At 61.7% G+C, this 51597-nt stretch carries 47 protein-coding genes and 2 tRNA genes; 11 read left to right on the top strand and 38 right to left on the bottom strand.

Annotation, left to right across the window (positions count from 1 at the left end; translation table 11 throughout):
• Positions 1-398 precede the first annotated feature (398 nt).
• From nuoN to rlmE, 21 genes are all read right to left on the bottom strand, one after another.
• Positions 399-1835: an NADH-quinone oxidoreductase subunit NuoN gene (gene nuoN / locus O9K64_RS04845; RefSeq protein ID WP_275096948.1), complete on the bottom strand. Its 1437-nt coding sequence runs from the start codon at positions 1833-1835 to the stop codon at positions 399-401.
• A 31-nt stretch (positions 1836-1866) separates the two neighbouring features.
• The gene (locus tag O9K64_RS04840; protein ID WP_275096947.1) at positions 1867-3384 is read right to left on the bottom strand and encodes an NADH-quinone oxidoreductase subunit M; all 1518 of its coding nucleotides are present in this window, start codon (positions 3382-3384) and stop codon (positions 1867-1869) included.
• A 19-nt stretch (positions 3385-3403) separates the two neighbouring features.
• Positions 3404-5392, bottom strand: coding sequence for an NADH-quinone oxidoreductase subunit L (nuoL, locus tag O9K64_RS04835; RefSeq protein ID WP_275096946.1), 1989 nt, complete (start codon positions 5390-5392; stop codon positions 3404-3406).
• A gap of 2 nt (positions 5393-5394) precedes the next feature.
• Positions 5395-5700, bottom strand: coding sequence for an NADH-quinone oxidoreductase subunit NuoK (gene nuoK, locus O9K64_RS04830; RefSeq protein ID WP_275096945.1), 306 nt, complete (start codon positions 5698-5700; stop codon positions 5395-5397).
• 11 nt (positions 5701-5711) lie between these two features.
• A complete protein-coding gene (locus tag O9K64_RS04825) occupies positions 5712-6311 on the bottom strand; it encodes an NADH-quinone oxidoreductase subunit J (RefSeq protein ID WP_275096944.1) in 600 nt (199 codons plus the stop codon).
• 34 nt (positions 6312-6345) lie between these two features.
• Positions 6346-6837: an NADH-quinone oxidoreductase subunit NuoI gene (gene nuoI, locus O9K64_RS04820; RefSeq protein WP_275096943.1), complete on the bottom strand. Its 492-nt coding sequence runs from the start codon at positions 6835-6837 to the stop codon at positions 6346-6348.
• 13 nt (positions 6838-6850) lie between these two features.
• A complete protein-coding gene (gene nuoH / locus O9K64_RS04815) occupies positions 6851-7894 on the bottom strand; it encodes an NADH-quinone oxidoreductase subunit NuoH (protein WP_420493152.1) in 1044 nt (347 codons plus the stop codon).
• Between the two features lie 12 nt (positions 7895-7906).
• Complete coding sequence (nuoG, locus tag O9K64_RS04810) at positions 7907-10213, bottom strand: NADH-quinone oxidoreductase subunit NuoG (protein ID WP_275096941.1); 2307 nt, start codon at positions 10211-10213, stop codon at positions 7907-7909.
• Positions 10214-10267: 54 nt separating this feature from the next.
• A complete protein-coding gene (gene nuoF, locus O9K64_RS04805) occupies positions 10268-11536 on the bottom strand; it encodes an NADH-quinone oxidoreductase subunit NuoF (protein WP_275096940.1) in 1269 nt (422 codons plus the stop codon).
• Positions 11537-11541: 5 nt separating this feature from the next.
• Entirely contained in the window at positions 11542-12072 is a 531-nt protein-coding gene (nuoE, locus tag O9K64_RS04800; protein WP_420493151.1) for an NADH-quinone oxidoreductase subunit NuoE, read from the bottom strand.
• The gene (locus O9K64_RS04795; protein ID WP_275096938.1) at positions 12072-13325 is read right to left on the bottom strand and encodes an NADH-quinone oxidoreductase subunit D; all 1254 of its coding nucleotides are present in this window, start codon (positions 13323-13325) and stop codon (positions 12072-12074) included. Before O9K64_RS04795 ends, nuoE begins: the two co-directional genes overlap by 1 nt.
• Positions 13318-14037: an NADH-quinone oxidoreductase subunit C gene (locus tag O9K64_RS04790; RefSeq protein WP_275096937.1), complete on the bottom strand. Its 720-nt coding sequence runs from the start codon at positions 14035-14037 to the stop codon at positions 13318-13320. The genes O9K64_RS04795 and O9K64_RS04790 overlap by 8 nt, the downstream gene beginning before the upstream one ends.
• Before the next feature lie 12 nt (positions 14038-14049).
• The gene (locus tag O9K64_RS04785; RefSeq protein WP_144359818.1) at positions 14050-14532 is read right to left on the bottom strand and encodes a NuoB/complex I 20 kDa subunit family protein; all 483 of its coding nucleotides are present in this window, start codon (positions 14530-14532) and stop codon (positions 14050-14052) included.
• The gene (locus tag O9K64_RS04780; RefSeq protein ID WP_260295003.1) at positions 14523-14879 is read right to left on the bottom strand and encodes an NADH-quinone oxidoreductase subunit A; all 357 of its coding nucleotides are present in this window, start codon (positions 14877-14879) and stop codon (positions 14523-14525) included. The genes O9K64_RS04785 and O9K64_RS04780 overlap by 10 nt, the downstream gene beginning before the upstream one ends.
• A gap of 195 nt (positions 14880-15074) precedes the next feature.
• Positions 15075-15159 (bottom strand) — tRNA-Leu (locus O9K64_RS04775).
• A gap of 30 nt (positions 15160-15189) precedes the next feature.
• Complete coding sequence (gene secG / locus O9K64_RS04770) at positions 15190-15603, bottom strand: preprotein translocase subunit SecG (RefSeq protein WP_275096936.1); 414 nt, start codon at positions 15601-15603, stop codon at positions 15190-15192.
• A 335-nt stretch (positions 15604-15938) separates the two neighbouring features.
• Positions 15939-16691 (bottom strand): triose-phosphate isomerase, encoded by a 753-nt coding sequence (gene tpiA, locus O9K64_RS04765; protein ID WP_275096935.1) that lies wholly within the window; start codon positions 16689-16691, stop codon positions 15939-15941.
• Between the two features lie 490 nt (positions 16692-17181).
• Entirely contained in the window at positions 17182-18558 is a 1377-nt protein-coding gene (gene glmM, locus O9K64_RS04760; RefSeq protein WP_275096934.1) for a phosphoglucosamine mutase, read from the bottom strand.
• Positions 18559-18637: 79 nt separating this feature from the next.
• Positions 18638-19477 carry a dihydropteroate synthase gene (gene folP, locus O9K64_RS04755; protein WP_275096953.1) on the bottom strand — a complete coding sequence of 280 codons (840 nt, stop codon included), beginning with the start codon at positions 19475-19477 and terminating at the stop codon, positions 18638-18640.
• Between the two features lie 28 nt (positions 19478-19505).
• Positions 19506-21437 carry an ATP-dependent zinc metalloprotease FtsH gene (ftsH, locus tag O9K64_RS04750; RefSeq protein ID WP_275096952.1) on the bottom strand — a complete coding sequence of 644 codons (1932 nt, stop codon included), beginning with the start codon at positions 21435-21437 and terminating at the stop codon, positions 19506-19508.
• 147 nt (positions 21438-21584) lie between these two features.
• Positions 21585-22205, bottom strand: coding sequence for a 23S rRNA (uridine(2552)-2'-O)-methyltransferase RlmE (gene rlmE, locus O9K64_RS04745; protein WP_275096933.1), 621 nt, complete (start codon positions 22203-22205; stop codon positions 21585-21587).
• Positions 22206-22497: 292 nt separating this feature from the next.
• On the opposite strand from rlmE, the gene yhbY reads away from it, so the two are divergent.
• Positions 22498-22797: a ribosome assembly RNA-binding protein YhbY gene (gene yhbY / locus O9K64_RS04740; protein WP_275096932.1), complete on the top strand. Its 300-nt coding sequence runs from the start codon at positions 22498-22500 to the stop codon at positions 22795-22797.
• Positions 22798-22925: 128 nt separating this feature from the next.
• Here the strand turns inward: yhbY and greA are convergent, their stop codons facing one another.
• The 4 genes from greA to trxC form a co-directional block, all read right to left on the bottom strand.
• Complete coding sequence (gene greA / locus O9K64_RS04735; protein ID WP_275096931.1) at positions 22926-23402, bottom strand: transcription elongation factor GreA; 477 nt, start codon at positions 23400-23402, stop codon at positions 22926-22928.
• A gap of 51 nt (positions 23403-23453) precedes the next feature.
• Positions 23454-26660: a carbamoyl-phosphate synthase large subunit gene (gene carB, locus O9K64_RS04730; protein ID WP_275096930.1), complete on the bottom strand. Its 3207-nt coding sequence runs from the start codon at positions 26658-26660 to the stop codon at positions 23454-23456.
• Between the two features lie 55 nt (positions 26661-26715).
• Complete coding sequence (gene carA, locus O9K64_RS04725; RefSeq protein WP_275096929.1) at positions 26716-27858, bottom strand: glutamine-hydrolyzing carbamoyl-phosphate synthase small subunit; 1143 nt, start codon at positions 27856-27858, stop codon at positions 26716-26718.
• Between the two features lie 163 nt (positions 27859-28021).
• Positions 28022-28447 carry a thioredoxin TrxC gene (gene trxC, locus O9K64_RS04720; protein WP_275096928.1) on the bottom strand — a complete coding sequence of 142 codons (426 nt, stop codon included), beginning with the start codon at positions 28445-28447 and terminating at the stop codon, positions 28022-28024.
• A gap of 386 nt (positions 28448-28833) precedes the next feature.
• On the opposite strand from trxC, the gene O9K64_RS04715 reads away from it, so the two are divergent.
• Positions 28834-29682 (top strand): DUF692 domain-containing protein, encoded by an 849-nt coding sequence (locus O9K64_RS04715; protein WP_275096927.1) that lies wholly within the window; start codon positions 28834-28836, stop codon positions 29680-29682.
• Here the strand turns inward: O9K64_RS04715 and tsaA are convergent.
• A complete protein-coding gene (tsaA, locus tag O9K64_RS04710; protein ID WP_305793036.1) occupies positions 29679-30389 on the bottom strand; it encodes a tRNA (N6-threonylcarbamoyladenosine(37)-N6)-methyltransferase TrmO in 711 nt (236 codons plus the stop codon). The genes O9K64_RS04715 and tsaA overlap by 4 nt on opposite strands.
• A gap of 336 nt (positions 30390-30725) precedes the next feature.
• On the opposite strand from tsaA, the gene O9K64_RS04705 reads away from it, so the two are divergent.
• Positions 30726-31043, top strand: coding sequence for a c-type cytochrome (locus tag O9K64_RS04705; protein ID WP_275096926.1), 318 nt, complete (start codon positions 30726-30728; stop codon positions 31041-31043).
• A gap of 84 nt (positions 31044-31127) precedes the next feature.
• Here the strand turns inward: O9K64_RS04705 and O9K64_RS04700 are convergent, their stop codons facing one another.
• The 6 genes from O9K64_RS04700 to O9K64_RS04675 all read right to left on the bottom strand — a co-directional run bounded on the left by O9K64_RS04700 (position 31128) and on the right by O9K64_RS04675 (position 37769).
• Positions 31128-34766 carry an ATP-binding protein gene (locus tag O9K64_RS04700; protein WP_275096925.1) on the bottom strand — a complete coding sequence of 1213 codons (3639 nt, stop codon included), beginning with the start codon at positions 34764-34766 and terminating at the stop codon, positions 31128-31130.
• Positions 34756-35412: a DUF4194 domain-containing protein gene (locus tag O9K64_RS04695; protein WP_275096924.1), complete on the bottom strand. Its 657-nt coding sequence runs from the start codon at positions 35410-35412 to the stop codon at positions 34756-34758. The genes O9K64_RS04700 and O9K64_RS04695 overlap by 11 nt, the downstream gene beginning before the upstream one ends.
• Positions 35402-36844 carry a Wadjet anti-phage system protein JetA family protein gene (locus O9K64_RS04690; RefSeq protein WP_275096923.1) on the bottom strand — a complete coding sequence of 481 codons (1443 nt, stop codon included), beginning with the start codon at positions 36842-36844 and terminating at the stop codon, positions 35402-35404. The genes O9K64_RS04695 and O9K64_RS04690 overlap by 11 nt, the downstream gene beginning before the upstream one ends.
• Before the next feature lie 23 nt (positions 36845-36867).
• Positions 36868-37215 (bottom strand): DUF86 domain-containing protein, encoded by a 348-nt coding sequence (locus O9K64_RS04685; RefSeq protein WP_275096922.1) that lies wholly within the window; start codon positions 37213-37215, stop codon positions 36868-36870.
• Positions 37208-37498, bottom strand: a complete 291-nt coding sequence (locus O9K64_RS04680) for a nucleotidyltransferase family protein (protein ID WP_275096921.1) — start codon at positions 37496-37498, stop codon at positions 37208-37210. Before O9K64_RS04680 ends, O9K64_RS04685 begins: the two co-directional genes overlap by 8 nt.
• Before the next feature lie 181 nt (positions 37499-37679).
• Positions 37680-37769 (bottom strand) — tRNA-Ser (locus O9K64_RS04675).
• Positions 37770-38350: 581 nt separating this feature from the next.
• Between O9K64_RS04675 and mltF the strand changes: the two genes are divergently transcribed.
• On the top strand, positions 38351-39739 hold the full coding sequence (mltF, locus tag O9K64_RS04670; protein WP_275096920.1) for a membrane-bound lytic murein transglycosylase MltF: 1389 nt from the start codon (positions 38351-38353) through the stop codon (positions 39737-39739).
• A 72-nt stretch (positions 39740-39811) separates the two neighbouring features.
• On the opposite strand, the gene tadA is transcribed toward mltF, so the two are convergent.
• Positions 39812-40294, bottom strand: a complete 483-nt coding sequence (tadA, locus tag O9K64_RS04665) for a tRNA adenosine(34) deaminase TadA (protein ID WP_275096919.1) — start codon at positions 40292-40294, stop codon at positions 39812-39814.
• Positions 40295-40887: 593 nt separating this feature from the next.
• Here tadA and O9K64_RS23630 point away from each other — a divergent pair.
• From O9K64_RS23630 to O9K64_RS04645, 5 genes are all read left to right on the top strand, one after another.
• Positions 40888-41745, top strand: a complete 858-nt coding sequence (locus O9K64_RS23630) for a thiamine pyrophosphate-dependent enzyme (protein WP_335342234.1) — start codon at positions 40888-40890, stop codon at positions 41743-41745.
• A gap of 65 nt (positions 41746-41810) precedes the next feature.
• Positions 41811-42965 (top strand): alpha-ketoacid dehydrogenase subunit beta, encoded by a 1155-nt coding sequence (locus O9K64_RS23625; protein ID WP_335342233.1) that lies wholly within the window; start codon positions 41811-41813, stop codon positions 42963-42965.
• On the top strand, positions 42962-43999 hold the full coding sequence (locus O9K64_RS04655) for an ACP S-malonyltransferase (RefSeq protein ID WP_275096918.1): 1038 nt from the start codon (positions 42962-42964) through the stop codon (positions 43997-43999). Before O9K64_RS23625 ends, O9K64_RS04655 begins: the two co-directional genes overlap by 4 nt.
• Position 44000: 1 nt before the next feature.
• A complete protein-coding gene (locus O9K64_RS04650; protein ID WP_275096917.1) occupies positions 44001-45500 on the top strand; it encodes an aldehyde dehydrogenase family protein in 1500 nt (499 codons plus the stop codon).
• Entirely contained in the window at positions 45490-46758 is a 1269-nt protein-coding gene (locus tag O9K64_RS04645; RefSeq protein ID WP_275096916.1) for an NAD(P)/FAD-dependent oxidoreductase, read from the top strand. Before O9K64_RS04650 ends, O9K64_RS04645 begins: the two co-directional genes overlap by 11 nt.
• 89 nt (positions 46759-46847) lie before the next feature.
• On the opposite strand, the gene O9K64_RS04640 is transcribed toward O9K64_RS04645, so the two are convergent.
• From O9K64_RS04640 to O9K64_RS04620, 5 genes are all read right to left on the bottom strand, one after another.
• Entirely contained in the window at positions 46848-48362 is a 1515-nt protein-coding gene (locus tag O9K64_RS04640) for a PHB depolymerase family esterase (protein ID WP_275096915.1), read from the bottom strand.
• Positions 48363-48576: 214 nt separating this feature from the next.
• A complete protein-coding gene (locus O9K64_RS04635; protein WP_335342232.1) occupies positions 48577-48837 on the bottom strand; it encodes a hypothetical protein in 261 nt (86 codons plus the stop codon).
• 96 nt (positions 48838-48933) lie between these two features.
• Positions 48934-49098: a hypothetical protein gene (locus tag O9K64_RS04630; protein WP_275096914.1), complete on the bottom strand. Its 165-nt coding sequence runs from the start codon at positions 49096-49098 to the stop codon at positions 48934-48936.
• Positions 49099-49113: 15 nt separating this feature from the next.
• Positions 49114-49446: a hypothetical protein gene (locus O9K64_RS04625; protein WP_275096913.1), complete on the bottom strand. Its 333-nt coding sequence runs from the start codon at positions 49444-49446 to the stop codon at positions 49114-49116.
• Between the two features lie 29 nt (positions 49447-49475).
• Positions 49476-49808 carry a hypothetical protein gene (locus tag O9K64_RS04620; protein WP_275096912.1) on the bottom strand — a complete coding sequence of 111 codons (333 nt, stop codon included), beginning with the start codon at positions 49806-49808 and terminating at the stop codon, positions 49476-49478.
• A gap of 711 nt (positions 49809-50519) precedes the next feature.
• Between O9K64_RS04620 and O9K64_RS04615 the strand changes: the two genes are divergently transcribed.
• Entirely contained in the window at positions 50520-50948 is a 429-nt protein-coding gene (locus tag O9K64_RS04615; protein ID WP_275096911.1) for a DUF302 domain-containing protein, read from the top strand.
• A 400-nt stretch (positions 50949-51348) separates the two neighbouring features.
• Positions 51349-51531: a PLD nuclease N-terminal domain-containing protein gene (locus tag O9K64_RS04610; protein ID WP_275096910.1), complete on the top strand. Its 183-nt coding sequence runs from the start codon at positions 51349-51351 to the stop codon at positions 51529-51531.
• Positions 51532-51597: the final 66 nt, after the last annotated feature.

Below are 51597 nucleotides of genomic sequence, written 5' to 3'. Positions count from 1 at the left end.
CGAACCTACGACCTTCGGGTTATGAGCCCGACGAGCTGCCAGACTGCTCCACCCCGCATCTGAAGGCGCAGATGATACGCACATGAAATCGGTTTGACAACCCCTCCCCGTTTAAATAATTCGATTAATCCGGATACACGACAACAGGGCAAAATTCACTGCCCTTTTCAATCCCGCTCGACAGGTTCACTGAGCCGGAAGGGGTCGGAGTCAAGCCGCGCCAGAACAGCGAAAAATGCTATCAACTCGGGGCGGTTTGACTCCGCCGCCTTGCGCTGTACCTGACAAAGCCGCTCCCGGCCATCCCTGGCCTTCTCGGTATAAGTGCTTCCTTCCCTGAACGAAAAAGCCCTGTCACCGGGACAGGGCTTTTGGTGCCTGGGTCAGGCGAGGACGTGCTAGGCCAGCGCCGCCGCGCAGAGTGACAGCAGACCGGCCGGGAACATCCCCAGGGCCAGCATGGCTAGCCCGTTCACCGACAGGGCGATCTGGGTATCCATGCCCGCGCTCAACGGCGTATTGTCCAGCGGCTTGTCGAAGTACATCAGCTTGATGATACGCAGGTAATAGAAGGCGCCGATGATGGAGAAGAACACACCCACCAGGGCCAGCCAGGTCATATCGATACTGACGACCGCCTCCAGCACCACCAGCTTCGCGAAGAAGCCGACGGTGGGCGGCACACCCGCCATGGAGAACATCACCAGCAGCATCATCCCGGCAAACCAGGGGCTGCGCTCGTTCAGGCCCTTGTAGTCTTCCAGATTCTCCGCCTCGAAGCCACGCCGGCTCAGCAGCATCACGATACCGAAGGCACCGAGCGCCATGACCGCGTAGACAATGCTGTAGAACATGGCGGCGGTATAGCCCTTGCTGGTGCCGGCGAGGATACCGATCAGGATAAAGCCGACATGGGAGATGGTCGAATAGGCCAGCATGCGTTTGATGTTGGCCTGGGCGATGGCGAATACGTTGCCCACCGCCATGGAGAGAATCGCCAGGATCACCAGCATGTACTGCCAGTCGCCGTGCAGCCCCCCCAGTCCATCCACCAGCATGCGCATGGCCAGCGCGAAGGCGGCGATTTTGGGTGCGCTACCCAGCAGCGTGACCACCGCGGTGGGCGCCCCCTGATAGACATCCGGCACCCACATGTGGAACGGCACGGCGCCAAACTTGAAGGCCAGGCCGATCACCACGAACACCAGACCGAATACCAGCACGATCTTGTTCACATCGGGATTGGCCAGGCCCTCGCTGATGGCCTGGAAACCGATGGAACCGGTGGCGCCGTAGATCATGGAGATGCCGTACAGCAACATACCGGAGGCGAGCGCACCCAGCACAAAGTACTTCATTGCCGCTTCGGAGGCGTCGGCGGAATCCCGGTTGAAGGCGACCAGGGCGTAGAACGAGAGCGCCAGCAGTTCCAGTCCGAGATAGACCGTGAGGAAGCTGTTGGCCGACACCATGACCATCATGCCCAGTATGGCAAACAGGCCCAGGACGTAATACTCGCCCTTGAACAGATCCCGGTCCCGCAGGTACTCCTTGGAATAGAGGAACGCCCCGCCGCTGATGATGAAGATGGCGATCTTGAGGATGTCGCCCATGCCATCCCTGACCACGCTGCCGTCAAACACAATGCGTGTTTCTGCCGGCGCCGTCATCAGGGTGACGACGATGGCCAGCAACAGGCTGATCTGCGTCATGCCATAACTGATTACCCGTTGCTCCTCTTTTAGAAACAGATCCACCACCAGGACCACACAGGCCGCCGTCAGGATAAAGATCTCCGGTAATACCGGTATCAGGCTGGATGTATCAAATTGCATCGAATCTCACCAATTCCTTGAATAGGGCCGGTTAGGGTATTTTTGTTACAGCAATATGTTTCAGCAGGTTGGCGACAGAGACGTCCATCACCTCGACCAGCGGCGCGGGCCAGAGACCGAGGATCAGCACGGCGGCCGCCAGGGAGCCAAGCACCAGGAACTCACGCCCGTTGATATCCTTCAGTGCCGCGACCTTATCGTTGCCAACCGCCCCAAACATCACCCGCTTGACCATCCACAGGGTGTAGGCGGCACCGATAATCAGTGTCGTGGCGGCAAGGAAGGCAAACCAGAAGTCGGCGCGGAAACTGGCCAGGATCACCATGAACTCGCCGACAAATCCGGAGGTACCCGGCAGTCCGGCGTTGGCCATGGCGAAGAACACCATGAAGCCGGCGAAGATCGGCATGGTGTGGACCACACCACCGTAGTCGGCGATCTCGCGGCTGTGGATACGGTCATACAGCACGCCGACACAGAGGAACATGGCGGCGGAGATGAAGCCGTGGGATACCATCTGCACCATGCCGCCTTCCACGCCCATCATGGCACCGCCGGTGGATTCGGTGCTCCGGGCGATAATGAACACGATAAAGAAGCCCAGCGTGACAAAGCCCATGTGGGCGATGGATGAATAGGCGATCAGCTTCTTCATGTCCTGCTGCACCAGCGCCACGAAGCCGATGTAGACCACGGCGATCAGGGACATGGTGATGATCAGCCAATCCAGGTAGCTGCTGGCATCCGGCGTGATCGGCAGACTGAAGCGCAGGAAGCCGTAGCCACCGATCTTCAGCATGATGGCCGCCAGGATGACCGAACCGCCGGTCGGCGCCTCGACATGGGCGTCCGGCAACCAGGTGTGCACCGGCCACATCGGCACCTTGACCGCGAAGGCCAGCAGGAAGGCGATAAAGATCAGCACCTGTACCTCCAGCCCCATCTTCAGGTCGTGGAACGCCAGGATGTCGAAGCTGCCGGCCTGGAAATACATGTAGATCAGCGCGACCAGCATGAACACCGAGCCGAAGAAGGTGTAGAGGAAGAACTTGATGGTGGCATAGACCCGGTTGGGTCCGCCCCAGACGCCGATGATCAGGAACATCGGAATCAGCATCGCTTCCCAGAATACATAGAACAGCATGGCATCGAGCGAGGAGAACACACCCACCATGACGCCTTCCATGATCAGGAACGCCGCCATGTAATGGGAGGGCTTGTACTGAATCACCTCCCAGCCGGCGATGATCACAAAGACCGAGATAAAGGTGGTGAGGATGATCAGCGGCATGGAGATGCCGTCGACACCCAGGTAGTACTCGATCTTGAACAGTTCGATCCAGGTCGCGCGTTCCACGAACTGCATGCCGACGCTGGTCGAGTCGAAACTCGAATAGAGCGGCAGACTCACGAGAAACGTGAGAATCGCAAAGGTCAGGGCCGTCCAGCGGGTGGCATTGGCCGCCCTGTCTCCACTTGCGAGAACCAGGAAGCCACCCACGATGGGCAACCAGATGGTCAAACTGAGTATGGGCCAGTCTGCTAACATGCGATGCGTCCTACCTTGCTTAAGCGATCACGAACCAGGTCAGCAGAATCAGCAGACCCAGAATCATGGCAATTGCGTAATGGAAGAGATAACCGGTCTGGATGTTGCGCACCCAACCGGCGAAGCGATCGATCGAACGGGCGGAGCCGTTGATGATCAGGCCGTCGATCAGGCCCCGGTCACCCATATTCCAGAACAGGTTTCCGATGCCCCGACTGCCCCCGGCAAACAGCGCCTGATAGGTTTCGTCAAAGCCGTATTTCTTGTCCAGCATCTGGTAGATGCCGACGCTCTGGAAGCGCTTTTTCCAGCTCTCCGCCAGGGACGGCCTCATCATGTAGAAGACAAAGGCAACCGCCACGCCCGCCGCGGCCAGCAGGGTCGGCAGGGCGAAAATACCGTGGGTAAAGAAGGCCCAGGTACCCTGGAACTCGATCTGGCCCAGGGTATTGTGCTCAGGCAGGACAAAGATCGAATCCTTGAACCAGTCGCCGAACACCATGTCGCTCACGGTGAACATACCGATGAACAGGGACGGCACGGCCAGCAGGATCAGCGGCACGGTCACCACCTTGGGCGATTCGTGCAGGTGTGCCTTGGCATGCTCGTCCCGCGGTCCGCTACCATGGAACACCAGGAAGTACATACGGAAGCTGTAGAGCGCCGTCACGAACACGCCGGCGACCACGGCGAAATAGGCATAGCCTGATCCGGCGATGGTTGAGTGATGCACCGCCTCGATAATGGCGTCCTTGGAGAAGAACCCCGAAGAGCCCGGCAGACCGATCAGCGCCAGCGAGCCGATCAGCGCGGTAATCCAGGTGATCTTCATGTATTTGCGGATACCGCCCATGTTGCGAATATCCTGATCATGGTGCATGCCGATAATCACCGAACCGGCGGCCAGGAACAGCAGTGCCTTGAAGAAGGCGTGGGTCATCAGGTGGAACACGCCGGCGGCATAGGCGGAGACACCGAGGGCCACCATCATGTAACCGAGCTGGGACAGGGTCGAATAAGCCACCACCCGCTTGATGTCGTTCTGCACCACGCCGATAAGCCCGGTGAACAGGGCCGTGGTGGCGCCGATCACCAGGACAAAGGTGAGTGCCGTCTCGGACAGCTCATAGAGCGGCGACATGCGGGTGACCATGAAGACACCGGCGGTCACCATGGTGGCGGCATGGATCAGTGCCGAGATCGGGGTCGGGCCTTCCATCGAATCGGGCAGCCAGACATGCAGCGGCACCTGCGCCGACTTGCCCATGGCACCGATGAACAGGCAGATGCAGATCACCGTCATCAGCGACCAGCCGGTATCACCCAGCACGGTGATCTGGGTATCCGCCAGGCCCGGTGCCAGTTTGAACACCTCGGCATAATCCAGGCTATTGGTATACATGGCGACCGCCGCGATACCCAGGATAAAACCGAAGTCACCGACGCGGTTGACAATGAAAGCCTTGAGGTTGGCGAATACCGCGGTCTCCCGCACCGACCAGAAGCCGATCAGCAGATAGGAGACCAGGCCCACCGCTTCCCAGCCGAAGAACAGCTGCAGGAAGTTGTTGGACATGACCAGCATCAGCATGGAGAAGGTAAACAGCGAGATATAGCTGAAGAAGCGCTGGTAACTGTTGGTACCGGCCAGACTGCTATTCGGCCAGTTCTCCTCATCATGGGCCATATAGCCGATGGTGTAGATATGCACACAGAAAGAGACGAAGGTCACCACCGCCATCATCATGGCGGTCAGCTGGTCCACCAGGAACCCGATCTCCATGCGGATACCGTCACTGACCATCCAGGTATAGACGCTGTCGTTATAGACCTCGGTAGTGCCGTTGATGAACTGGAGCAACACGTAGAACGAAAGCAGCATGGAGAGACCGACGCCGCCGCTGGCGACCCAGTGCGCCCCGGCTCGCCCAATACGCGAACCCAGAAAGCCGGCGATGATTGCGCCAATCAGGGGCGCCAGCACGATAAGGAGGTATATCTTGTCCATGCTTAACCCTTGAGAGAATCCAGATCTTCAACATTAATGGTGCGCGTGTTGCGGAACAGCACCACAAGAATCGCCAGGCCGATAGCCGCCTCGGCGGCCGCCACGGTCAGGATAAAGAATACGAACACCTGTCCGGCGTTATCGCCGAGGAAGTGGGAGAAAGCGACGAAATTGATATTCACGGCCAGCAACATCAGTTCCACGCACATCAACAGGATGATGACATTCTTCCGGTTCAGGAAAATGCCCGTGACGCTGAGTGAAAACAGTATTGCGCCGAGTATGAGATAGTCTGATAGTGCAATCATGTCGGCTCCAGTCAATCCTCTGCATCCATCTTGATCACCCGCAGGCGATCGGCCTTTTTCACCCGAACCTGCAACGACGGGTTCTGATACTTGGTCTCGGGACGCTTGCGCATGGTCAGCCCGATTGCCGCGATGATGCCCACCAGCAGGATGACGGCCGCCACTTCGAACTGATACATGTAGACGGTATAGAGGACGCTGCCCAGCTCCTCGGTATTGTTGTAACTGGACGGACGCGCCGCCGGGGCCGGCATCTTGTCGAGACCGAAGTTACCGGGGCCGACGACCAGGAATATCTCGATCGCCATCACCAGGGCCATCAGTGCGCCGACCGGCATATAGTTGATGAACCCGGCGCGCAGGGTGGCGAGATCGATATCCAGCATCATCACCACAAACAGGAACAGCACCATGACCGCGCCCACGTAGACGAGGATCAGCACGATGGCAAGGAACTCGGCCTCCGCCAGCAGCCAGATACCGGCACTGGCGAAAAAGGCCAGCACCAGGAACAGTGCCGAATGCACCGGATTGCGCCGGGTGATCACCATTGTGGCGGCATACACCAGGATGGCGGCAAACAGATAAAAGACAAACTTCTCGAATGTCATGGGTTATTCCAGTTTCAGTTTCTAAAAACCACTATTACCGATACTTGCCGTCTGCACGGATGCAGTCGGCCAGTGCCGCTTCATGAGTGTCGCCATGGGCCAGCAGATTTGCCTTGGTCATCACGGCGTCATGACGATTTTCAAAGTGGTACTCGTAAATCGGTGTCTCGACAATCGCGTCAACCGGACAGGCCTCCTGGCAGTAACCACAGAAGATGCATTTGAACAGGTCGATGTCGTAGCGTGAGGTACGCCGTGAACCGTCCGCGAGCGGGGGCGCCACTTCGATGGTGATCGCCACAGCCGGACAGGTCGCCTCGCACAGCTTGCAGGCAATGCAGCGCTCCTCGCCATTCTCGTAACGCCGCAGGGCATGCAGTCCCCGGAAGCGCGGCGAGATCGGCGCCTTCTCTTCGGGATACTGGACCGTGAACTTCTTTTTGAACATGTATCCGCCGGTCACCCCCAAACCCTTGAGGAGCTCCAGCATGGCCAGACTTTTGATGTAATCGCTCAGCATTTTCATCTTTCATCCAACCTCAGCTAAACCAGGCAAATCGATAGACGACCATGATCCCGACCACCAGAATCCAGACGATGGTGATGGGAATAAAAACCTTCCATCCCAGACGCATGATCTGATCATAGCGATAACGCGGGAATGTGGCGCGGAACCAGAGGAAGAAGAAACCGGCAAACGCGGCCTTCAGGAACAACCAGTGAATCCCGTCGCCCAGCAGGAACACCCCATCGACCCAGCTGGCCGGCAGCGGCGACAACCACCCGCCCAGGAACAGCAACGCAGTCAGGGCGGATATCAGGATCATGTTGGCGTATTCACCGAGGAAGAATACGGCGAACGGCATACCGGAATATTCCACATGGAAACCGGCGACGATCTCCGACTCACCCTCGGCCACGTCGAACGGCGCGCGGTTGGTCTCGGCGACACCGGAGATGAAATAGATCAGGAACAGCGGGAACAGCGGCAGCCAGAACCAGCCGAAGATGCCGGCCTCGCTCTGCTGGGCGCGCACGATCTCGCCCAGGTTGAGGCTGCCCGCCGCCACCAGCACACCCACCAGGGCGAACCCCATGGCGATCTCGTAGGCGACGATCTGCGCCGCCGAGCGCATCGCGCCCAGGAAGGCGTACTTGGAGTTGGACGCCCAGCCGGCGATGATGACGCCATACACGCCGATCGAGGTGAGGGCCAGGATATAGAGCAGTCCGGCATTCAGATCGGCCAGCACCAAACCTTCGGAAAAGGGGAACACGGCCCAGGCGGCGAGCGCGGGACCCAGGGTCAGCAGGGGTGCGATCAGGAACAGGACCTTGTTGGCCTTGGTCGGGATCACGATCTCCTTGAACATCAGCTTGACCGCATCGGCAATCGGCTGCAACCAGCCCTTGGGCCCGACCCGGTTGGGACCGATACGCACCTGCATATAGCCGATAAGCTTGCGCTCCGCGTAGGTAAAGTAGGCCACACAGAGCATCAGCGGCGCGACGATCACCACGATTTTAATCAGGATCTGCAGAACGATCAGATTCTGACCGAGCCATTCCCAGAGAGTTATCAATGATTCCATCGCTTAAATCTTCTCCAGGGTCACTTCACCAAACTGAGCGCCGAGCGTCTCGGTACCGGCCAGTGCGGCGGGGATACGGACACTTCCGTTTGGTACGTTGGGGTCAATAATTATCGGCAGTCGGGCGCGGCTGCCATCCTGGACGGCGAGCGCGGTTTCGCCGGCTGAAAGACCCAGCCTGGCCGCCTCGTCACCATTTATGTAAATGCCGGCCGGGATAGCATCATGGGTTCTCTGCAGCGCGGCCGCGTGGCGAACCAGAGGATCCAGCGCGTAGATCGGCACATCGCCGATACGCTGCAGCCCTTCCGCCTTGCTCCTCGGCTGCAAGGCCATGACGGCTTCGTTGGCACGGTTATCGGGGGATACGCCCGCGATCTCCTCCTTGAGTTCCGCCAGCACCTCTTCCGAGCTGACATAATCAAAACCCGGGATCGCCAGCAGGTTACCCAGTACGCGCAGGACCTTCCAGGCGGGGCGGGTATTACCGCCCGGGGTGATGGCGCCGGCAAACGATTGCAGCGTGCCGGCGGCGTTGACATAGCTGCCCGAGGTCTCCATGAACAGGGCCGTCGGCAACAGCACATCGGCGGCGGTATCCAGGTCCGCGCTGCGGTAGGCGGTCATTGCCACCACAAACCCGGCCTGTGCAAAGGCGCTGCCCGCCTTGGCGGGATTCCACAGATCCAGGCCTGGCTGGATACCCATCAGCAGATAGGCCTTGCGCGGCTGCTCCAGCATGGCCTGCGCATCGTCGCCGGCCGCGGCCACGGCACCGACCAGACGGGCACCGACGCTGTTGGCCGCCTCCGGCAGATAACCCAGCGTGACGTCACAGGCCTTGGCGACGGCGCCGGCCAGGACGCGCAGGATGGAGAAATCAGCATGCGCAACCGCCAGGTTACCCAGCAGCACGGTGCCGTTTGCGGCAGACTTCAGATTGTCGGCAATCGCCTGATGCTGCTCGGAGACCACCGCCTGATCGATCAGTGCACCGCTGGCACCCGCCGCCTTGGCCACTGCGGCCAGCTCGTTGAGCATGTCCGCCGGACTGGCCACCAGCTGCCGGGCCACGTAGTTCAGCTCCAGCTCAATCGGGTTAAGGAAGCTTATTTCGGCCCCTTCCAGCGCGGCCTTGCGCAGACGATGCGCCAGCAGCGGTTGTTCCTTGCGGATGTTGCTGCCGACCAGCAGCGCGGCGTCCACCGACTCCAGCGCCTCGATAGACTGTCCCAGCCAGGGGACGCGGGGCTCTTCGCCGCGGAAATCGCCCTGCCGCAGACGACTGTCAATCGCCTCGCTGCCCAGCGCCCTGACCAGCTTGCGGGCCAGAAACAGCTCTTCCAGGGTGGATGCCGGTGAGAGCAGTGCACCCAGGTCGGTACCGGCCGCCTGCAGGCCCTTGGCCGTTTCCGTCAGGGCCACGTCCCAGCTCACCTCGGCCCACTCGCCGTTTTTCTTGAGCATCGGCGAGGTCAGGCGCTGGTCGCTGTAGACGCCTTCGTAGCTGAAGCGGTCACGATCCGAGATCCAGCACTCGTTGACCGACTCGTTCTCTTTCGGGTGCACCCGGATCAGTTCATTGCGACGCACATGCAGGTGAATATTGGAGCCGACGGAATCGTGCGGCGCGATGCTGTCGCGCTGGATCAGCTCCCAGGCACGCGCCTTGAACCGGGAGGGCTTGGAGGTCAGGGAGCCAACCGGGCAGACATCGATGATGTTGCCGGAAAGCTCCGAGTCCACACTCTTCTCGACAAAGGTACCGATGGTCATGTGCTCACCACGCCCGGTGGCACCCAGCTCCCGAATACCGGCAATCTCGGCACCGAAGCGGACACAGCGCGTGCAGTGAATGCAGCGCGTCAGATCGGTGGCAATCAGCGGACCGATATTCTTGTCCTTGACGATACGCTTGCCTTCGACAAAACGTGAGATATCGCCGCCGTAGCCCATGGAGACGTCCTGCAACTCGCACTCGCCGCCCTGATCACAGATCGGACAATCCAGCGGGTGGTTGATCAGCAGAAACTCCATGGTCCCTTTCTGTGCCGCCAACGCGATCGGGGAATGGGTAAACACCTTCATCCCGTCGTTGACCGGCGTGGCGCAGGCCGGCAGCGGTTTGGGCGCACGCTCGACCTCTACCAGGCACATGCGGCAGTTTGCGGCGACGGAGAGTTTCTTGTGATAACAGAAACGGGGGATATCGATGCCGTTGGCGTCGGTCACCTCGATCAGCATCTGACCAGGCTTTGCCTGTATCGCCTTACCATCTATCTCGATTGTAATCGTCTGGTCTTCAGACATTGATTTAGTTCTCTAACCAGTAGCCGTAAATAACGTTCAATACAGGGTGAGGCCTCAGCCGACCATGCATTTCTTGTGTTCAATGTGATACTCGAACTCATGCCTGAAGTGCTTCAGCATGCCTTGTACCGGCATGGCGGCGGCATCGCCCAGGGCACAGATGGTGCGCCCGGCAATCTTCTGCGTGACGTCGTCAAGCAGTGCCAGGTCTTCGGGACGGCCGTCACCGCGCTCGATCCGGTTGATCACCCGGTAGAGCCAGCCGGTACCTTCGCGACAGGGCGTGCACTGTCCGCAGGACTCTTCAAAATAGAAGTAGGACATGCGCTCCAGTACCTTGACCATGCAGTTGGTGTCATCCAGCACGATTACCGCCCCGGAACCGAGCATGGAGCCGGCCTTGGCGATCGAATCGTAGTCCATGGTCAGCTCCATCATCTGCTCACCCGGGATGATGGGCGCGGAGGAGCCACCGGGGATGACGGCCTTGATCTTGCGGCCATCCTTCATGCCGCCCGCCATCTCCAGCAATTCCGAGAACGGCGTACCCAGCGGGATCTCGAACACCCCGGGGTTGTTCAGATTGCCGGAGATGGAGAACAGCTTGGAGCCGCCGCTGTTTTCCACGCCCAGCTGCTTGAACCACTCGCCGCCCTTCTCCATGATGACCGGGATGGAGGCCAGTGATTCGGTGTTGTTGATAATGGTCGGCCGGCCATAGAGCCCGAAGTGGGCGGGGAACGGCGGCTTGTAACGGGGCTGCCCCTTCTTGCCTTCGATGGACTCCAACAGCGCGGTCTCTTCACCACAGATATAGGCACCGCCACCCAGGTGCGAATGGAGCTGGAAATCAAATCCGGAACCGAGCAGGTTGTTGCCCAGGAAGCCGGCCGCACGGGCCTCCTCCAGTGCTGCCTCGAAGCGTTCGTAGGGCTCCCAGAACTCGCCGCGGATATAGTTGTAGCCGACGGTGGCGCCGATGGCATAGCCGGCGATGATCATGCCCTCGATCAGCTGATGCGGGTTGTAACGCAGGATATCGCGATCCTTGAAGGTACCGGGCTCGCCCTCGTCCGAGTTGCACACCACATATTTCTGTCCCGGGGCATTGCGGGAGATAAAGCTCCACTTCAGGCCGGTCGGAAAACCCGCGCCGCCACGACCGCGCAGCCCGGAGGACTTGACCTCCTCGATCACCTGCTCGGGAGGGGTTTTCTCCTTGAGGATCTTGATCAGCGCGGAGTAGCCGCCACGGCTCTGGTAGGTTTCCAGCAGCCAGGGGCGCTCGAGATCATTATTTCTGAGACAGACTTCGTTTGCCATGATGCTTACTCCAGCCCGTCCAGAATGGAATCGACCAGTTCAGGCGTCAGGTTCTCGTAATACTTGGTGCCGATCTGGAACATTGGGGCGCCGCCGCAGGCACCGAGGCACTCCACCTCTTTCAGGGTGAACTTGCCATCTTCCGTGGTCTGTCCCAGGGTGATACCGAGCTTCTTCTCCATATGGTCGACCAGTTTGTCGGAACCGTTGATCATGCAGGAGACATTGGTACAGACGCAGACTTTGTGTTTACCGACCTTGTTGCGTTCGTACATCGAGTAGAAGGTGGCTACTTCATAGACGGAAATGGGTGGCATGTCCAGGTAGGCGGCCACCTTGTCCATCAACTCCTGCGTAAGGGATCCACCGCTGTCATCCTGCACGATGCGCAGTGCCGCCATGACCGCGGACTGTTGCCAGCCTTCCGGGTATTTTGCAACCCAGGCATCGATCTCCGCCCGTATTTCCGCGGAGAACAGCTGCTCCTTGTTCTCCGTCGGCTTGACCGTGGTCATTGGTAAATTCTTGAAGCCCATCAGCGATCAATCTCCCCGAATACAACATCCATGGTGCCGATCACCGCCACCACGTCGGCCAGCATGTGGCCTTTGACCATCTCGTCCATCGCCGCCAGATGCGCGAAACCGGGAGCGCGGATCTTCAGCCGGAACGGTTTGTTGCTGCCGTCGGAAACCACGTAACAGCCAAACTCACCCTTGGGCGCCTCGACAGCCGCATAGGCCTCGCCGGCCGGCGGGCAATATCCCTCGGTGAACAGTTTGAAATGGTGGATCAGACTCTCCATGTCCCCTTTCATGTAGTCGCGGGCAGGCGGTGAAATCTTGTGATCCTGCACAATCACCGGGCCCGGATTCTCGCGCAGCCACTGGACACACTGCTTGATAATCCGGGTGGACTGACGCAGCTCCTCGACCCGCACCAGATAGCGATCATAGCAGTCGCCGTTCACCCCTACCGGGATATCGAAATCAACCCGGTCATAGGCCGCATAGGGCTGCTTCTTGCGCAGATCCCAGGCCAGGCCCGAGCCACGTACCATCGGCCCGGTAAACGACAGCTGCCTGGCGCGCTCCGGCGTCACCACGCCGATGCCAACGGTGCGCTGTTTCCAGATACGGTTATCCGTCAGCAAGGTCTCGTATTCGTCCACCAACCCCGGGAAGCGGTTGGCAAAATCATCAATGAAATCCAGCAGCGATCCCTGGCGGGTCTCGTTTTTACGCGCGATGTCGGCATCGCTGCGGAACTGATTGTTGGCATAGCGCGGCATCACCTCCGGCAGATCCCGATAGACGCCACCCACGCGGTAGTAGGCGGCGTGCATGCGCGCTCCCGAGACCGCCTCGTAGCAGTCCATCAGATCCTCACGCTCACGGAAGGCGTAAAGGAACACCGTCATCGCACCGACATCCAGCGCATGGGTACCCAACCACATCAGGTGGTTCAGTATCCGGGTGATCTCGTCGAACAGGGTGCGGATATACTTGGCCCGCAACGGCACCTCGACGCCCAGCAGCTTCTCAATCGCCATGACATAGCCATGTTCGCTGCACATCATGGAGACGTAGTCGAGTCGATCCATGTAAGGAATCGTCTGGTTGTAGGGCTTGCTCTCCGCCAGTTTCTCCGTGGCGCGATGCAACAGTCCGATGTGCGGATCGGCGCGTTCAATGACTTCGCCATCCATCTCAAGCACCAGACGCAGCACCCCATGCGCGGCAGGATGTTGGGGGCCGAAGTTGAGGGTGTAATTACGAATCTCAGGCATCTGTGGAGTCCTGCTGTGCATTGGACACAAATCGGTTGTCTTCGCGGATCACCTTCGGCACCAGCACGCGGGGATCGAGCGTCACCGGCTCGTAGATGACACGCGCCTGCTCGGCGTCATAGCGCATCTGGACAGTCCCTTCGAGGGGGAAGTCCTTGCGGAAGGGGTGACCGACGAATCCATAGTCCGTAAGAATGCGGCGCAGGTCCGGGTGGCCGCTGAACATGATGCCGTACAGATCGAAGGCCTCGCGCTCAAACCAGTCGGCACCGCGCCAGATACCCACCACGGAATCGACTATCGGTTGCAGGGCGTCGACAAAGGTGCGCAGCCGCAGACGCTGGTTGTGCACCATGGACAGGAGATGGTAGACCACTGCGAAGCGGTCGTTTTCACCGCGCGCGGAAACATCGATTATATGGCGGTTCACACCCCGATTGAATCCGGCCGCCGAGGCCTCCTGGGTCACCCATTCGGATTCGCCATAGCCGGCGTAATCGATACCGCAGGCATCGATCAGCTCCTCGAACTGAAACGCCGCGTCATCACGGAGTTCAGTGGCAATCGCCAACAGCTGCTCGCGGGGGACCACCATCGTCACCTCACCGAGTGCGGCGGTTACCACGCAGCCCTTCGATGCATAGCGGTCAATCAGATTGGCCTGCAATGTCTCGTGGCGAAGTTGGGATTTCGTCTTGACTGCTTCGTTCATTACCTGACTCACCTAGTCCTGACGCGCAATAGTGCTGGTACGCTTGATTTTTTCCTGCAACTGGATCACCCCGTAGAGGAGTGCCTCGGCGGTCGGCGGGCAACCAGGCACGTAGATGTCCACCGGCACCACCCGGTCGCAACCCCGCACCACGGAATAGGAATAGTGGTAGTAACCGCCCCCATTGGCGCAGGAGCCCATGGAGATGACCCAGCGGGGCTCGGCCATCTGGTCGTAGACCTTGCGCAGCGCCGGTGCCATCTTGTTGACCAGCGTACCCGCCACAATCATCACGTCCGACTGACGGGGACTGGGGCGGAAGATGATTCCGAACCGGTCCATATCGTAGCGCGCGGCGGCTGCGTGCATCATCTCGACCGCGCAACAGGCAAGACCGAAGGTCATCGGCCAGAGGGAGCCGGTACGCGCCCAGTTGATCAGCTTGTCGGCGTTTGTGGTGATGACACCCTTTTCAAGTATGCCTTCTACTCCCATTCCAGGGCCCCTTTCTTCCACTCATAGATAAACCCGACCACCAGCACGCCGAGAAAGACGGTCATGGCAACCAGTCCGACCCCGCCGATCTTGTCCAGGACGATGGCCCAGGGAAACAGAAAAGCAATCTCAAGATCGAAAATAATAAACAGGATGGCGACCAGGTAATACCTGACATCGAACTTCATGCGGGCATCTTCGAATGCCTCGAAACCGCACTCATAGGGGGATAGCTTCTCGCTGTCAGGACGTCGGGTGCCGAGCGCGAAACCCATCATAACCATGACGACCCCCACAATCAGGCCGACAGCCAAAAACACCAGAACGGGTAGATAGTTCTCTAACATTTGCTCTCGTCCTTCCTCACCGGGTTCTCATTGGAAGTGGTCCCAGCCGTAAGATTAACGGGGCGAAATGGTAGAGCAGCGAGGGTGATCTGTCAAGCTTATAGCGACAATAAAAAACTTTATAATCAGTCACTTATGTTGATTTTACTCACAAAAAACGGCAGCACCCTAACGGGTGATGCCGTTTCTACTGTATGGTGCCGATGGCCGGATTTGAACCGGCACGGCTTGCGCCACTACCCCCTCAAGATAGCGTGTCTACCAATTTCACCACATCGGCATTCGGGCTTATGTAGCCCATCAAATCACTTCATTCAGTTGCCTTCGGCTGCTCACCGTTGTCAGTTGTCGCCTGAGGAACCACCGGAACGCCTCCGGTATTTTCGCTGGTTGCACCGGGCACCGCGGGAACCTCAGATGCCGGCGCCTGTTTGGAGACCGGTATTTCAACCGCCGGCCCCTGCTCTTCAATCATCAACCCCGGCCGCTCTACCGATTGCATGGAATACCAGCCCATGCCCAGACTGGTAAGGAAGAAAAGGGTTGCCAGCAGCGCCGTCGCGCGGCTGAGGAAATTAGCGGAACCCGCAGCACCAAAAACCGTGCCGGATGAACCGGAGCCAAAAGCCGCGCCCGCATCAGCGCCCTTGCCGTGCTGCATCAGCACGAGACCAATGACACCGACGGCCAGGAAGAGATGGACTACGACCAGAACTGTTTGCATTCGGGCTTCCGTTGTATAGCTGAAAATTCAAAGCGCGCATTGTACCTGATGCAGTTGCGAGAAAGAAGCCACATCGGCATCAAAAAACAAATTTTTAAAGGTTTTTACCGCGAATAAACCGGACAATTATCCTACATCGCCAGACATTTCGTAGGGTGGATTAGCGGCGCACAGGCACCACACTTCCAGACCACAACAACAGCCGGGCGCCGTGTAATCCATCGTTTTCTCAACCCGCCAAACGGTGGGTTACGGCGCGCACGACGCCACGCAAACGGCCACCCCCGGCGCGGGGCGCACCTAACCCACCCGACAAAACTTGCCAGGACAAGCGATCAGTTGGCCGCGGTACAGATGCCCAGAAAATCCCCGGCATCAAGCGAAGCCCCGCCAATCAGGCCGCCGTCGATATCCGGTTTGGCGATCAGCTCCTGGGCATTCCCGGGTTTCATGCTGCCACCATAAAGAATGCGCAGGCCCTCCGCCACAGCCGCGTCATGCCCGGCGATACGCAGACGGATGAACGCGTGCACCTCCTGCGCCTGTTCCGGTGTAGCGGTCTCCCCGGTGCCAATGGCCCATACCGGCTCATAAGCGACCACGCCGTCGGCCAGGGCAGCGGCCCCCTGCAGCTCGATAACCGCATCCAACTGGCGGGCAACCACCGACTCGGTGATACCCTGCTCCCGCTCGGCAAGGGTCTCCCCCACGCACAGAATGGGAACCAACCCCGCCGCCCGGGCCGCGGCAAACTTGCGCGCCACCAGCTCATCGCTCTCGGCGTGGTAGGCACGCCGTTCGGAGTGACCGACGATGACATATTTGCAGCCGAAGTCCGCCAGCATGGAGGTGGCGATCTCGCCGGTATAGGCACCGGACGGTTCTGCTGAAACATCCTGCGCACCCCAGCCGACCGGGCTGCCCTGCAACTGCTGCTGGACGGCCGGCAGGTAGATCGCCGGGGCGCAGACAGCCACCTCGGCCCGCTTCACGTCCGCCATCCCCGCCTTGATTCCATCGAGCAGCCGGGTGATGCTCTCCAGGGAGCCATTCATTTTCCAGTTACCCGCAACGAGTGGTTGACGCATGGTTTTCTCCTGACAGATTCGCTTTAACAATTCACCATCGACGATGGCCTTTCAGATGACAATAGCGAGAAAAGTCTAGCCACCGCACCCCGCTAAAGCAAATCAGGAAATGGAATAGATGGGATCAGTTATCCCTATGGTAATCCGCAATCCTTGCGCGTCACCAAGGCCGGAGCCGCCCCGCCCCAGTGGACTTTCAACTGCACTCGCGCGTCTTGACTCCGACTCTCGAAGATACTTTGTCAGATTGACTTGGACCGGCTTCCTCAGGGCTTTCGGGTGGGAGGATTTCAAGACCGTCGGCGGCAGGAGGAGTGGTACAGGGATGTACCGTTTACGGAGCCGAGGATGCCATGCCGCCGCCGAGCCCCCAGGGATGGGTTAACGGCGTGTCTTGGAATCCTTTCACCCGGAAGCTATCCGCCCAATATCGGAAACAGCACCAGAATCTGACAAAGTAGAACTAAGCGCTGTCGATAATGGACAGCACTCAGAACGAGACCACCGACCGGCCTCCCGCCGACTCGCTCATGAGCCGCTCCAGGACATCGACAATCTGCTGCGACAGTCCCTGAATCTGGGCGTCATCCGGGCCTTCCAGCGTTACCCTGATCAGCGGTTCGGTGCCTGAGGGCCGCAACAACACGCGCCCCGATCCGGCAAGCGCCGTCTCGGCCTCGACAACCGCCTGCCGCACCGGCGCGGCGGCCATCAACTCGGCAGCCGGGATACTGCCCAGCTTCACGTTTCGGGTGATCTGCGGATACTTCTGGTAGCCTTCGCGCAACTCGTGCAGGGCCACGCCGCTCTTGTTGATCTCGGCCAGCACCTGCAGCGCCGAGATGATGCCGTCACCGGTGGTGGTGCGATCCAGGCAGATGATATGCCCCGACGGCTCACCCCCCAGACACCAGCGCTCAATCTCCAGCCGTTCCAGGATATAACGATCCCCCACGTCGGTGCGCACCAGGTCGATGCCGTGTTCGTTCAGGGCACGCTCGAGGCCGAAGTTGGTCATCTTGGTGCCCACCACACCGCCATTCAGGACGCCTCGGCGCAACCGGGAACAGGCGATGATATAGAGTATGTCATCACCATCCAGCACGGCCCCGTTGACATCCACCATGATCAGACGGTCACCATCACCATCCAGGGCGATCCCCAGATCGGCCTGCTCCGCCAGCACCGCCTTCTGCAGGGTTTCGATATGGGTCGAACCGAATCCGGCATTGATATTCAGCCCGTCGGGCTCGGCGCCGATCGCGATCACCTCGGCCCCCACCTCCCTGAAGACGTGGGGTGCAATGTGGTAGGTGGCGCCGTGGGCGCAGTCGACCACGATCTTCATGCCCTGGAAACTCATGGTCCAGGGGATGGTGCTTTTGCAGAATTCTATATAGCGACCCGCGGCATCACTGACCCGATAGGCCTTGCCCAGCCGCTCGGACTCCACCGTGGTCATCGGTTTATCCAGTTCCCGCTCGATCGCCAACTCCACCTCGTCGGGGAGCTTCTTGCCTTCGCTGGAAAAGAACTTGATACCGTTGTCGCAATGGGGATTATGCGAGGCGCTGATCACGATACCCGCCTGGGCATGCAGGGTGCGGGTCAGATAGGCAATACCGGGGGTCGGCATGGGGCCCAACAGGTGGATATCCACACCGGCGGCCACCAGGCCGGCCTCCAGCGCCGACTCCAGCAGGTAACCGGAGATCCGGGTATCCTTGCCGATCAACACCTTGCTGCCACTGCCCTTGCCGAGCACCCGTCCCGCGGCCCAACCGAGACGCATGACAAATTCCGGGGTTATCTTTCCCTCTCCGACACGGCCGCGAATGCCGTCTGTTCCAAAATATTTCCGTTTCAAGGCTGCTCCCCTCGATCCCTGTAAATTAACAAATAAGACTAGATGAAGTGTGAAGTTTGAAAAGGTCTCCCTTCACACTTCAAACTTCACACTTCATCACGGCATGGGCCATGCACAGCGCATCGGCCGTCGCTTTCACATCATGGGTGCGGATGATCGCCGCCCCCCGCTCGACCGCCATCACCGCGCAGGCCAGCCCACCCGACAGCCGCTGATCCACAGGGGCATCGCCGAGTACCGCGCCGATCATGGATTTTCTGGAAATGCCGACCAACAGCGGAAGTCGCAGCTCGTTGAATCGCTCCAGGTGCCGCAGCAGCAGGAGATTGTGCCGCAGGGTTTTGCCGAAGCCAAATCCCGGATCAAGCAACAGTCGGCTTCTGGGGATACCGGACGCCAGACAGGCTTCGACCCGCGCCTGCAGGAACGCCATCACCTCCGCCACCACATCCTGATACCGCGGGTTTTGCTGCATGGTCCGGGGCAACCCCTGCATGTGCATCAGACAGACCGGCACATCCAGTGCCGCGGCGGCCGCCAGCGCACCCGCGTCTTGCAACGCCATGACATCATTGATCATCCCTGCCCCGGCAGCCACCGCTTCACGCATCACGGTCGCCTTGTTGGTATCCACCGAAACAGGCACGCCAAGCTCGGCGGCAATGGTCTGAATAACGGGGATAACCCGGTCCAGTTCCTCCTGCGCCGAAACCGCGCGGGCACCCGGGCGGGTGGATTCCCCGCCGACATCCAGGATATCGGCACCCTCGGCGACCATGGCGCGGGCCCGCTCCAGGGCGGCATCACGGGAAATGAAAACACCCCCATCCGAAAAGGAGTCGGGGGTGATGTTGAGTATGCCCATGACCCGCGGGCGATGGAGATCGACAGGTTTACCGGCGCAATCGAGCAGGGTCATGGCGGACAACGGCCGTATCCGCGATGGGTCAGTGCTGTCCGGCAGGACCGCCGATGCCGTCAGGGGAGTCCCCCTTGGGCTTGTCAACCACATCGGCCTTCAGGTCGCCGCCGCCGCCGGATTTAGGTGAAGAATCCGACTCATCGATCCAGTCCGCGGGCGGCTGGGGCCGCTTGCCGGACATGATGTCGTTGATCTGGGCACTGTCGATGGTTTCATACTTCATCAGCGCCTCGGCCATCATGTGAAGTTTTTCAATGTTCTCCTCGATGATCTGCCGCGCGCGCGCGTAGTTGCGGTCGATGATGCTATGCACCTCTTCATCGATGGCATGGGCGGTTTCGTCGGAGACATTCTTGTGCTGGGTCACGGAACGCCCCAGGAACACCTCCTCCTCCTCCTCGCCATACATCAGCGGGCCCAGGCGATCGGAGAGTCCCCACTTGGTGACCATGCTGCGGGCAAGGCCGGTAGCGCGTTGGATATCGTTGGAGGCACCGGTGGTCACCATCTCCTTGCCGAACACCAGCTCTTCCGCCACGCGGCCGCCGAACAGGCTGGAGATCTGACTCTCCAGATGCTCTTTGCTCAGGCTGTAGCGGTCCTCCTCGGGCAGGAACATGGTGACACCCAGAGCCCGGCCCCGCGGAATAATGCTCACCTTGTAGACCGGGTCATGAGAAGGCACATTGCGGCCCACGATGGCATGGCCCGCCTCGTGGTAGGCGGTAAGTGTCTTCTCTTTTTCGTTCATCACCATGGACTTGCGCTCGGCGCCCATCATGATCTTGTCCTTGGCCCGTTCCATCTCGGCCATCTCCACCATGCGCTTGTTGGAGCGGGCGGCAAACAGCGCCGCCTCGTTCACCAGGTTGGCGAGATCGGCGCCGGAAAAGCCCGGGGTGCCGCGCGCAATCAGCCCCGGTTTTACGTCGTCCGAGGCCGCCACCTTGCGCAGGTGCACTTTCAGGATCTGCTCGCGGCCACGCACGTCGGGCAGTGGCACCACCACCTGGCGGTCGAAACGGCCGGGACGCAACAGCGCGGGGTCCAGCACATCGGGACGGTTGGTCGCGGCGATGACGATGACCCCCTCGTTGCCTTCAAATCCATCCATCTCCACCAGCAGCTGGTTGAGTGTCTGCTCGCGTTCGTCATGCCCGCCGCCAAGACCGGCACCACGGTGGCGGCCGACGGCATCGATCTCGTCGATAAAGATGATACAGGGGGCGTGCTTCTTCGCCTGTTCGAACATATCGCGCACGCGGGAGGCGCCGACACCGACGAACATCTCGACGAAATCGGAGCCGGAGATGGTGAAGAACGGGACCTTGGCCTCGCCGGCAATGGCCCTGGCCAGCAGGGTCTTGCCGGTACCGGGTGAGCCGACCATCAGCACACCCTTGGGGATCTTGCCACCGAGTTTCTGGAATTTGGAGGGGTCACGCAGGAATTCGACCATCTCCGAGACCTCTTCCTTGGCCTCCTCGACGCCGGCGACATCGGCAAAGGTCACCTTGACCTGGTCCTCGCCCAACATGCGCGCCTTGCTCTTGCCGAAGGACATGGCACCGCGGCCGGCACCGCCACCCTGCATCTGGCGCATGAAGAAGATCCACAGGCCGATCAGGATAAACAGCGGGAACCAGTTGATCAGGATGGTCATCAGGATAGACGGCTTATCCGGCGGGGTCGCGACGATCTGAACATTGTTGTTCAGCAGGTCGCCCACCAGCCCGTCATCACCGGGGCTATAGGTGGAGAAGCTGGCACCGGAGGAGAGGGTACCCTTGATCTCGCGGCCATCGATATTCACTTTCTCGACTGCGCCATTCTTTACCTGGGCAATAAAATCCGAATAGGAAAGCGCATTGGTCTGCGTGGTCTGGGTGGAGAAGTTGTTGAATACTGACATCAAAACGATCGCGATGATCACCCAGAGAATCAGATTCTTTGCCATATCATTCAAGGTTGAAACCCTCTACATTACTGCCCATGCCGAGAAAATCCCTACACCGCCTCGACGCTTTCCGGCCCACTTGCATTATCGACCACAGGAACCGGTCAAAATTCAACTGGTTATCATCTAAATGAGCGATCTACAGTACTATACATTATAGCCCCTCGCCACCAGATAGACCTCGCGGCTCTGTGGCCGTGAAGCGGCGGGTTTACGTGTTGTCACCCGGGTGAAGCTACTTCGCACACCCCTGACATATTGATCAAACCCCTCACCCTGAAAGACCTTGACCACAAAACCGCCTCCCGGACGCAGCACTTCGCGTGCATATTCCAGTGCCAGTTCACACAAATACATGGCGCGGGGCTGATCGACTGCGCTCATACCACTCACATTGGGGGCCATGTCGGAAATTACAAGATCCACCGCCCGACCGGCCAGCAGCGCCCGCAACTGCTCGACCGATGCATCCTCGCGGAAATCACCCTGAATAAAATCGACCCCGGGAAGCGCATCCATGGCGAGGATATCCAGGGCAAACACCCGGCCCTTGCCGCCAACCAGCCGGGCCGCCACCTGGGACCAGCCGCCGGGTGCCGCACCGAGATCCACGACCACCTGTCCTGGACTCAACAGTTGATCTTTTTCCTGTAACTCCAGCAGTTTATAGGCCGCCCGCGAGCGATATCCCTCGGCCTGGGCGCGCTTTACATAGGCATCATTGAAGTGCCTGTCCAGCCACTGGTGACTGCTTTTGCTTTTTTTCATCTGCCCTACTTATAACAGTGTTCGGATTGTCTACAAGCACCGTAGCCCGGATGAAGCCGTCACCGAAACCGGAACAACCACCCACACCCATGACGGCGTAATCCGGGGATTGGAGCAGACACGGTACCATGCCCCGGATTCCGCCCGCCCGGGGTTGCGTGTCTACCGAGCCTGCGTGGGGCGGGCTCCATCCAGGCTACAATCTGCAAAAAGCCCCCTTTATCAAAAGAGTGTCAGCCACTCTATAACTGCGTTAGAATGCGCGGCCTTTCAACACCGACCGGAGTCCACCATGCCGTTGACAAAAAAACAGATCCGCCAGTTGAAGAGTCTGGTTCATCACCTCAATCCGGTGGTGATCGTCGGTCAGAACGGCCTGACCGAGGCGGTGATCAATGAACTGGATATCACCCTCAACACCCATGAACTGATCAAGGTAAGACTGAATGCCGGCGACCGGGAGGAGCGTCAGCAGATGATTGGACAGATCTGCGGCCGCTGTGGCGCCGAACTGGTCCAGTCCATCGGCCATGTGGCCGCCTTTTTCCGGCGCAACCCCGACAAACCGGTCATCACCCTGGAAAAAGATTGAAAAGCCTTGCCATCGGGCCAGGTTACTCCGATTCAGAACGGGCTGATTCACAACCGGCCTGATCCCAAAGGGGCCTGAACCAAACGGGGGCTTGCGCCCCCGTGATGGAATACTGTCAACCCGGGCCGTTACTCATAACGCACGGCCAGGATCTCCATGTGCCGCAGGCCATTCGGGGTCTGGACCGCCGTCTCGTCACCCACCGACTTGCCGATCAACGCGCGCGCCATGGGCGAGCTGACCGAGATCAGCCCCTGCTTGATATCCGCCTCGTCATCGCCGACGATCTGGAAGGTGTGCTCGGCATCCTCCTCCTCTTCATACACGTCGACGGTGGCGCCGAAAATCACCCGGCCATCGGCATTGATACTCTTCACATCGATAATCTGGGCATGCGAGAGTTTGGACTCGATATCCTTGATCCGGCCCTCGATAAAGCCCTGTTGCTCACGCGCGGCATGGTATTCCGCGTTCTCCTTCAGATCGCCATGGGCGCGCGCCTCGGCGATGGCCTGGATCACCTTCGGGCGCGCCACCTGCTTCAGCTGAGTCAACTCGGCGCGCAGATTCTCCGCACCTCTGACTGTCAGGGGTACCTTGCTCATAGCTTAAACCTCATCTCTGTTCTCTCTCCTCGCAGCCGATCCGGACGCGGATCAGTGCAGGTCCTGCAACCGATTGACATGGGTACTGTCCGCCTGCTTCAACGCCAGGCAGATCGCCTCGCCACCCGACATGGTGGTGGTGTAACTCACCTTGTGCTGCAGCGCGGCGCGGCGGATGGCGGCCGAGTCGGCAATCGCCTTCTTGCCTTCGGTGGTGTTGATGATCAGACGGAACTCGTCATTTTTGATCATATCCACGATGTGCGGACGCCCTTCCGCCACCTTGTTCACCCGTTCGCACTCAATACCGTGATCCGTGATCACCTTGCAGGTGCCGCCCGTGGCGTAGAGCTGAAAACCGAACTGTTGCAGATCACGTGCCACCGAGACGATACGTACCTTATCCTGCTCACGCACCGACAGCAGGGCCCGGCCGGAGCGCGGCAGCAGATCGCCACCCCCTTCCAATGCCTTGGCGAAGGCCTCGCCAAAGGTGGCGCCGACCCCCATCACCTCGCCGGTGGATTTCATCTCCGGACCCAGCAGCGTATCGACCCCGGGGAATTTGACGAACGGGAAGATCGCCTCCTTGACGAAATAGTTCTCCGGGATCACCTCTTTGGTGAAACCCTGCTCCCTGAGCGACATGCCGGCCATGCAGCGCGCGGCGATCTTGGCCAGCTGCACCCCGGTTGCCTTGGAGACGAACGGCACGGTGCGTGACGCACGCGGATTCACCTCCAGCAGATAGATCTCGTTGTCCTTGATGGCGAACTGGGCATTCATCAGCCCCACCACTTTCAGCTCCAGGGCCATGCGCCGCATCTGTTCACGCATGCGATCCTGTACCTCCTCTGACAGGGTATAGGGAGGCAGCGAGCAGGCGGAGTCACCGGAATGAACGCCGGCCTCCTCGATATGCTCCATGATGCCGCCGATCACCACGTCGGTACCGTCGCAGATGGCGTCTATATCCACCTCGATGGCATCGTTCAGGAAGCGGTCGAGCAGCACCGGCGAGTCGTTGGAGACGCTCACCGCCTCGCGCATGTAGCGGCGCAGATCATCCTCGTCATGCACGATCTCCATGGCCCGGCCACCGAGCACATAGGAGGGGCGCACCACCAGGGGATAGCCGACCATTTCCGCCAACAGCACGGCCTGCTCGGCCTCGGTGGCGGTCCGGTTGGGCGGCTGCTTCAGGCCCAGTTTTTCCACCAATTGCTGAAAGCGCTCGCGATCCTCGGCCAGGTCGATGGAGTCCGGCGAGGTACCGATAATGGGCGCCCCGGCCGCCTCCAGCGCCCGGGCCAGTTTCAGCGGCGTCTGCCCGCCATACTGCACGATGACCCCCAGCGGCTTTTCCACCGCAATCACCTCGAGCACATCCTCCAGGGTCAAGGGTTCGAAATAGAGCCGGTCCGAGGTGTCGTAATCGGTGGAGACCGTTTCGGGGTTGCAGTTGACCATGATGGTCTCGTAACCGTCCTCGCGCAGGGCGAAGGCGGCGTGCACGCAGCAGTAGTCGAACTCGATACCCTGGCCGATCCGGTTCGGGCCGCCGCCCAGCACCATGATCTTTTTCCTGTCGGTCGGCTGCGCCTCGCACTCCTCCTCATAGGTGGAGTACATGTAGGCAGTGCTGGTGGAGAATTCCGCGGCACAGGTATCCACCCGCTTGAACACCGGACGCACCCCGGCACTCCAGCGCGCCTCGCGGATCAGATCCTGCTTCACACCCACCAACGCGGCCAGCCGCTCATCGGAGAAACCCTTGCGCTTCAGGTAGCGCAGCCGCGCGCCATCCAGCGCCGGCAGCCCGCCCTGGCGGATCCCGGCCTCGATCTGCACCAGCTCCTCGATCTGCGCCAGGAACCAGGGATCGATCTTGGTCACGTCAAAAATATCGTCCAGCGACATGCCGGAACGGAAGGCGTCGGCGACGTACCAGAGGCGCTCCGCGCCCGGTTCCCGCAACTCATGGCGCAGGATGGTCTTGAGCTCCTCGGATTCCAGGTCCACCACCTCGTCCAGGCCGCTCTTGCCGGTCTCCAGGCCACGCAGCGCCTTCTGCAGCGACTCCTGGAAGGTGCGGCCGATGGCCATCACCTCACCCACCGATTTCATCTGCGTGGTCAGTCGATCCGGGGCGGCCGGGAACTTCTCGAAGGCGAAGCGGGGGATCTTGGTGACCACGTAGTCGATGGTCGGCTCGAAGGAGGCCGGGGTGGCGCCGCCGGTGATCTCGTTGCGCAGCTCGTCCAGGGTGTAGCCGATCGCCAGCTTGGCGGCGATCTTGGCGATCGGGAAGCCGGTCGCCTTGGAGGCCAGCGCGGAGGAGCGGGAGACACGCGGATTCATCTCGATGATGATCATGCGCCCATCCTTCGGATTGATGGCGAACTGCACGTTGGAGCCGCCGGTATCCACGCCGATCTCGCGCAACACCGCCAGCGAGGCGTTGCGCATGATCTGGTACTCCTTGTCGGTGAGGGTCTGGGCCGGCGCCACGGTGATGGAGTCGCCGGTATGCACCCCCATCGGATCCAGGTTCTCGATGGAGCAGATGATGATACAGTTGTCCTTGTGATCCCGCACCACCTCCATCTCGTACTCTTTCCAGCCCAGGGCCGACTCCTCGATCAGCAGCTCCCGGGTGGGCGAGAGATCCAGCCCGCGCTCGCAAATCTCCATGAACTCCTCACGGTTGTAGGCGATACCGCCGCCGGAGCCACCCATGGTGAAGGAGGGCCGGATGATGGTGGGGAAGCCGATCTGCGCCTGCACCTGCAGCGCCTCTTCCATGCTGTGGGCCACTGCCGCCCGGGGCATGTCCAGGCCGATCTTCTGCATCGCCTGGCGGAACAGATCGCGATCCTCCGCCTTGTCGATCGCCTCGCGGGAGGCACCGACCATCTCCACGCCGTACTTCTCCAACACCCCTTCGCGCACCAGATCCAGGGCGCAGTTCAGCGCCGTCTGGCCGCCCATGGTGGGCAGCAGCACATCGGGGCGTTCCTTCTCGATAATCCGTTCAACGGTGCGCCAGTTGATCGGTTCGATATAGACCGCATCGGCACTGTCGGGATCGGTCATGATGGTGGCCGGGTTGGAGTTGACCAGGATCACCCGGTAGCCCTCTTCCCTTAGCGCCTTGCAGGCCTGGGCACCGGAGTAGTCGAACTCGCACGCCTGACCGATCACGATCGGGCCGGCACCGATAATCAGTACGCTTTCAATGTCTGTTCTTTTTGGCATTGGTTGCTTTCAAATCCGCAGTAAATGGCTTGTTTCAGTTGTCGACTAACCCGCACTATTCCGCGGCTTGCATTAACTCGATAAAGTGGTCGAACACCGGCGCCACGTCATGGGGTCCGGGACTGGCTTCCGGATGCCCCTGGAAGCCGAAGGCCGGCCGGTCGGTGCGATGGATCCCCTGCAACGAATCGTCGAACAGGGAGCGATAAGTCGCCTGCAGATTGTCCGGCAGGCTCTGCTCGTCCACCGCGAAACCGTGGTTCTGGCTGGAGATCATCACCACCTTGTCCTGCAGGTTTTGCACCGGGTGGTTGGCGCCGTGGTGGCCGAACTTCATCTTCACCGTTTTGGCGCCGCTGGCCAGCGCCAGCAGCTGGTGTCCCAGACAGATGCCGAACACCGGGATACCGCTATCGACAATCGTTTTGATCGCCTCGATGGCGTAGTCACAGGGTTCCGGATCGCCCGGTCCGTTGGACAGGAACACGCCATTCGGCTGCAGCTCCAGCACCTTGCTGGCCGGTGTCTGCGCCGGCACCACCGTGACCCGGCAACCGCGATCCACCAGCATGCGCAGGATATTGCGCTTGATGCCGTAATCGTAGGCCACCACATGGGTCGGCAGGCTCTCCAGCAGATGTCCCGGGGACTCCGGCAGGCCGCCCTCCAGGCTCCAGGTGCCCTGTGCCCACTCGTAGGGGAGGTGGGTGGTCACCTCCTTCGCCAGGTCCATGCCCTTGAGGCCGGGAAACGACCGGGCCGCATCCAGGGCGGCGGCCTCATCCGGCCGCTCGCCGGCGACGATACAACCGGACTGGGCTCCCTTCTCGCGCAGGATCCGGGTCAGCTTGCGGGTATCGATCCCGGCGATGGCCACCACCCCCTCTTCCCGCAGGTACTGATCCAGGGGACGCCGACTGCGCCAGCTGCTGGCCAGCAGCGGTAGATCACGGATGATCAACCCGGCGGCGTGGACGGCATTGGACTCCTCGTCCTCGTCGTTGGTGCCGGTGTTGCCGATGTGGGGGTAGGTCAGGGTGACGATCTGTTTACAGTAAGAGGGATCGGTGAGGATCTCCTGATATCCGGTGATGGCGGTGTTGAAGACCACCTCGCCGACCGTCTGACCATCGGCACCGATGGACTCACCACGGAAGACCGTTCCATCTTCCAAGACCAATATTGCGGGCTTACTCAAGAAACCAGTCCCCTTCAGGCATGCCAAACGGGACAGTCTCAAGGGAGCCATCCCGCAAAGATTTAGGATTTTCTGGGAGCGACTGCGCTGAATCGCAAAGCCGCCGACCGGGGGAATTCTACTTGAATCGGGGTATCGCTGTCCATGCGACACCCGGCAAAAATCACAGCTGTTTTGTCGTCCATGCAACCAGGCCCGCGGCATCCATCGCCCCGGAAACCCGGGCGATCTCCGCCCCGCCGCGAAACAGGATCAGGGTGGGGATACTGCGGATGCCGTATCGCGCCGCCACCGCCTGCTCCTCCTCGGTATTGAGTTTGATCAGCTGGACCCTGGGCTCCAGGCGACGCGCCGCCTGCTCAAAGGCCGGGGCCATCATCCGGCAGGGACCGCACCAGGGGGCCCAGAAATCGACCAGCAACGGCAGCTCGCTGCGGGTTATGAAACGCTCGAATCCGGCGCCGTTCAGGGCAATGGGGGTGGCGTTGAACAGCGGCCGGCGACACTTGCCGCACTTCGGTTCCTCGGCCAGCCGCCGCTCAGGAACCCGGTTCACCCCCTGACAATGGGGACATACGATATGTGTCATCACACCTCTCCAGAAAAAAACCGTCGCTAACTACCTGCATCTATCCGCACCACAGAGACACAGAGAGCGCAGAGAAATCACAGGATTCTCATGTGGGCCAACTCCAAGTCCGTAAACGGTGCCTCCCCGACGACCCGATCCGTTGCGTTGTCCGGACACACCGCTGTGTCCTCCGTGTCTCCGTGGTGCATCTGTGAGCCTACAGTGGACACCTCGGGCGAGTAGCAGCACCGGTCGATTCACTCTCCTGAGCCCCAGTTGGGTACGGTAATATCAGTTTTCAAGTAGTTGCTGATATGCTGACAGATGCGCCACGCTACCCCCCACTTGCCCTGCCAGGGACAAGCGGAGTATTGTCGTGCCAATGAGGTGACGGTTCTGGCCCTATGATTAGAAGAAAAAACAGCGATACACGCCACTATCTCGGATACGGCCTGCGCCTGCGCACCGAGTATCTGGAAACCCTGCTCCATGACCAGCCGGCGCTGGACTGCATCGAGGTCATCAGCGAAAACTATCTGGATGCCGATGAAGCAACTTTGCGCCAGCTGGATGAGCTGAGATCACACTACCCCGTCATGCTGCATGGCCTCTCGCTATCCATCGGCAGCCCCTGGCCGCTGGACCAGGGCTACCTGGACCGGCTGAAGCGATTGACCGAGCGGATCGAGCCGGCCTGGATTTCCGACCACCTCTGCTGGCGCGGGGCGGACGATGAGCAGCAGGGCCAACTGCTGCCGCTACCCTATACCGAAGAGACCCTGGAGCATGTGGTCGCGCGCATCAACCGGGTGCAGTCCTTCCTCGGCCGGCGCATCCTGCTGGAAAACGTACCGCTGGAACAGGAGAATAATCAGGAGATTCCGGAGGCCGATTTCATCCGCGAAGTGGCCGCGCGCTCGGACTCCCTGATCCTGATCGATATCGGCAACCTGCTCAGCAGCAGTCTGAACCAGGGGTTCAGCGCCTCTGACTACATTGGCCAGTTGCCCATCGGACGGGTGCGGCAGATCCACCTGCCGGATATCAGCTTCCAGCCGCCGGCGGATGAGGCGTGCGATGCCCCTCCGCACCTCATCGACCCGATCTGGAAACTGTACACCGAACTGCTCGACCGCTTCGGCCGGGTCACCACCATCATCGAGCGCGAGGACACCATCCCAACCCTGAGCGGGACGCTGTTTGATATCGGTAAAATCCGCCGGGCGGTGGACCAATATCTCGCCGGAACTTAATCCACACCCGGCGGCGCCAGCTCCAGCACCTCGATGACATCTGCGCTGATCCGCCAGCGCAGATCGAAATCATACAGCCGGATGCCGTAGACCCGCCCGGGCTGGGGCTCTCCCGAATAGGCTGGACGGGGATCCAGCTCCAGCAACCGGGTAATGAAGCGGCGCAGATGCTCCGGCTCGTGACGGGACTGCAGCTGCCCCTCCGCCAGATCCGAAAAACGCACGGCAAATCTGACCGACGGCGCCTCCGGGGCAAACCCGGAGCGGGCCTCGGGGATACTGTCCACGTACCCCACATAGGGCTTCACATCCAGCACCGGGGTACCGTCCAGCAGATCGATGCCTGAGAGTTCCAGCACCACCTCGCCGTCGACGGTGCGCACCCCCTCCAGCTTCACCACCGACAACCCCAACGGATTGGGCCGGAACGGCGCCCGGCTGGCGAACACCCCGACCCGCTTGTTGCCGCCCAGCCGCGGCGGCCGCACCATCGGCTGCCACGCCTCGCGCAGCGCCTGATGAAACACGAACTGCAGCCAGACGTGGGAGTACCCCTCCAGGCCGATCACCGCCTCCGGCCGGTCGTAGGGTGCGACCAACACCAGCTCGCCCCGCGCCTCGGGAATCAACCCCGGCTGGCGCGGAATGCCGAACTTCTCCTTGTAGGGGGAGCGGATGTAGCCGATGGGTTCGAATGTGTAGGTCATGATCGTCCAATATTAAGTTCCCAGCCGGGAAATACCGGTGGCGCAAGGTCGAAGCTACGCCGCACACCCAAAGGGATGAATTCCGTCATGGCGGAGCGGATTTACCCGCGTAATCGTATCCGGAAAAGTGCGAATGCATCCGACCCGCTTTCAGGCCACTTTTTCACCTCGCCCAGCCGTGACAGAGCGGGCCGACAAAGAATAAACCCACTATATCACCCTGTTTTATATTAAAAAATGCCTCCCGTGACAGTTAAGTTTTCCTTGCTTACTGCCGTTATCTGTAATTGAGCAATGCCCAATTCATTCCATAAAACAACAAAAGCAGGTGCGCCAATGAAAAAGCTCTACCCGATACTCTTGGCCTCGGCATGCACCACAGTGCTGCTTGCCAGCTTCACAGCCCAAGCCGACCAGCAAACGGCCATGATGTCGGGGTGCCTTGGTTGCCATAAGGCCGATGCCAAACTGATCGGACCCTCATTCCAGGATATCGCCAAAAAATATGCCGGCCAGGACGGCGTGGTCGACACCCTGGCTGCCACGGTCCAGGCAGGCAGTCCGGGTGGAAAATGGGGAGAGACGCAGATGCCGCCCAGTCCGGCCCCACTGGCGGACATTAAAAAAGTCATTACCTGGATGCTGACGCACTAATGGTCAACCGCTGTCCCGGGATATACCGGGCAGCGGCTGCATCCTCCCTGGAGTGATCCAACCACCGGGGCGACTCATTAAGGTTCAATCCGCCGTCGCGAACTCCTGCATGAAATCCAGCTCTGCCTGGTGGTAGACGTTGCGCCGGTGGTTGGCCCAGAGCGCCTGGATGCGCTCCTGGTTGCACTGTTTCCGGTCCACCAGCACCCGGGTGTTGAGCCGTCCGCGCAGGCGCTCGCTCGGCACCTTGGCGAACACGAACTCGTGGCTGATCAGGTCCATGTAGGGACCGCACTTGCTGGTGGGCATGATGAACAGCAGTTGCAGACCGAGGCTGCCGGTGAGGTAGTTGATCACCTCGCGCGAGCGGGTCTCGTCCATCTTGGAAAACGCCTCGTCCACCAGCACCATGCGCAGGTGGGTGTTGCCCTCGGCGAAGCGGAAGGCGGAGGTGATGGCGGCGGAACGGATGATGTAGGCTGGGGTCTCCAGCTGGCCGCCGGAGCCGGTGCCGTACTCGCTGAGGGGGATCGGCGGCTTGCCCTCCACCTCCTTGTAGATCTCGTAGCGGCGATAGTTGCGGTAGTCGGCGATGCGTTCCAGATCACGCATCGCCCGCTGCTCATCCTCGTCCAGCAGCATGCGCATCAGCTCGTCGAGCACCTTGCGCGACTTTGCCGACAGCTCCACCTCGAACAGGGTGGTCTCGTCCCCCAGCAGCGGATTCTTCACCACCTCCTGGAAGAAGCGCGCATAGTCCCGGTACTCCGGTATCCAGTCGCTGGCGAAGCGGAAGGTCTCCCGGTCGGCGCCGAAGCGGTGGTGCTGCAGCTCCCGGTTCAACTGTTCGATCTGGCGCTTGCCGTCGTTCAGCGCCTGGTGGATGGTGTGACAGAGGTGGGTGACGAAGGCGTTGTTGAACGCCCCCTTCAGCTCCTCGAGCTGCTGGTGTTTCTCCACCAGGATATTGTTCTTGAGGATGTTGTAAACCCGGTCGATCTCGCGCTGCAGCTGGCAGATGGCGCGGAACAGGGCGGCATCGTAGTCGCCGCTGAAGTCGGGATAGATAATGGTATCGGCCGGTCGGCAGTGCTGGTTGTGCGCCTTGACCTCGTCCTCCGTCCGACGCTGGGCCTGTTGCAGCCCCTTCTCCAGTTCATGACGGAAATTGCGGGCGGTGGCGATATCCAGATCACGGGCCTCGTTATCGGCCGCCTGCAGACGCGCCTCGCTATCGAACTCGGGCCAGCTGGCTGCCAGTGCCTGCAGCGCCGCTTCGCAGGCGTCCAGCCGTTCCCGGTTCTGCTCCTGCAGGTCGCTCAGCGACCGGAGCTGCTTGTCGATACTCTCCAGCCCCTTGCGGATCTCGCCACGCTGTTCGTGCAGACCCCCCTTTTTCGTTTCCAGTTCCAGCTGTTCCGCCTTCAACACCTGCAGCCGCGCCTCCAGGTCCCGGTGTTCACTCAGGTCCAGCTGGGCCAGCAAGCCGTCGATCTGGCCGATCTCACGATGGGTCTCGACAATGGCCTGCAGATCGTCCGCGTAGCGGGTGTGCCGGAACCGGTCCACTGCCTGCAGCAGGCGTGCGATCCGCTGCAGCCGGTCGTTGGCCTGGTTCCACTCCACCTCGATCTCCGACAGCTCCTGCGACTTGGCCTGCAACGCCCGCTCGCGCGCCCCTGCACCGAACACAAGGTCGCTGTCCGGCAGATCGCAGCGCCACATACTGTAGCTGCCGGAGCCCATACCCTCCTCGGTAATACCACGCCGGGTCATGCGCAGCTGCTCTGCGGAGGCGACCCGTACCACGGTGCCGAAACTGGCGGTCAGGTAGGCGCGGGCCGCGGCGTGGCTGAACTCCAGCACGTGGATAATCGATTGGGAATCGAGACTGATACGCGCCGCATCCCTGGCCGCCTTCTCCCCCTGGATCACTCGCGCCCGGTTGTCCCGGCCCGGCAGGCGGCGAACGATGCCGATGGCCTCGGCCTCATACTCCGGCTCCACCAGGATGGAGAAGCGCGCCCCGCCCAGATAACCCTCGATGGCCGACTGCCAGCGCGGGTCCTTCACCTCCACGTGATCGCAGAGCACCCGGGGGTCGGCCGCCGGGCAGTGCTGGCGGATCGCCTTCAACGCCCGCTCCACATAGGCGGGGTAGCTGACCTGATTGGCATTCAGCCGTTCGATCTCGTGTTGCTTGTGGCGGCGTTGTTCGGCCAGCTGCTGGTAACGCGCCCGGCGGGTGTGCTGCTGCGCGGCCAGCTGTTCTCTTGGCGACGCCTCAGCCTCGCCGCCGTGCCAGAAGGCGTGCCAGCGGTTGTGGACCTGCTGCAGCGCCTGGACCTGATCCAGCTCGGCCACCAGCGCCGGCAGGGCTCCGGAAAAGTCCCGCTGCACCAGGTGGTGCAGCTCCCCGATCACCTGCCGGGCACTGCCGGCCACCTCCCGGGCCAGTGACCCAGCCTCCAGCACGGAGATCCCGGACTCGCCGTCCAGCAGGGTCGCATCGCCCAGCGCCTCGGCGATATCCCGGCTGGCCTGGATGTTTTCGCTGACCAATTGATCCTGGGCCAGTACCGATTGGGCCTGTGCTACCAGGCGGCTGTCGAGCCCGCTGCGCTGTTTCTCCAGTTCATCTTTCTGGCGCAGGGCCTGTACCCCCTGGCGCTGCGCCTCCAGGCCGATCCTCTGGTCATGCACCAGCTCCGCCTGTCGCTCCAGCTGGGCGATCGCCTGCTCGGTCTCCTGCTGCGCCTGACGCTGGGTCTGCTGCAGCTGCTTGCCGCGCAGATAGTCGGCCTGGCGGGTCTGATGCTCGGCCTGGGCCAGGGTGTAATCGAGCACATTCAGTTCGGTCCACTGTTCGATATAGCGCTGCGCCTGCGCGCCGGCCCGGCGCAGGGTCTCCATCGACCCCAGCAGATTGGCCGCATCCCGCTCCATGTGGTGAATGGTCTTGAGCTGGCTGGAGACCGAGCGCACCGCCTCGCCGAGATCCTTCTGCTCCAGGATCTCATCCGCCACAAAACGGTTGATCCCCTTGATCGGCTTGTAGGACATGAAGCGGGAGAAGGCGCGCGCCGCCGCGATCGCCTCGGCCTCGGTAACCGCGTCGGACTTGCCGCGCAGGGCGCCGTAGAGGCGGCGCAGGTAGGCCTTCTTGGTCTCGTACTTCTCCACCCGGCGCTTGCCGAACTCGCTGATCAGCAGGGTCTGCAGCTCCGGCAACGGCACCACGTAGCGGCTGGCGCTGTCGCCGCGCACGAAATGGGACAGCCCGAGCGTCTCGCCGCTGATAATGAAAAACTGCGCGTCGTCCTGGCGCGCCACCGTGTTACTGCCGGCGCTGTCCAGCCAGGCGCGCACCGCGATCACCGCAGTGAAGGGTTCGCCGCTCTCCCCCTGGGTGGGGTGGAACATCGCCGCCAGGTAGCCGTCGCTGGGATCGAGCCGGGCATAGCTGCCATCATCACAACCCAGCACATAGGAGGCCAGGGTGCGCACCCGTTTGCCACCGCGTCCACGCTGGGTGGTCTCGTCCTGCCCCGGGTTGTACTGGAACAGGTTCTCGTGGGCGGCCGTCATCACCGTCTGGATGGCGTCCGCCGCCGTGGTCTTGCCGGAGCCGTTGCCACCGGAGAAGAGATTGACCGGGCCGAAATCGAATTCCAGGTTGGGAATGTTGCCCCAGTTGATATAGACAAACTGTTTAAGAAACATCTTCCGCCTCGGGTTGCGGCAACTCATCTTCCAGGGCGGTGAGTGCCTCATCGCTGACAAAGGTGACGATCATCGGATGAATGCGGATCCACGCCTCACCGTTCTCCATCTCCTCATCCTGCCGGTAGTCGATCAACCGCAACTGGCGCAGCCGGTTGAATACCCGCTTGCGCTCGACAATCTTGTCAGGCAGGGTGCGGCCGAGCAAATTACGCATAGCGATGGCCAGCGACTCCACCGACTCCAGGACATGACCGTGCTCGTCCAGCTGGCCCTCCCGCAACGCCTTGTCATACTGCAGCCGCAACACCAGCAACAGCGCCACCTCATCCTGGCGCAGCCGCGCCCGCAGGCCGCCGCTGAAGGCGCTCTCCGGCGCATCCTCCATGCCGGGCACCCGGGCGCCGGGGGGATAGAGCCGCAGATAGGCAAAGCGCCGGTCGTGGAACAGGCTGACGCCGATCAGATCCAGGTACTCCTCCACCAGCGGCTCGATTCGCAGATAGCGGTCGTAGAGTTGTTGCTCGGTCTGGCTCTCGGCGCGGCACAGCACCCCGTAGTTGAGCAGGCGCAGGCAGAGTTCGCGGAACTCCTGCAGGCTCACCCCCGCCTCCTCAAGCGCCTCCAGCAGTGCTTCAGTCAGCATTCGGCTCCCTTTCGATCAGTTCAATGGTAAATTCATCGCAGGCGTGGAAATAGTCCGTGCCGACCCGGTTGTCGGTCGGGGTCACCCGGAAGCTGAACTCGCCGCCGCCGAGCGCCCCCACCTCGATGGCATGGGTGCTCATCAGCAGCTCCCGGGCGTCGCGCACCGGCAGCTGATGACTCCTGATCCTATGGCCGTCACACAGCGCCTGGATCAGGTAATCACGCTGACCCTGGCTGTTGAAGGTAAAGGCCAGGTCCACCGCGCTCTGCACGAACAGCGCCTTGCGGGAGACCCGGTCATTCGTCACAACCGCTTCGACCGAGCTGTTCACCCGCCGGGGCCGACGCCCCTGCTGCAGGCGAATGCCGTCCGGGTCGACAAAACCCACATCCATCACCGACAGGGCCTGACCCGCCGCCGCCAGGGCGCGCTCCTGCAGCGCCTCGGGCGCGCTGCGCAGCCGCTCGCACAGGCCGAACAGACGGTTCTGGCCCGACGCCCCGGTATAGCTGAGCTGGCGCATGATGATGTCGGCGCGACGGGTGAAGCCGTTCAGCGCCTGGCGCAGGGCCGGCAGCATGATGGCCGCCGCGTTGTGCATGCGCGTCTCGATGCCGTCGAGGATCAGTAGATAGACCGAACGGTTGACGTGCTCGATCAGCTCCGGCACCGCCCGCCGCAACTCCCGTTCCGCCTGCGCCTTGAACTCGCGGCGCTTGCGCCGCGCCTTGCCGATGAGCTCGCTGATCTCGTCGCGGTACTTCTCCACCGAATCGGCCGACAGGCGGATCGACAGGTCCGGCATGAAGCGCTTCTCCATGAAATCGAAAAATTCGTCCGAGGCGCGTTGCACCACCTGCTGCGCCTCCACCTCCCTGACCAGTTGGCGCTTGCGCTCGTCCAGCTCGGCGATCACATCGGAGAAGTCGGAGATGATGCGCTCCGAATACTCGAAGGCGTCCAGCAGGTCGTACACCTCGCCCTTGTCGAGGAACGACTGCAGCGCATTGCGGGTGTTGCGGGTGTTGCGGTGACGGGTGCGGAAACGGCCGCCGGACGCCTCCACCATGGGCTGGGTGAACAGGCGGCCGTGACGGGTGAAGGCGTAGGTGCTGTGCATGGTCGCCTCGTCCATCTGGCGCTCCAGCCAGCCGTACTCCAGCAGCTGATTGAGTATCCAGTTGGCCTGCTCGCGCTGCGAGCGGGCCGGGGCCTGGTAGACCTCGGCCTCGTCCTCATCCAGTACCGGGCTGCGGGCGATCGCCTCCTCCAGGATCTCGATCACCTGCTCGCGGTTGAAACTGCGGCTGTAGTCGGCCAGCGAGCTGTAGAGGCGGGCGTAGAAGGTGCGGAGGCAGTCCACCACCTGACCCCGGTACTTGCCGTTGAGCGGCCTGAAAAAGTGTTCCCGGTCTTCCGTGAAGAACACTTAGTGAACCCTTCCGGGACGGGTCATGCGATTTTTTCCAGCTTTGAAAGCAGATCCGGTATGTCGTCCCGAATAATACTCCAGATCGTATCATCATCTATGCCCAAATAGGCATGAATCAATTGGTTTCGGGTGGCAATGATCTGCCGCCAGGGGATTTCAGGATAGGTCGCGCGGATGTCATCGGGAATATGGGTGGCCGCTTCGCCGATCAGCTCGAGATTACGCAGGGTGGCATCATAGGTGATACCGCTGGTGACGAACTGCCGCTGATCCATGTCTGCGACGTAAGACAAGCACTTTTGCGCAAAACCGATCATATCCCGCACATAGAAGTCCCATCTACGGTTCGGCTTACCTGTGTCAGACATGGATGGCTTCCTGCTCCACATAAGGCCGCAGCTCAGGGCGTAGCGCCTTGTCTGTTACCAGATCCACAGGGCAACCGAAAAGATCCTCCAGATAGAATTGGACGCCGAAGTAGCGTTTCGAGACGGCCGGTCCATCGAATGAAACGAGAATGTCGACATCGCTGTCCTTGCCCGCGACGTTACGCGCCGTGGACCCGAACAGCGCCAGATCGATCACCCCGAATCGTTCGGACAGCTCGGCCTTGTGTGAACGCAGCAGCTCCAGTGCCTGTTTTTTCCTCATTGGGTCATCACCGGTGGAGGTTCATCTCTATCCGGTTTGCGCGTCGAATTGAAACCGGTACTCTAACAGTATAAAAAAGGAAACCACTCATCACTTGGCAGCGGTGGGTTCAGCGAAACGGCTGAAACGCATGAGCATCCAATAACCAGGGCAGGTAGATCGTTGCAATAGCTTAAAAAATTGGCGGAGAGGGTGGGAGTCGAACCCACGGACCCCGCAAGGGGTCACTTGATTTCGAGTCAAGCCCATTCGGCCACTCTGGCACCTCTCCAATTCTGTACGGCTGAACAACGGCGCGTTGCGCCGTCGAGTCAAGCCCATTACTCCGGGCATCCTGCCCTTCGCCCTTCGGGGCGCCCTACGGGCGCTAAAATCGCTCCTGGCGATTTTTGCGGCCACTCTGGCACCTCTCCAATTCTGTACGGCTGAACAACGGCGCGTTGCGCCGTCGAGTCAAGCCCATTACTCCGGGCATCCTGCCCTTCGCCCTTCGGGGCGCCCTACGGGCGCTAAAATCGCTCCTGGCGATTTTTGCGGCCACTCTGGCACCTCTCCAATTCTGTACGGCTGAACAACGGCGCGTTGCACTGTCGGATCAAACCCATGACTCCGGGCATCCCGCCCTTCGCCCGGTGACGGGCTATTGTACCCGACTCTCCCGCCGCTGACAGCAGCGGCGCTATTATCGCTATAGACAAACCAGATGGCAATCGATTAAAAATGATATAAAACAACCGGATAGACCGAGCTTCGCGATCTGGTGAAACCTCCTTTAGAATAGGGGGTCGATTGTACACCAGACAAACCCGGTCGTTGACCCAACAAAGGACGCTGAAAGTTACCCCGTAAGCCATGCGTACCCTGTGGATCCTGACACTGAGCCTGCTGTTTTCCAGCTGCAGCATACCCAAACCTCTGATCGAACGGATCAAGGAGGAGGGGCAGCTGATCGTGATCACCCGCAACAATCCGGCCACCTATATCCAGGAGAAGGAGCGTATCCATGGCCTGGAGTATGAGCTGGTTGAACAGTTCGCCGCCGAGTTGGGCGTCAAGGTGAAGTACGTCATCCCGGAGAGTTTCGATCAGATCCTGCCGGCCGTGGTGCGCGGCGAAGCCCATTTTGCGGCCGCCGGCCTGACGGTGACTACCGACCGGGAGCTGGCGATCAGGTTTACCCCGGAATATCAGCGCGTGACCGCCCAGCTTGTCTACAAGTCGGGCAAACGGCGTCCCAGGAAGATTATCGATACGGTCGATGGGGTCCTGGAGGTGATGGCCGGCAGCAGCCATGAGGAACAGCTCAGGCAACTGGCGGCCGAGTATCCGGATCTGAACTGGGACGCACAGCGCGCCGTGGAGAGCACGGAACTGCTGAACCTGGTCTATGAGGAGCTGATCGATTACACCATCGCCAACTCCAATGAGGTGGCCCTGAGCCGGCGTTATCATCCCGAATTGAAGGTGGCTTTCGACCTGGGCGAGGAGATGCCGGTGGCCTGGGCCTTTCCCCATGCCGAGGACACCAGCCTGTACAAGGCGGCCAAGACCTTCATCAACCGGATCAAGGAGGACGGCTCCCTAGAGCAGCTGCTGGAGCGCTATTACGGTTACGTGGAGAGGCTGGGCTTTGTCGACAACCGCACCTTCGCGCGGCACTTGGTGCAACGCCTGCCGCCGCTGATCCCGCTGTTCAAGGAGGCGGCGGAACAGAATGATATGGACTGGCAGCTGCTCGCCGCCATCGGCTACCAGGAGTCCCACTGGAATCCCAAGGCGGTCTCCCCCACCGGGGTGAAGGGGATCATGATGCTGACATCCGCCACCGCCAAACAAATGGGCATCGAGGACCGCACCGACACCAGCCAGAGCATCAGCGGTGGCGCCCGCTATCTGCGGCAGGTGGAGCAGAAGCTCCCGGAACGCATCCAGGAACCGGACCGCACCTGGATGGCCCTGGCCGGCTACAACGTGGGGTACGGCCACCTGGAGGATGCCCGTATCCTCACCCAGCGTAACGATGGTGATCCGGACAAGTGGTCGGACGTGAAGCAGCACCTGCCGCTGCTCTCCCAGAAGAAATATTTCGCAACGCTCAAACACGGCTTTGCCCGCGGCAAGGAGCCGGTCCATTACGTGGACAATATCCGCAGCTACTATGATCTGCTGCTGTGGCACAACCGCAAGCAGAAGCAACAGCCCCTGCAGGCGGTGGTCACCACCCTACCGGCGGTGTTGTAAATCCATCCCTGTACGGTACCAGGGAGTTTTGATCTCGACCGGCTTGACCCCGACCCCTGATGATGACCTACTTCAGCGCCGGGAGCGGAAGAAGGCGCGCAACAGCTCGGCGCAAGCCTCGGACAGCACCCCACCCTCGGCCTGCACGTAATGATTGAACCGTTCGTCCGACGGCAGCAGATTGAACACGCTGCCGGCCGCCCCGCCCTTGGGGTCGGTGGCGCCGAACACCACCCGGCTGACGCGGGAGTGAACGATGGCGCCGGCACACATGGGACAGGGCTCCAGGGTGACGTAGAGGGTGGTGCCGGGCAGCCGGTAATTCTTCATCCGCTGTCCCGCGTCGCGTAGCGCCATGATCTCGGCATGGGCGGTGGGATCGCTAGCAGTGATCGGCCGGTTCCAGCCCTCGCCGATCACCTCGCCATCCGCCACCAGCACCGCCCCCACCGGCACCTCCCCCTCGGCCTCGGCACGCCGGGCCAGGGCGATGGCTTGGCGCATGAACGCCTCATCGAGGCTATCCGCAGACCGCGGGACGGGACGTTCGCTCATTCCCACTCGTTGGCCAACAAGCTGGTCAAGCATTGTAAATACAATTGCCTGGAATTGACGGGCGGAATAATTTCCATGACAAACCCCATTATCGATAATTACTTGAAAAAATGTGGCTATATCTTACTGATATGGCCAAACAAGCAGAAGTGAAATTCAGCTAATCAGGTAAAAATGACTCACCCCGTGGAGGCTCAAGCCTTCCTCGGCCGTACCATTACCGGTTTGCAGGCCTTCGCTAAGCCTTTTACCGAGCTGGGCCTGATTGGTGGCTGATTGATGAGAGAGGAGCAATACTCGTTTGCCCGGAGGGCTGCTACCTTCTACCGGGGGACGCCGTTAACCCATCCATGGGGGCTCGCTGCCGCCATCCCTGGCGGCAGACGCCCCAAAAGATTCACGGGGGCAGGAGGCACCAGCCCCTCCACCGCGAAACCAGAACAATTATTTAATACTCCCGGTGAGTGAGGGTAAAGTAACGCCTTATGGATCGCTCTGAGATCGTCCACGACAACTTCCTGCGCCAGGTGGCGGCACGGGACCTGCCGGCAGGCCACGCACCTGCCGGACCGCTGACGGCCGTCGATGCGGTCATGATCTACCGCGCAGGCTGTTTGAGCCGCGCCCTGGACCGGCAGAGCCGGGCGCTGCAGAAAGCGGGACAGGGTTTCTACACAATTGGCTCGTCGGGGCACGAGGGAATGGCGGCGGTGGCGGCGGCGCTGCGGCCCACCGACATGGCGTTCCTGCACTACCGGGATGCGGCGTTCCAGATCGCCCGCGCCGCGCAGCTGCCGGGCCAGTCCATCGCCTGGGACATGCTGCTGAGCTTCGCCGCTTCCCGCGAAGATCCCATCTCGGGCGGGCGGCACAAGGTGCTGGGCTCCAGGGCACTCAACATCCCGCCCCAGACCTCCACCATCGCCAGCCATCTGCCCAAGGCGGTGGGCGCGGCGTATGCCGTTGGGGCCGCACGCCGGCTTCGGCCCGAACACCAGGCGCTGCCCGACGACGCCATCGTCTACTGCTCCTTCGGCGACGCTTCGGCCAACCACTCCACCGCGCAAGGCGCATTCAACACCGCGCAGTGGACCGCGTTCCAGTCCATCCCCCTGCCGCTGCTGTTCGTTTGCGAGGACAACGGCATCGGCATTTCGACCCGGACGCCGCCGGGCTGGATCGCCGCCACCTTCGGTCAGCGCCCGGGGTTGAAATACTTTTTCTGCAACGGGCTCGACATCTACGAAACCTATCGGGTCGCCGCCGAGGCCGCCCGCTACGTGCGCCGGTTGAAAAAGCCCGCCATCCTCCACATCGGTACCCTCCGCCTCTACGGTCACGCGGGCGCCGATCTGCCGACCAGCTACCTGCCGCGCGAGTTGGTGGAGACGGAAGAGGCCAACGATCCGTTGCTCCACTCGGTGCGACTGCTGGAGCAGGCCGGGCGCTGACGCCCGCCGCGGCGCTGGCGATCTATGAGGAGACCAACGCGCGGGTCGCGCGCATCGCCGCCGAGGTGGTGCAGCGTCCGCGGCTGAAAACCGCCCGTGAGGTGATGGCCAGCCTGGTCCCGCCGCCGCGCGCCTGCCGCCCGACCCCGCGTCCAGACACCAAAGCGCGCACGGCGGCCTTCGGCGGCCGGATGGAGGCGCTGGGGGAGCCGCAGATCCTCTCGCGCCTCATCAACTGGACCCTCACCGACCTGATGCTGGAGCATCGCGAGATCGTGCTGATGGGCGAGGATGTGGGGCGCAAGGGCGGCGTCTACGGCGTGACCCAGAAGCTGCGCGAGCGCTTCGGCCCCGACCGGGTGATCGACACGCTGCTGGACGAGCAGTCGATCCTCGGCCTGGCCATCGGCATGGCGCACAACGGCTTCATCCCCATCCCGGAGATCCAGTTCCTCGCCTACCTGCACAACGCCGAAGACCAGATCCGCGGCGAGGCGGCGACGCTACCGTTTTTCTCCAACGGCCAGTACACCAATCCCATGGTGGTGCGTATCGCGGGCCTGGGCTATCAGAAAGGGTTCGGCGGCCACTTCCACAACGACAATTCGCTGGCGGTACTGCGTGACATCCCCGGCATCATCCTCGCCTGCCCCTCCCACGGTGCGGACGCGGCGCGCATGCTGCGCGAGTGTGTGCGCCTGGCGCGTGAAGAGCAGCGCGTGGTGGTGTTTCTGGAACCCATCGCGCTCTACCCCATGCGCGACCTGCACGGCGAGGATGGCGGCTGGATTAGTGTCTATCCCCCGGTGGACGAAGTGATTCCGCTGGGCGAGGTGGGCGTGCACGGCAGCGGCGAGGATCTGGCCATCGTCAGCTTCGGCAACGGCTACTATCTGTCGCGTCAGTCCGGGCAACGGCTGGCGGCGGAGGGGATACGGACACGGGTAATCGATATGCGCTGGCTGTCGCCCCTGCCGTGCGATGCGCTGATGGAAGCGGTACGCGGCGCGCAGCGCATCCTCGTCGTGGACGAGACCCGGCGTTCGGGGGGTATTGCCGAGGCTCTAATGGCGCTGTTCGCCGAGCGGACCCGGGTGCCTCTGGCACGGCTGACCGCCGAGGACAGCTTCATCGCCACCGGCCCGGCCTACGCCGCGACCCTGCCATCGGCGGAGACCATTTTCGAGGCGGCCCTGGGCCTGGTGCGAGGGACGAAATGAAGAGCGCCGTGGTCATCTGCCCCGGGCGGGGTACCTACACCAAGAGCGAGCTCGGCTACCTACAGCGCCACTTCGGCAACAAGGGACTGCTCGAGGCCTTCGATGCCCGGCGTGCGGCACTCGGGCAGGAGACGCTGTCGGCCCTGGACGGCGCGACCCGTTATTCGCTCGCCACGCATACGCGGGGCGACAACGCCTCGGCGTTGATCTACGCGGCGACGCTGGGTGACTTCCGCGCCATCGATCGAGAGCAGATTGAGGTGGTCGCCGTGACCGGCAACTCCCTGGGCTGGTACTCGACGCTGGCCGTGGGCGGGGCCTTGACGGCCGAGGCGGGATTCGAGGTCGCCAACACCATGGGCACGCTGATGCAGGAGGCGCTGATCGGCGGCCAGCTCATCTACCCCTTCGTGGAAGAAGGGTGGGTAGCGGATGCCGGGCGCAAGGCGGCGCTGTTGGCGCGGGTGGCGGAGATCGACGCCCGCCCCGATCATCTGCTGGCGCTCTCCATCGATCTCGGCGGGATGCTGGTGCTGGCCGGCAACGAGGCGGGGCTGGCGGCCTTTGAGGGCGCCGTCCCGCCGCAGCAGGATCGCTTTCCCCTGCGCCTGGTCAACCATGCGGGCTTCCACTGCACCCTGCAGGCACCGGTGGCCGAACGCGGCCGGGCGCGGCTGGCACCGACGATGTTCAACCAGCCCAGGCTGCCGATGATCGACGGCCGCGGCGCGATCTGGTGGCCCGGGGCCTGCGATCCGCTGGCGCTGTGGGACTACACCCTGGGCCAGCAGGTGACAGAGACCTACAATTTCACCCAGGCGGTGCGTATCGCAGCCCGCGAGTTCGCCCCCGACCTGTTCATCATCACCGGTCCCGGCACCACCCTGGGTGGTGCGGTGGCGCAGGCGCTGATCCTCACGGAGTGGCGCGGCCTGCGGGACAAATCCGATTTTCAGCAACAGCAACAGACGCAACCGCTGCTGGCCTCCGTGGGCATGGACGAGCAGCGCAAGACCGTCACCACGGGAGTGTGAAATGAATCATCAACAGATCCTCGAGGCCGCCGGCCTGAGCCAGAACGAGCTGAGCGGCGGAACCCTGGCCGTGCACTCGCCCATCGACGGGGCGGAGATCGCGCGGATCAAGGAGACCGACCCGGCCGACATGCCCCGGGTGATCGCCCGGGCGCAGCAGGCCTTCCTTGCCTGGCGCCAGGTGCCCTCCCCGCGCCGCGGCGAGCTGGTGCGGCTGCTGGGCGAGGAGCTGCGCACCTCCAAGGCGGCATTGGGCACCGTGGTGACCCTGGAGGCGGGCAAGATACTCTCCGAGGGCCTGGGCGAGGTACAGGAGATGATCGACATCTGCGATTTCGCCGTGGGTCTGTCGCGCCAGCTCTACGGCCTGACCATCGCCTCCGAACGCCCCGGCCACCGCATGATGGAGAGCTGGCACCCGCTCGGCCCCTGCGCCGTGATCAGCGCCTTCAACTTCCCGGTCGCGGTGTGGGCCTGGAACACGGCGCTGGCGCTGGTGTGCGGTGATCCGGTGATATGGAAACCCTCCGAGAAGACGCCGCTCTCGGCCCTGGCCTCCATGAAGGCACTGGAGCGGGCGCTGCAGCGCTTCGGCGACGCGCCCGAGGGGCTGGTGCAACTGGTGATCGGCGGTCCTGCCGTCGGTGAGGCGCTGGTGGCGTCGCCGGATGTGCCCATCGTCTCGGCCACGGGTTCCACGCGCATGGGCGCCGCGGTCGGCCCCAAAGTGATGGCGCGCTTCGGGCGGCCGATCCTGGAACTGGGTGGCAACAATGCCATGATCGTGGCCCCGTCGGCCGATCTGGACATGGCGGTGCGCGCCATCGTCTTCTCGGCGGTGGGGACGGCGGGCCAGCGCTGCACCTCGCTGCGGCGCCTCATCGTCCACCGTTCGATCCGCCAGGAGTTGGTGGGCCGCCTGACCCAGGCCTACGCCAGCCTGCCCATCGGCGACCCGCGCACACCCGGGACGCTGGTGGGGCCGCTCGTCGACACCGCCGCACGCGAGCGCATGCAGGCGGCACTGGCGCAGGCCAGGGCGGAAGGTGGCACCATCCACGGCGGCCGGATCGTCAGCTCGGGGGTGCCGGAGGGCGGCGCCTACGTGGAACCGGCCATCGTCGAGATGCCAGCGCAGAGCGGAATCGTGCGCCGCGAGACCTTCGCCCCCATCCTCTACGTCTTGGGCTACGAGACGCTGGAAGAGGCCATCGTGCTGCACAACGACGTGCCCCAGGGGCTCTCCTCCTGCATCTTTACACTCAACCTGCGCGAGGCGGAGACCTTCCTCTCCGCTGCCGGTTCCGACTGCGGTATCGCCAACGTCAACATCGGTCCCTCGGGCGCCGAAATCGGCGGCGCCTTCGGTGGCGAGAAGGAGACCGGCGGAGGCCGCGAAAGCGGTTCGGATGCGTGGAAGGGCTATATGCGGCGCCAGACCAACACCGTGAACTTCTCCGCCGAACTGCCGCTGGCACAGGGGGTGAAGTTTGACATCTAACCTGTGGCAGGCCACCTGCCGGGAGGCGGTCCGCGCGCCTCCCCTGGCGCAGCGCAAGACGGTCGACCTGGTGGTGATCGGCGGCGGCTATACCGGGACCGCCGCGGCGCTGGAGGCCGCCCGCTCCGGCGCGCAGGTGTGTCTGATCGAGGCGGCGGAGATCGGCCACGGCGGCTCGGGGCGCAACGTGGGTTTGGTAAATGCAGGCCTGTGGCTGCCGCCCAAGGTGATCCTGAAGTCCCTCGGCAGTGGCGAGGGCGAGCGGCTGCTATCGCAACTGGACGCCGCGCCCGAGCGTGTATTCACCCTCATCGAGCGGTACGCGATCGACTGCGAACCGGTACGCCACGGCACCCTGCATTGCGCCCACTCGCCGGCCGGCCTGCGGGAACTCCAGAACCGCTTGCGTCAGCAGCAGGCACGCGGGGCCCCGGTCACGCTGCTCGACGCCGCCGAGACCGCGCGCCGTACCGGGTCGTTGCGGTTTCACGGCGCGCTCCATGACGCGCGGGCCGGGACGGTGCAGCCGCTGGCTCTGTGTCGCGGCCTGGCCCGTGCCGCGGCGGAGCACGGCGCCCACCTGCATGCCAACAGTCCGGTGCGCCGGCTGACGAAGACGGGCGATTCCTGGGTGGTGGAAACCGACGCGGGACAGGTAGCGGCCGGGTCGCTGCTGTTGGCGACCAACGCCTATCACCGATCGGCGGCGGGAGCACAGGCACCGCAAACCGTGCCGCTGCACTACTTCCAGGCAGCCACCCCCCCGCTCAGTGACAACGAACGCGCACGCCTCCTGCCGGGCGGCGAAGGGTGCTGGGATACCGCCCTGGTAATGTCCTCGTTCCGCATCGATCTCACCGGGCGCCTGATCATCGGCGGTATCGGTAACCTGGAGGGACCCGGTGCAAAGGTGCACACGAGTTGGTCGGATCGCAAGCTTCGACAGCTCTTCCCCTGGCTTGGGCGCCGCAGGCTGGAACAGGCATGGTGCGGACGCATCGCAATGACCGGCGATCACATCCCGAAAATCGTCAAATTGGGTGCGCGCGGCTATAGCTGTTTCGGCTATTCCGGCCGCGGGATCGGGCCGGGCGTCACCTTCGGTACGCTGGCGGCGCAGGCGCTGTTGCGAGACGATCCGGGTCTGCTGCCCATCGCACCCGTCACCGCGCATCGCGAGAGCTTCGTGGCCGTGCGCCAGGGCTACTACGAAACCGGATCGATCCTCACCCACGCCGTCGCGGCGCGCTGCCGGTGACACGAACCGGGCCAACCCCCGTCAGTAAGGGCGCTGGGTCCGTTGACTGATCTGGCTGGACGCTCCGCGTGATCGGGAGAAACCATCTCCTATTCCCGGCATGCTGCCGGTACCCACGCATACCACTGCCCCGGCAGGCCCTCGTAGAGCGTGACCGTGAACCAGAAGTCCCAAGCGTACCCGATATCCGCGGCATCCCCGGTGGCGAGGGCGCGCAGCCCGAACCAGCCACCGTTCACCGCGCGTCCGGCAAGGATGTGGCTGGCGGGCGCGGCGCGCACCACGGTGCAGCTGGGCTGCGGTGCGGCGCTGTCGATCACCTCGACCGTGCGCAGCGCAACCGCGCTGTGGCCGTCGCTGTCGGTGGCGCGGTAGGTACAGCTGTAGCGACCGGCATGGCCGGGGTCGACAGCGCTGCAGTCGGCGCTCACTGCTAGCGCACCGTCCTCCCCATCCTCCACGCTGGCGCCGGGATCGACGAAGGATGAGCCCAGCTCGACACGCAGGGGATCGGGGCCGATCAACGTGATCCGCGGCTGGCCGGCGGGCGGGGCGCTAGCGTCGCGCGGATGACGGGCGAAGAAGTCCCACACGATCTCGGGATAGACGGGTCCATCCCGCGTCGACCAGCGGCCTTCGTTGCCCTCGGCCCCACCGATCCAGTAGTGGCCATGGTCGGTGTCGTTCGGATTGGGGGTGGCGAGGGGGCCGTTGTAGAACACCGTCTCCACCAGCGAGCGGGACGCGGCGGTGCCGTCCGCGGTGTAGAGGGTGTGCAGGCAACCGTAATCATCGCCCCCCGAGACCGGGCTGCAGGGGCGTCGCACGGCGCGGGCACCGGCTGGCGTATCGTAGGGCGGACGGCCGAACACGCGCAACTGCGCGTCGCGCAGATTGTGTCCGGCAGGTTGCACCACGCTGCAGTCGCGTTCGTTCTGCAGCACCATGAGCGGAATCGGGAAGGGGTCGTCGAGTTCGGCGCGCATGTCGGCCGCGACGCGCGTGACACTGTGGAATGTGGCAGTGCCGGGGCACCGGCCCGAGAGCGAGACCGACGCGGCGTCCTCGCCATAGGGTAGCGCGGCGGCCACCGCCGCGGCCGCCCAGTATTCGTTGTGGGTGGTGGCCGCCACCGCAGCCATCGCCCCGCCCGAGGAGAGGCCGGTGATGTAGCGGCGCGCCGGATCGACCGCGAAGCGGGTCTCGACCGCTTGCGCAATGCGGCGCAGATCCTCGGGCTCGCCGCGCCCCTCGTGCCGGTGGCCGTCGAACCAGAAACCCCAGCAGTTGGGGTTGCGCAGCCCGTCGTAGCTGGTGATGAAGGGGGCGACCAGGACGAAACCGTGGCGCTCAGCCGCCGCCGTCAGGCCCCAGTCACGCAGCACGTCGTCGTTGGTCTGCTGGCAGCCGTGCAGCGCCATGACGAGCGGGGCGGGCGCGGCGAGGTCTTCCGGGACGTACACCTTGTACTGGCGGTCGCGCGAACCGGGATAGGACTCGGCGTGAAAGCTGAAGGAGTGGGTGGTGCCCGCGATCGCGGTGGTGCACAGGAGCGCCAGCAATGGCGCGATGCCGAGTCTTGCGAGTCTGCCCGTCCAATGCATGCCGCTATCCTCCCTGTCGCTGCGCAATACCTGGCATTCAGGATAGGCCAGGCGGCGCGCATTCGCTGCATTCAGTCCTGCTCCCGGTCGGGGTAACGTCGCTCTCTATCAAACCACCAGCCAAACCGGCCCTGCGGGGCAGACAAAAAAATTATAGGGCAGGGCCCGGTGCAAGGCTGACGCTAAATCGTCAGATCGATAATCGACAGGACAATCAATCGCTGACCGGGCTCTCCTTCATCGCCGCGTTCATCCGCCGGCGCAGCAGAGGGCCGACCAGGCAGGGCAACACCAATCCCAGACCGGCCACTATCCAGAGCCCCATGGCCAGGGGGCTGGCCCAGAGGATGCTCCAGTCACCGTCGGACAGTATCAGGGCGTGCCCCAGATTCTTCTCCATCTCCGGCCCCAACAACAGGCCCAGGATAACCGGCACCAACGGAATCTCCAGCTTGCGCAGGAAATAGCCGGCCACTGATTTGTGGGGGTCTGTCGTAGGGCTGCGACTTTCCAGGCTGATGCGTTGCCGGGGACGCGGTTTGGCGCCGCGACCCCGGCAGATCTCTCATTGCTAGCGCGATGCGACGGTGTCCGGTTTCGTCGAACCGACGATCGCCAGGAGCTCCTGGGTCTCCTGTGCCGGTACCTGGTGCCTGGCGAGTACCCCCTGAAATACGACGACCATGCGTTCCCACTCCTGCTCCGTGATGTTCAGGTGCGCGTGCGAGGGCTTCATGTCACGACCCTGGTACTAGCATGGGCCACCGGTGACCTGACACACCAGGGCGGTGACGTGATACTTCAGATACGGCGCCGGCACCCGTGTCCTGGCGGCGTCGATCGCCGGATTGGCGTTGAGGACCGCATCGGGCACGAGGGCGTCGATGAAGTCGCTTACCACGACTGCAATCGGTGCCAAGCCACCCAGCCGGTCGTAGAGCGACTGTGGCTTTGACTCGGTACCGCCCTGCGCAAACGCCGTCTGGGATACCGCGAGCAGCATGGCGAGGGAACCAAGGGTGGCGCGTATTCTCGTTTTGCGTGTGTTCATTGTCTGATCCTCTTGCATATGGAAGTGTTTCATCTGTTGTTCTCCGTTTGTGTGATCGCCGATCACGGCCACACCAGCTGCAGCTCGGTGCGCTCGCGCGTCGACACGGTCAGCAGTCTCTCGTCATACGCGATAAACCGCTCACCGGTGCGCACCCGATGACGGCGGTTGTCCGCCGCCCCCGTCACCCACAGCAACCCCGAATGCACATGTACGACGAGGCCGGGAACGGCGGTGATGGTAACGGGATCGCGATCGGCGAGCGAAAAACGCCCGGCGACCAGCACGGATCCGAGCGGGGCGCTCCGGTTATGGGCGAAGGTGTTCTTGCATGCGCTGAACGCGCTTATGTCACTGGGCCGTTGTGGCGGGTCGACTGCAATGGCAGTAGTCATGGTCTTTCCTCTCGGTTTCTGTGAATCGACACTTCGGCTTCAATGTGTCTCACCGCAAAAGACGCGGGTGTGTTCGAAACGGTTCCAAATTTTTGACTAATGTCATCATTAGCGCATCGACTGCGTGCGTCGGGGCGGTTTCGGTGCTGCGTCTCTACAATCAAGGGGGACGTGTTATGACCAAATGGGAGATCGATTGCGAGCAGGCACTTCGTCAGGTATTCGAATATGTAGACCTGCACGAATCGCAGATCGAATCGGGGGGGAGTGGGGATGCGCCCAATTGCGCACCAGCGGTTTTTCCCGCGAGCGATGCAACTGTCAGCGACACAAATGTCGTCGATTCTGAGGGTCTTGTCCGTACGCTATCGTACAGATAGACAGAGTTGTGAATCTGGCACCATAACGGGTGATCGACGAGCTATGTGCGATGGCGTACAGACGCTGACCAGAAAGGCATCTATAAAGGATGTGCTGGCATATTGGTTATGCTAGCTCCGCGCATGTGCATTGTGGCTAGTAACGGAACCGCGCTTCTATTCAACCCTGAACGGAGCTTGGCCATGAGGCACTTGAACCTTTGCAACAACTTGCATACTGCTGTTTTGATAGGCGGAAAGAACATGGCAGCTGCCGGGCAAGAAGCAGGATGAGAACTAACAGAAGAGCGAACAGCATTAATTGTTCCACCACAAAACAAGGAGCGGATTCATGTACGGATTCAGCACTCAGCTAGAGCTACGATTCGATACCGCCGTCATGAAAGTCACAGAGGCTTTGAAAAAAGAAGGCTTCGGTGTGATCACCGATATTGATATCAAGGCGACACTGAAAACTAAACTCAACATCGAACATCGGCCGTATCGCATACTCGGCGCCTGCAACCCGACACTTGCCCACCGCGCAATCGAGGCCGATTCCGACATCGGATTGCTTCTGCCTTGCAACGTGGTTGTACGCGAAGAAGCCAATGGAAGCGTAACGATAGCGTTCATGGATCCCACAGCTGTACTGCAGTTGACCGACAAACCGGAATTGCATGCACTTGGCGAGGAAGCGCTGGTACTACTGCAGGAATGCTGTGCGAGCCTCAAGGTGGAGAACGATCAACTGCCTGGTTCAACCACGTCGCCGGCCTAGTTGTCTGTGTCGGGTGTAGCACCGGATTACCGATCGCTTCGGGAAATTGTTGTTCCCTCAGTGCCTACCCAATCCATCAATACCTACTGCAACCGTCACTTCGTGACTCTTGCGCCTCGCGCAACAACCGCCAACTGAGAGGAGAATGCGACATAGGCCTGAGCAACTATATGGGCAGTCCGTTTGGATGCTGATAAAGTATTATCCGGATGAGAAAATGCAGTCTGTACAATTACCTAGACAGCTACGGATTCAGGAATAATTATTGAGTCCATCTGATCCACTGAAGAGTGACTGGGGTTCAATTGGTGCAAGGCATTGACATTGGTTTGGCGTGAAGCAGGCTCAATAAAATCAGTTTGTCACTGTGCACGCAACAAAATCCTACCTGGAGAAAAGAATGGAATTCACTGGAATTGGCGGCCTTATCGTCCTGTTCGCGGATATCTACGCCATAATCATGATTCTGCAAAGTCCGGCCAAGAGTGTACACAAGCTGGCCTGGGCTTTGGTGGTGTTTCTGCTGCCGCTGATCGGCTTGGTTATCTGGTACCTTGCAGGACCCGGCAAGAAGCCATTCTGAATCTGTTCTTATCGTTTGCGCCAGCATGGTATCGGCAACGGGAAACAGTTTGGCTATTGATTGTTA

The sequence above is a fragment of the Sedimenticola hydrogenitrophicus genome (assembly GCF_029017505.1).
GTDB classification, from domain to species: domain Bacteria; phylum Pseudomonadota; class Gammaproteobacteria; order Chromatiales; family Chromatiaceae; genus Sedimenticola; species Sedimenticola hydrogenitrophicus_A.
Note: the sequence above shows the minus strand (reverse complement) of the source record. Positions and strands in the feature narration are given on the sequence as shown.

Coding starts and splice junctions, on each gene's coding strand:
- nuoN (WP_275096948.1), bottom strand. CDS start 1,835: ATGCAATTTGATACATCCAGCCTGATACCGGTATTACCGGAGATCTTT.
- O9K64_RS04840 (WP_275096947.1), bottom strand. CDS start 3,384: ATGTTAGCAGACTGGCCCATACTCAGTTTGACCATCTGGTTGCCCATC.
- nuoL (WP_275096946.1), bottom strand. CDS start 5,392: ATGGACAAGATATACCTCCTTATCGTGCTGGCGCCCCTGATTGGCGCA.
- nuoK (WP_275096945.1), bottom strand. CDS start 5,700: ATGATTGCACTATCAGACTATCTCATACTCGGCGCAATACTGTTTTCA.
- O9K64_RS04825 (WP_275096944.1), bottom strand. CDS start 6,311: ATGACATTCGAGAAGTTTGTCTTTTATCTGTTTGCCGCCATCCTGGTG.
- nuoI (WP_275096943.1), bottom strand. CDS start 6,837: ATGAAAATGCTGAGCGATTACATCAAAAGTCTGGCCATGCTGGAGCTC.
- nuoG (WP_275096941.1), bottom strand. CDS start 10,213: ATGTCTGAAGACCAGACGATTACAATCGAGATAGATGGTAAGGCGATA.
- nuoF (WP_275096940.1), bottom strand. CDS start 11,536: ATGGCAAACGAAGTCTGTCTCAGAAATAATGATCTCGAGCGCCCCTGG.
- nuoE (WP_420493151.1), bottom strand. CDS start 12,072: ATGGGCTTCAAGAATTTACCAATGACCACGGTCAAGCCGACGGAGAAC.
- O9K64_RS04795 (WP_275096938.1), bottom strand. CDS start 13,325: ATGCCTGAGATTCGTAATTACACCCTCAACTTCGGCCCCCAACATCCT.
- O9K64_RS04790 (WP_275096937.1), bottom strand. CDS start 14,037: ATGAACGAAGCAGTCAAGACGAAATCCCAACTTCGCCACGAGACATTG.
- O9K64_RS04785 (WP_144359818.1), bottom strand. CDS start 14,532: ATGGGAGTAGAAGGCATACTTGAAAAGGGTGTCATCACCACAAACGCC.
- O9K64_RS04780 (WP_260295003.1), bottom strand. CDS start 14,879: ATGTTAGAGAACTATCTACCCGTTCTGGTGTTTTTGGCTGTCGGCCTG.
- secG (WP_275096936.1), bottom strand. CDS start 15,603: ATGCAAACAGTTCTGGTCGTAGTCCATCTCTTCCTGGCCGTCGGTGTC.
- tpiA (WP_275096935.1), bottom strand. CDS start 16,691: ATGCGTCAACCACTCGTTGCGGGTAACTGGAAAATGAATGGCTCCCTG.
- folP (WP_275096953.1), bottom strand. CDS start 19,477: ATGACCCTGCTCGATTGCGCCGGTAAACCTGTCGATCTCCATCGCCCG.
- ftsH (WP_275096952.1), bottom strand. CDS start 21,437: ATGGCAAAGAATCTGATTCTCTGGGTGATCATCGCGATCGTTTTGATG.
- rlmE (WP_275096933.1), bottom strand. CDS start 22,205: ATGAAAAAAAGCAAAAGCAGTCACCAGTGGCTGGACAGGCACTTCAAT.
- yhbY (WP_275096932.1), top strand. CDS start 22,498: ATGCCGTTGACAAAAAAACAGATCCGCCAGTTGAAGAGTCTGGTTCAT.
- greA (WP_275096931.1), bottom strand. CDS start 23,402: ATGAGCAAGGTACCCCTGACAGTCAGAGGTGCGGAGAATCTGCGCGCC.
- carB (WP_275096930.1), bottom strand. CDS start 26,660: ATGCCAAAAAGAACAGACATTGAAAGCGTACTGATTATCGGTGCCGGC.
- trxC (WP_275096928.1), bottom strand. CDS start 28,447: ATGACACATATCGTATGTCCCCATTGTCAGGGGGTGAACCGGGTTCCT.
- O9K64_RS04715 (WP_275096927.1), top strand. CDS start 28,834: ATGATTAGAAGAAAAAACAGCGATACACGCCACTATCTCGGATACGGC.
- tsaA (WP_305793036.1), bottom strand. CDS start 30,389: ATGACCTACACATTCGAACCCATCGGCTACATCCGCTCCCCCTACAAG.
- O9K64_RS04705 (WP_275096926.1), top strand. CDS start 30,726: ATGAAAAAGCTCTACCCGATACTCTTGGCCTCGGCATGCACCACAGTG.
- O9K64_RS04700 (WP_275096925.1), bottom strand. CDS start 34,766: ATGTTTCTTAAACAGTTTGTCTATATCAACTGGGGCAACATTCCCAAC.
- O9K64_RS04695 (WP_275096924.1), bottom strand. CDS start 35,412: ATGCTGACTGAAGCACTGCTGGAGGCGCTTGAGGAGGCGGGGGTGAGC.
- O9K64_RS04685 (WP_275096922.1), bottom strand. CDS start 37,215: ATGTCTGACACAGGTAAGCCGAACCGTAGATGGGACTTCTATGTGCGG.
- O9K64_RS04680 (WP_275096921.1), bottom strand. CDS start 37,498: ATGAGGAAAAAACAGGCACTGGAGCTGCTGCGTTCACACAAGGCCGAG.
- mltF (WP_275096920.1), top strand. CDS start 38,351: ATGCGTACCCTGTGGATCCTGACACTGAGCCTGCTGTTTTCCAGCTGC.
- tadA (WP_275096919.1), bottom strand. CDS start 40,294: ATGAGCGAACGTCCCGTCCCGCGGTCTGCGGATAGCCTCGATGAGGCG.
- O9K64_RS23630 (WP_335342234.1), top strand. CDS start 40,888: ATGATCTACCGCGCAGGCTGTTTGAGCCGCGCCCTGGACCGGCAGAGC.
- O9K64_RS04655 (WP_275096918.1), top strand. CDS start 42,962: ATGAAGAGCGCCGTGGTCATCTGCCCCGGGCGGGGTACCTACACCAAG.
- O9K64_RS04650 (WP_275096917.1), top strand. CDS start 44,001: ATGAATCATCAACAGATCCTCGAGGCCGCCGGCCTGAGCCAGAACGAG.
- O9K64_RS04640 (WP_275096915.1), bottom strand. CDS start 48,362: ATGCATTGGACGGGCAGACTCGCAAGACTCGGCATCGCGCCATTGCTG.
- O9K64_RS04630 (WP_275096914.1), bottom strand. CDS start 49,098: ATGAAGCCCTCGCACGCGCACCTGAACATCACGGAGCAGGAGTGGGAA.
- O9K64_RS04625 (WP_275096913.1), bottom strand. CDS start 49,446: ATGAAACACTTCCATATGCAAGAGGATCAGACAATGAACACACGCAAA.
- O9K64_RS04620 (WP_275096912.1), bottom strand. CDS start 49,808: ATGACTACTGCCATTGCAGTCGACCCGCCACAACGGCCCAGTGACATA.
- O9K64_RS04615 (WP_275096911.1), top strand. CDS start 50,520: ATGTACGGATTCAGCACTCAGCTAGAGCTACGATTCGATACCGCCGTC.
- O9K64_RS04610 (WP_275096910.1), top strand. CDS start 51,349: ATGGAATTCACTGGAATTGGCGGCCTTATCGTCCTGTTCGCGGATATC.